The sequence below is a fragment of the Chromatiales bacterium 21-64-14 genome (assembly GCA_002255365.1).
GTDB lineage: Bacteria > Pseudomonadota > Gammaproteobacteria > 21-64-14 > 21-64-14 > 21-64-14.
The window spans coordinates 1-56,738 of sequence record NCBI01000004.1 but is presented as its reverse complement, the minus strand read 5'-3'; the positions used below and the strand labels follow the sequence as shown (position 1 = coordinate 56,738).

The window sequence follows — 56,738 nt, the reverse complement described above, 5'->3', positions numbered from 1 at the left end:
CGACGCGGGGGCGCGGCTGGTGGAGCGCATCAAGCCGTTCGCGGCCCGTACCCACCGGCCCGGGGTGCTGGGCGGACTGGGCGGTTTCGCCGCCCTGTTCGAACTGCCACTGGCACGCTACCGGCAACCGGTGCTGGTATCCGGCACCGACGGCGTGGGAACCAAGCTCAAGCTGGCCATCGAACTCGGCCGCCACGACACGGTGGGCATCGACTTGGTGGCGATGTGCGTCAACGACGTGGTGGTGCAGGGCGCCGAACCCCTGCTGTTCCTGGACTATCTTGCCACCGGCCGGCTGGATGTGGATGTCGCTGCGCAAGTGATCCAGGGCATCGCCGCCGGTTGCGAACAAGCGGGCGCCGCCCTGGTGGGTGGGGAGACCGCCGAAATGCCGGGGATGTACAGCACGGGTGACTACGACCTGGCGGGCTTTTGTGTGGGCATCGTGGAGAAGGAACGCATCATCGACGGCTCCCAGGTACGCCCGGGAGACGTACTGATCGGCCTCGCGTCCTCCGGCCCGCACTCCAATGGGTATTCGCTCATCCGCAAGGTCCTGGAGCACAGCGCAACCGACCTGAATCAGGACTTCCATGGCCGCAGTCTGGGCACAGTGCTGCTGACCCCTACCCGCATCTATGTAAAGCCCCTGCTTGCCCTGATGGAGCGCGTCGAGGTCCATGCCCTGGCCCATATTACCGGGGGCGGGTTACCGGAGAACCTGCCGCGGGTACTGCCGGCAGGGACCCGGGCGCTGCTGGAGGCGCGCGCCTGGCCGCGCCCACCGGTGTTCGACTGGCTTCAGGAACGCGGCCGGATCGTCGATGAGGAACTGTACCGCACCTTCAACTGCGGAATCGGCATGGTGGTATGCGTCGCGCCGCAGGCAGCCGAGCTCGCCCTGGAACTACTGACGGCACAGGGCGAAACTCCCTGGGTCATCGGGCAGGTAGAGGCGTCCGCGGATCCAGAACCGGCAGTGGAGATCCGATGAGCGGTGCCGGTGGAAGTCCCCTTCCCCTGGTGGTCCTGATCTCCGGCCGCGGTAGCAATCTTCAAGCCCTGCTGGACGGCGCGGTGCGCGGCACGTTGCCGGTGGAAATCCGCGCGGTGATTTCCAACCGGCCCCAGGCCCCTGGACTGGAACGGGCACGGCGCGCTGGGATAGCCACCGAAGTGGTGGACCATCGCACCCCGGGTGCTCCAGCGGGAGACTTCGACACGGACTTGCTGAACACCATCGAGCGCTATCAGCCCGGGCTGGTGGTCCTGGCCGGCTTTATGCGCATCTTGAGCCCGGAATTCGTCGCCCACTATCCGGGCCGCATCCTGAACATCCACCCATCGCTGCTGCCGGCGTTTCGCGGGCTGGATACCCACCGCCGCGCATTGGAGGCCGGCGTGCGGGAACACGGCGCCAGCGTACACTTCGTCACCGCGGAGCTGGATAGCGGACCGGTAGTAGTCCAGGCGCGCGTACCGGTGCTTCCCGGCGACGACGCCGAGCGCCTCGCCGCTCGGGTACTGGAACAGGAACACCGCATCTACCCATTGGCGGTGCGCTGGTTCGCCGCCGGCCGCCTGCACTTGAATGAACGCGGCGTGTGGCTGGACGGGCGCCGCCTGGAACAACCGGTTTCACTCACCGCGGATGCCGAGGTGCCGACATGAATCGGCGCGGGATCACGATGGTGCTTGCGCTGCTGGCGACGCTACCGGGGACCGCGCGCGCGGACTGCGATCTCACGCATCTTCCACCTTTTGCGGCACGCTATCAGGTAACCGCACTGGGCGGGCTCGCCACGGTGGGCGAATACCGGATCTCCCTGACCCAGACCGGCGCGGATCGTTTCCGCTATGAGACGGTCAGCCACCCGGTGGGGATCGTCGCCTGGTTCAAGAACGAGCGCCTGTTGGAACGCAGCGACTGGACCCTGGACGGCCAAGCCATCCGCCCCGAGGATACCCTGTACCAGAAACGCGTGGGTGACAAAAACCGCGTCATCCGCACTACCTTCGACTGGCCCGCCCACCACGCGGTGCAAGTCGACGACGGCCGCACCAAGGTACTGGATATCCACGACGGCGTCCTGGACCGGATCCTGTTCCAGGTGGCGTTGATGCGGGACCTGATTCAACAGCGCACGCCGCTGGAATACCGCTTCGTGGACAAGGGCCGGCTCAAGACCTTCCGGTTCAAGGTGATGGGCCGGGAGACAGTAGGAACCCCGATGGGCGACTTCGAGGCGGTGAAACTCAAACGCGTCCCGCTGCCCGGCGAGAAAGCTGACTACGTGTGGGCGGCACCGCGGCTATGTTATCTGCCGGTACGCATCGCCTACTGGAAGTCCGAGGGACCGGCCTTCAACGTGTTACTGCGGTCCCTGGACGGACACCTCAACCCAAACGCCCCGGCGCAGGCGCGGGTCCCGGCCGCATCGGCGGAAGCCACCGTGGGCACGCCTGCGCCGCGATAGCCGTGGATCAGGCCTTCGGCAAGGTTACGCCGCGTTGGGCTTGGTACTTGCCACCGCGGTCCCGGTAGGACACCTCGCAAACCTCGTCCGCCTCCAGGAAGATAACCTGGGCCACCCCCTCGTCGGCGTAGATCTTGGCGGGTAGCGGTGTGGTATTCGAGAATTCCAGGGTCACGTGCCCCTCCCATTCGGGTTCCAGGGGCGTGACGTTCACGATGATGCCACAGCGGGCATAGGTGGACTTGCCCAGGCAGATGGTAAGCACGTTGCGGGGGATCCGGAAGTACTCCACGGTGCGTGCCAGAGCGAAGGAATTCGGCGGGATGATACACACCTTGCCGCGCACGTCGACAAAACTATTGGAATCGAAATTCTTGGGGTCGACCACCGCCGAATTGATGTTAGTGAAGATCTTGAATTCATCGGCACAGCGCATGTCGTAGCCGTAGCTCGACGTGCCGTAGGAGATGAGACGCCCCGCGCCGTTTTCCCGAACCTGGCCCGGCTCGAACGGATCGATCATGCCGTGCTGCTCGGCCATGCGCCGGATCCACTTGTCAGCCTTGATGGACATTGCTCATGAACCGGGACCCGGGCGCGGCCCACCGGCCGTCGCTGCGCGCCCCGGTGCGGGCCGCCTCAGTTGTTCTGAATGACGATGCTGGGAAACCGCGCGCTGAAATCCTTGGCCTGCAGCGACAACTTGGCGGCGGCGCGACGCGCGATGGCGCGGAAGATGCCGGCTATCCGTCCGTCCGGGTCCGCCACCACCGAAGGCTTGCCGTGGTCCGTGTCGTGTTGGATGCTGCCGTCCAGGGGCAACGAGCCGAGCAGTTCCACCCCGTGCTGCTCGGCCAGGCGCTTGCCGCCGCCCTCGCCGAAGATGTGCTCCTCGTGGCCGCACTGGCTGCAGATATGCAGACCCATGTTCTCCACGATGCCGAGTACCGGCACGTCCACCTTCTCGAACATCTTGAGACCCTTGCGCGCGTCGAGGAGCGCAATGTCCTGGGGTGTGGTCACGATCACCGCCCCACTCACCGGAACCCGCTGGGCCAGGGTGAGTTGGGTATCGCCGGTACCCGGCGGCAGATCGATCACCAGGTAATCCAGATCCTTCCAGCGTGTGTCGTTGAGCAGTTGTTCCAGGGCCTGGGTCACCATCGGGCCGCGCCAGATCATCGGCGTCTCCTCATCGACCAGAAACCCGATGGACATCGCCTGCAGGTGATAGCTGTTCAGGGGCTCCAGGGTCTTGCCATCCTTGGAATCCGGCTTGCCCTTGATACCCAGCATGCGCGGCTGGCTGGGTCCGTAGATGTCGGCATCCAGGATTCCCACCGTGGCACCCTCGGCGGACAGCGCCAAAGCCAGGTTCACCGCGACCGTGGATTTCCCGACACCACCCTTGCCCGACGCCACGGCGATGATGTTCTTGATGTTCTGCAGGGGCTTCAGATTCTTCTGCACCGTATGGGCGGTGATCTTGGAGGAGACGTCGATGTCCACCCCGCTCACGCCGGCAATGGCTGCAATTTTAGCCTTCACCGCCTCCTTCAGGGTCTCATAGTGTCCCTTGGCCGGGTAGCCGAGCACGATGCTCACGGACACCTTGCCACCTTCGATCGCGATGTTCTTGACCGACTTGGTGGAGACCAAGTCCTTGCCCAGGTACGGGTCCACGTACTCCTTGATGGCTGTTTCCACCTGGAGTTGGGAGACGTCCGCCATGTTCGAAACCTCCTACGCAATGCGCCGGCCGCGGGGCCGGCGCAGATTCGCTCTGGCTAAGATGTCCATTGTACACCAATCACCCTCCACCTCCCACACCGGGCCCGGGCGGGTCGGTGGCGGGCCCGCCCCGGAATTGGTACTGTAGGCACGCCCCGCAGCCCGCGGCGCAGCGCCGACAAGTCATTGATCGTCCATGAGCCCGACACCGCGCAAGATCCTGGTCACCAGCGCCCTGCCCTACGCCAACGGGCCCATCCACCTGGGCCACCTGGTGGAGTACCTGCAGACCGACATCTGGGTCCGGTTCCAGCGCATGCGCGGCCACGAATGCCACTATGTGTGCGCGGATGACGCCCATGGCACCCCGATCATGCTGCGCGCCTGGCAGGAGGGGGTAGATCCCGAGGCCCTGGTCCAACGCATCGGCCGGGAACATCAAGAGGACTTCGCGGGGTTCCGGATCGCCTTCGACCAGTACCATAGCACCCACTCACCGGAGAACCGGGAACTCGCCAACCTCGTCTACCAGCGCCTGCGGGACGCCGGTCACATCGCCCAACGCACGGTCACCGATCTCTACGACCCGGAGAAAAAGCTGTTCCTGCCGGACCGCTTCATCAAGGGGACCTGCCCGCGCTGCGCGACCCCGGACCAGTACGGCGACAGCTGCGAGGCCTGCGGCGCCACCTACAGCCCGGCCGAGCTGAAGGACCCGGTATCGGTGCTCTCCGGGGCACGCCCCGAGGAACGCGAAAATCTGCACCTGTTCTTCCGGCTGACGGATTTCGAACCGATGCTGAAGGAATGGACCCGCGGTGGCCACGTGCAGGCAGAGGTGGCCAACAAGCTGGAGGAGTGGTTCGCGGCCGGGCTCCGGGAATGGGACATCTCCCGCGACGCCCCGTACTTCGGCTTCGAGATCCCCGACCACCCCGGCAAGTACTTCTACGTGTGGCTCGATGCCCCCATCGGCTACATGGCGAGCTTCCGCAAGCTGTGCCTACGCACCGGCCTGGACTTCGACGCCTGGTGGGGGCCGGACTCCGGCGCCGAGCTGTACCATTTCATCGGCAAGGACATCATCTATTTCCACGCCCTGTTCTGGCCGGCCATGCTCCATGGCAGCGGATTCCGTACCCCCACCGCGATCTGCACGCACGGGTTCCTGACGGTGAACGGACGCAAAATGTCCAAGTCCCGCGGCACCTTCATCCGCGCACGCACTTATCTCGACCATCTGGACCCGGAGTACCTGCGTTACTACTTGGCGGCCAAGCTGAGCAGCGGTGTCGACGACCTGGACCTCAACCTGGAGGACTTCACCCAGCGGGTAAACGCCGATCTGGTGGGCAAGGTGGTCAATATCGCGAGCCGCTGCGCCGGATTCATCCACAAGCTCGCGGGCGGACGGCTCGCGGACACCCTGGCGGATGCGCCGCTCTACCAACGTTACGCCGACGCCGCACCAGTGATCGCCGGCCACTACGAGGCGCGCGACTACGGCCGTGCCATGCGCGAGATCATGCTGCTGGCGGATTTGGCAAACCAATACATCGACGAACACAAGCCCTGGCAAGCGGCCAAGGACCCGGCGCGGAGCGCCGAGGTGCAAGGGGTATGCACGTTAGGATTGAATCTGTTCCGGATGCTCATGATTTATCTCAAGCCGGTACTGCCCGCCATCGCCCTGCGCGCCGAGGCGTTCCTCGCGGTGCCCCCCCTGGCATGGGCGGACGCCGGGCGGGTGTTGCTGAGCCATAGCATCGCCGTGTTCACGCCCCTGTTGCAGCGCATCGAGCCCGCGGCGGTGCTGGCCATGATGGAGAGTTCGGAACGGGAGGCAGCGCAGCGCCGACCGGGCACTGGGGAGCAGGCGGCGCCTGCACCCGAGCTGGAACTGGAATCGGAGCCGGCCACGCCGCCGATCACCTACGATGAATTCGCCAAGGTCGATCTGCGGGTGGCGCGGATCCTGCGCGCCGAGGCGGTGGAGGGCGCCGACAAACTGCTGCGCCTGACCCTGGATCTCGGCGGCACCACCCGCACCGTATTCGCCGGGATAAAATCCGCCTACCGTCCCGATGATCTCGCCGGACGCCTGACGGTGATGGTGGCGAACCTCGCCCCGCGCAAGATGCGCTTCGGAGTATCCGAAGGCATGGTGCTGGCGGCCGGGCCCGGTGGACAAGACCTGTGGCTGCTGGCGCCGGATGCCGGCGCGCGCCCCGGGATGCGGGTGAAATAGACCGCGTACGGCGGACTTGCCGCTCTTCCCGTTACGCCCGCCGACCGGCCCGGCACGGGGACCGGCCATGGTGTATCCATCCAGGCAACAGGCCATGTATCCATGCTGCCCGCCGCCCTCACGCTGATTCTCGGGTGCCTCCTGTTTGGGGGGCTGCGATTGTGCAAGCGCGGGCGCGCCGCGCGCGCGCAAACCACGCTGGTGGAACGCATCGAAGCCGTGCTCCCGCAGACCCAGTGCCAACGCTGCGGCTACCCCGCGTGCCGGCCCTACGCCGAGGCCGTTGCCCGGGGCGAGCGGGATCTGAACCGCTGCGCGCCCGGCGGCGACGCCACCATCCGCGCCCTCGCCCGGTTGCTGGGACGATCACCCAGGCCCCTGGATCCGGAGGTGGGCAACGCGGCGCCTGCGGCGCGCGCGGTGATCGACGAGGGTCCGTGCATCGGCTGCACCCTGTGCATCCAAGCCTGCCCCGTCGATGCCATCGTCGGCGCGCCGGGGCTGATGCACACCGTGCTGGCCCAAATCTGCACCGGCTGTGAACTCTGCGTGGCGCCCTGCCCGGTGGACTGCATCGCCATAGTCCCGGCGACGGAACCGTCCGCTCGGGCAAGGCCCTGGGTCACGGGCCGGCGGCGCGCGCGCCGGGCGGCCCAACAGGCGCGCGCGCGTTATGAACGCCACTGTGCACGCATCGAACGGGAGCAGGCCGAACGCCAGGCACGACGCCAAGCCAAGCCGGGGATCTCACCCTACGCGGCGCACTCCGACGCGGAGCGGCAGACGGTGATTCAGGCCGCCCTGGAACGGGTGCGGGCACGGCGCGCCGCCGCCCGGTCCGGCGCGGGCTAATCCGACCCCGGGCCGGGGGCGGCGAACTTTGTTATACTTCGCTCGCCAGGAGTCTGTCCATGTCATCCATACCACCATGGCGGCCGCGGTAAACCGGCACGACATTGGCCCGACATTGATTGGTCTCTTGGGTACCACCGCACCCGCTATGCCTCGTCAAGCGATCGAGCAGCGCCGCTCGCTCTCCCGTCAGGCCTGCGGCACGCGGATGACCCGGCCCGGCGCCCAGGTCCACGGCCCACACCCATCAGGAGACACGCGATGTCCGGACATTTTCCCTTCGCGGCCAAACGCGGCATCCGCTATGGCCAGGCACCGCGCATGGCCATCGCCGCGTTCTTCGAGCACCACGGCTTTAACACAGATCTCCAGGAGAAGTATTACAAGTGGTGGTATGACTGGGCCCGGAATGCCGTGGCGGGGGATCCAGACCTGAACGCCACCAAGGGGGTGGAATTCACGGGTTACCCCTACGGCCAACACGCCCTCCACAGCTTCCACCTCAACGACAAGATGTGGGCAGCGGCTCTATCCGACCTGGGCGACTTCATCCGCGACCTGATCCTGCCCAAGCTGGACGAGAAGGCGCTGCACGCCCTGGAATCGCAGCACGACGCGATGCTGCATACCCTGGCGCAAGAGGCCACGCAGAAACCGCGGACGCCACCGCCCGAGGTGGGCTACTTCCGGCACGTCTGAGCGGTACCGGCGCGCGGCACGGCGATGAACGCCACCAAACGCCAGGAGATCTTCCGGCGCCTGCAGGAGGCCGACCCCCACCCCACCACGGAACTGCGCTATGCCAGCCCGTTCGAACTGCTGGTGGCAGTGGTCCTCTCCGCCCAGGCCACGGACCGCAGCGTCAACCTCGCTACCGCGAAGCTGTTCCCGGTAGCGGGCACCCCGCAGGCAATCCTCGGACTCGGTGAGTCCGGCCTGTCCCGCTACATCCAGACCATCGGGCTGTACAACAGCAAGGCGCGCAACCTGATCAAGACCTGCCGGATCCTGCTGGAACAGCATGGGGGCGCGGTTCCGCACGACCGGGCGGCCCTCGAGGCACTACCCGGCGTGGGCCGCAAGACCGCCAACGTCATACTGAACACCGCCTTCGGCGAACCCACCATCGCGGTGGATACCCACGTCTTCCGGGTGTCCAACCGCACCGGGATCGCCCCGGGGAAAACCCCCGCTGAAGTGGAGCGCAAGTTGCTCAAATTCGTACCGGCGCCGTTCCAGCGCCACGCCCATCACTGGCTGATCCTGCATGGGCGCTACGTGTGCGTCGCGCGCAAACCCCGCTGCCCGGACTGCGGCATCGCCGCCCTGTGTGAATACCGCCGCAAGACGGCGGGCGCGGCGTCCGGGCACCGCGCCCCGGCGCAGCAGTAACCCGTGGAACCCAACCCCCACCCGGAAATCCCTTAGATTCGGAGCGGCCGCCGGCTCATCGCCGGAAACTTTTTCCGGCCCGCACGGTCCACCGGATAGCCACGGCCGGTGGCGGATCGGCACCCGGCCCGGCCAGGAGCGATCCCATGGACGCCGTGCTCGCCGTCTTCTGCGCCATTACCGGCATTCTGAACCGTCTCGGAACCTTCCTGCCCCAGCTTGGCCTGCGACTGCTGCTGGCCTGGGAGTTCTGGGTCTCCGGCACCGCAAAGCTGCATAGCGCCAACTGGTTCGTGCCCCTGCAATCGCAGTTTCCGCTACCATTCAGTCTGCTGCCCGCGAACGCCACTTGGTTCCTCGTCACCTGGGCCGAGTTGCTCGGTGCTGTCGCCCTGCTGATGGGTTTCGGTACCCGGCTGGCCGCGCTGGCCTTCATGGTGCTGGACGCGGTGGCGTGGCACACCCTCTACGCCGGGAATGGATACAATGTCTGCGACGGCGGCTACAAACTCGCACTGCTGTATCTGGCGATGCTGCTACCGTTGCTCTTCGGCGGACCGGGGACCGCCAGCGTGGACCACTGGATCAGCCGGCGTCTTTGAAGGACCGATCGGGCGCCGGCGTCAGCTATCCAGCCGGCAAGGCGCCCCGACACCAAATCCCTGTGCATAGTCAATCCCTACCCGGCGCACCCGTTCCAATGTGGTCCCGTCCTCCACGAATTCCGCGATGGTCTTCACCCCCATGACATGGCCTATCCGGTTGATCGCGTCCACCATCGCATGGTCGACAGGATCGTTGATCATGTCCTTCACGAATGAACCATCGATCTTGAGATAATCCACCGGCAAGGTCTTCAGGTAGGCGAAGGAACTCAATCCGCTCCCAAAATCATCCAGGGCGAACCGGCAGCCCAGACCGCGCAGTTCGCGGATGAACCCCATGGCACTGGAGAGGTTGGCGATAGCGGCAGTCTCGGAAATCTCAAAACAGAGGCCCTGCGGCGCGACCTGCGCACCGCGCAGGTTCGCCTTCAGACGTTCGATGAACGCGCCGTCGCCCACGGAGTGGCCCGACAGGTTGATATTGCAGGTCTCCAGGTCCTTGAGCATCGGGTGCCCGGCCCGCAGTGCCGCGCATGCGGCGTCCAAAACCCAGCGATCGATCTCCGCCATCAGGTTGTAGCGCTCCGCGGCAGGCAGGAACACGCGCGGCGGAATCAGTCCCCCGTCCTCGCCCACCATGCGCAGCAGCAGTTCCCCATGGTGAATCTGCGATCCGCAGTCCGGCGCCAGGGTGATGATAGGCTGGAAATAAAGCTGGAAACGGTTGTCCTCCAGCGCGTGTTGGATCTGATGCGCCCACTGCATCTCCCGATGCCGCCGGACCAGATCCGCGTCGTCGTCCTGGAGCACATGCAAGCGATTGCGGCCGCGCTCCTTGGCCATATAGCAGGCGGAATCCGCGGCGCTCATGATCTCGGCGAAGTCCCCACTGTGGGCCGACACCGGCACCAGCCCGATACTGGCGCCCACCTCGAAGACCTGCTGCCGCCACGAGAAACGAAAGTCGCGGATGGCGCGCAATAGGGTTTCGGCCAACTCCCGGGCCTTGCCCAACGGGCAGTCCTGAAACAGTACGCCAAACTCATCGCCACCCAGCCGGGCAAGGGTATCCCGGTCCCGAATATCGGCTTTCAGCCGTGCGGCAAGCTGGCGCAGCAGCTCGTCCCCGGCACCGTGCCCGCAGGTATCATTGACCAGCTTGAACTGATCCAGGTCCAAGTAGCACAGGGCATGCTCCCGGCTGGATTCCCGCGCGCTGACCAGCGCCTGGCGCAGCCGCGTCTCGAACTCGCGCCGGTTGATGAGCTGCGTGAGCACGTCATGACTGGCCTGGTAAGACATCTGGCGCGCCAGGGTCCGCAGTTCGGTAACGTCGTGGAACACCAGCACGGCGCCAATGACCTGCCGTTCCCGGGCACGTAGCGGGGCGGCGGTGATCTTGACCGCGAACTCCCGGTCCTCATAGCGGTGCAGCAGCAGGGCCGGCGCGACGAGACACACGTTCTCTGCCTCCCGCAGACAGCGCACCACCGGGTCCTGGACCGGCGTGCGGGTCGCCTCATCCACGAGGTTCAGCACCTCGAGCAGCGGCTTGCCGTGGGCCTCTCCGTTGCGCCAGCCGGTGAGGCGTTCGGCGCTCGGATTCAGGTACTCGATGCGGCCATGGACATCCGTGGTAATCACCCCGTCCCCGATGGACTCCAGCGTCACCTGCACACGTTCCTTCTCCCGGAACAGCGCCTCCTCGGCCTGGCGCTTGCGCTGCGTGATGTCATGGACCACACACAGCAGCGATGCCACATGGCCGCGCGCGTCGCGCAGCGCGGCCGCATGCAGCTCCAACCAGCGGTGCCGGCCAAGCAGACCGGACATTTCCAGTCCCTGCGACTTCCCCGGTTGTCCCCGGAACACCAGGTCTAACAACTCGCGCAGCGCGGGCCGGTAGGTGGGAAGCAGGAAATCGAGAAACCCGCGGCCGATAACCTCCGCGGCGCGGGACGCCTCGAGCATGGCAAGGCCGGCGGGGTTGATGTCCAGCACGGTCCCGTCCCGGGCCAGAAGCACCACACATTCGGGTTCGGAATTGATAATGGTGCGCAGATGGTTCTCGCGCTCCACCAGGCGTTCCCCGGTGCGGCGGCGTTCGTCAATCTCGGCCGCGAGTTCCCGGTTGGCCCCCTCCAACTGGTCCTTGGCGGCCGACAGGTCGTGGACCAAGTCGTAGTTCTCGAAGGCGAGCGTGAGGGAGCGGACCAACTGGCGGTGCAGATGCCAGGCGGTCACCACCAGCAACCCGGCCATGAGGACGGTGGCAGCACCGATCGCCTGGTAGATATGATCCGCCCGCCCCAGAAACCAGACGAGGCTGGGCAACAACGCAGGGATCAGGAACGCGATAAACGACAGCGGCGCCGCGGTCATGGTGCTGAGGGTGCCCCCCAGCACGACGCCCAGGATCAGGACGAGAAACACCTGTTGAGTCAGATCGCCGTAGCTCGCAAGGATCAGACCGCCGCCGCCCCATATCACGCCGTTGAGCAGGCACGACCCGCAGTACCAGCGCCGCCACTGCGCCGGGGACTGCCCTGCAGCGCCCATGCGGTGGTACTGACGAATCAAGAAGAAACGCAGCAGGGCGGTCACGACCAGGCCCGTCACCCAGAGGTGGGCGAGAGGCGCCGGTGCCGCCTCCTGCAACACGAAGGCCACGATGATCCCCACCAGCAGGCTAGCCAGCAACCCGGCGGGGGCGAGCGTGTACAGCAGCCGGACCTGCTCGGTCCGCACCATGTGCTCGCGTGACGGGGTCCCTGTTGGTGCTCGGTGGAGTCCTTGGACCGGTACGGTCCCGGATTGGTCGAAGAGCAGCATCTCGGATGGCGCTTTTTTTGTTGTCCCGAGTTCGCCGGACCAAAGCGTGCCCTCCCGGCACGGCCACGGCGGCCGTGGTGCACTGGAATCCCAGTGCCCACGCAGGGTCGCGCCACAGGGCGCAGGCCCCCACAAAGGAAGGTTTCGGCCGCCGCCGGAAGAACTTTAGGCGGCCCAACCGCGCCGGCGACCCGGCTTCGGATTCCGTGCCTTGGGAAGCGGCCCCGGCGCAGGGTCAGGGGTCGCCGGACGCGGGAGACAAGAAGCGGGGGCTGGCCTTCAGCCGCGGCGCCGGGCGTTGCGGGCGGCGATGCGCATGCGCAGGGCATTGAGGCGGATGAAGCCGGCGGCATCCCGTTGGTCGTAGGCGCCGCCGTCTTCCTCGAAGGTGGCGATAGCGGGATCGAACAGGCTGTCGGATTCCGAGGCGCGGCCCGCCACGGTGATACCGCCCTTGTAGAGCTTGACCCGCACGCGGCCATTCACTGGGGCCTGGGAGGCGTCGATGAGCCCCTGGAGCAGAGTGCGTTCCGGGCTCCACCAGTAACCGTTGTAGATGAGACTGGCGTACCGGGGCATGAGTTCGTCCTTGAGATGCGCCACCTCGCGATCCAGGGTCAGTGATTCCAGCGCGCGATGCGCCTTGAGCAGAATGGTGCCGCCAGGGGTCTCATAACAGCCCCGGGATTTCATCCCCACGTAGCGGTTCTCCACCAGGTCCAGGCGCCCGACCCCGTGGCGGCACCCATGACGGTTCAGGGTCTCCAGTACCTGGGCGGCACCCATGGACTCACCGTTGACGGCCACCACATCGCCAGCGGCGAAGGTCAATTCCAGGTAGGTGGGGGTATCCGGGGCCTGCTCCGGCGCCGTGGTCCAGCGCCACATGGATGCCTCGGGCTCGGTCCACGGATCCTCCAAGGGACCGCCCTCATAGGAGATGTGCAGCAGATTGGCGTCCATGGAATACGGCGATTTGGTTCCACGCTTGGCCTCCACCGGGATGCCGTGGCGCTCCGCGTAGGCCAGCAGCTTCTCCCGGGAGGTGAGATCCCACTCCCGCCACGGCGCGATGATGCGGATGTCCGGGTTCAGGGCATAGGCGCCCAGCTCGAAGCGCACCTGATCGTTGCCCTTGCCGGTGGCCCCGTGGGCGACGGCATCGGCGCCGGTGCGGGCCGCAATCTCCACCAGCCGCTTGGCGATCAGTGGACGGGCAATAGAGGTACCCAGCAGGTACTCGCCTTCGTAGAGCGTATTGGCGCGGAACATGGGAAACACATAGTCGCGCACAAACTCCGCGCGCAGATCCTCGACGTAAATTTCCTGCACACCGAGGGCGCGGGCCTTGGCCCGGGCCGGTTCCACCTCCTCGCCCTGGCCGATATCGGCAGTGAAGGTCACCACCTCGCAACCATAGGTTTCCCGCAACCACTTCAGGATCACCGAGGTGTCGAGACCTCCGGAATACGCCAGAACGACCTTCGTTACGCTGGACATGGGACCTTCCTCAGGCAATGGTGCGCATCCCCCGGGGCACGGAGGCGCGGGACGATTTTAGCGGATTCCGTCGCGCCCTGCGTGCCCGTGACGAGGCGTACGGGAAATCGCGCACCGGTCTTCGGCCCCCCGGCGGACATACCGGAGCCCCATGGGACGACAGAGATCGACCGCCGGGAAGACCTCCCGCGGCCACGCGGCACGGTGACGACCCGGACCGGCGCCTGCCCGAGGAATCTGCGCGGCGTATGGCAAATCGAGGCCTGCTTTTCGATCTCGTAACCAGCGTGGTCGTTACCACCTGGACAGCCGGATCGAAAATAGGGACCGACCTGACACCGCCGCAGTAACGTCAGGATGACTCGAATCAGGCCGTGACCCGGGCGCTGCGGCGCAGGCGCGAGAGCAGGCGCCGCGCGAGATCGCCGAACAGCTCGGTCTGGGTCGGATGGGGATGGATGGACTCCGCCACCTGTTCCAGACGCAAGCCTCCGCTCACCATCATCACCGCCTCGCCGATCAGCGTATCCGCATGGTCCGCGAGCAGGTGCACGCCGATTACCCGGTGGGTCTTGCGATCCGCCACCAGTTTGATGAGGCCCGCCGTCTCGCCGGTGATCATGGCCTTGGCGTCGATGCTGAGCGGTACCTTGACCTCCACCGGGTCCAGACCGCGGGCCTTGGCCTGCTCCACCGACAGCCCCGCGAACGCGGCCTGGGGCCGGGTGAAAATAACCCCGCAGTCGCGGTCCGGATCGTAGCGGCGGTCCTCGCCGGCAATGGCGGCCGCCGCCACCCGGCCCTGCTGAGCGGCGGTGTGGGCCAGCATCAAGCCGCCAATCACGTCCCCCACCCCGTAGATGTGTGCCACGTTGGTCCGGCACCGGACATCGGCCTGGATCACCCCGCGCTCCACGGTGACCCCGGCGTTGTCGAGCCCCAGCCCCGTGAAATCAGGGCGTTTGCCGGTGGCCATCAGCACGTATTCGCAACTCACGGTGTGGCCCTTGCCGGCGCTGTCCTTGTAGGCCACCTTCATGGCCCCTGCTTGCCCGGAGATGCGCTGCACCGCGGCACCCACCTCCACGGTCAGACGCGGGTCTGCCGCCAGGATCTCCGCGAGCTTTTTCGCCAGCTCCGGTTCCACCTCCGCGAGGATCCGGTCCTGGGCCTCGATCAGGGTCACCCGGGTGCCGAAGTCCTGGAACATCTGCGCCATCTCGGCGCCAATGGCGCCGGCGCCGATCACCACCAGGCGCCGCGGCACACCGGCGATGCTCCAGACCGTGTCCGAGGTCAGTACCCCACCGGACTCAAGTCCTTCACGCGCCCCCGGAATCGGCGGCACGTAGGGTGGCGCCCCGGTCGCGATCACCGCGCATCCAAACGTGATGCGCCGCCCCGCGGAACCGTCGCCGGAACGCGCCCGGTGGTGGGGATCGGTGTCGTTGCCGGAGGTATCCACGAACAGGGTATGGGCGTCCTCGAAACGCGCGGCACCCTGGACCAGTTGGATCCGCAGGCCCTTGTCGGTCTTCTCCGCCATGGCGCCGCGCGTCTCCAGGATGCCGCGCCGGGTGGCCTCAAGCTGGTCCCAGGTGAGCCGTGCCCGGGTGGTCCCTTCGACCCCCAGGTGCGCGTCGTGGGCGCGGTCACGAATGCGGTCCGCGGCGGCCCGCCAGGTCTTGGAGGGGATGCAGCCGCGCCACAGGCACTCGCCGCCGGGCAGCGGCGCATCGTTGATCAACGCGGCGTGGACCCCATGTTCCGCCAGCTCGCGCGCGCAGTCCTCACCGCCGGGTCCGCCACCGATCACGACCACCGGGTAGTCCCACTCACCGGCGGGGATGCGCGGACCGGGGGGCTGCATCCACTGTTCCGGGCGCTGCAGCAGCTCGCGCAGGGTATTGAGGAACTGGGCCGCCAATGCGCCGTTCACTACCCGGTGGTCGGCGGTGATAGTGACCGGCATGCCGGACGCGCCGCTGCTGGAGATCGCCAGGATCGCGGCGATCCCCGGCGTCGGGATCGCGTCGAAGTAGCTCACCCCGAACATCCCCAGGTTGGAGATCTGGAAAGTGGGATTGGAATACTCCTCGGGCTTCAGGCGCCGGCGCCGCGCCCGCGCGACGAGCTCTTTCCAGGCATCGTTGAGTTCCGGCAGCCCGCGCGACTCACAACCGCGCAGCACCGGCACTACCAAGCCCCCATCGTCGCTGGCCACCGCCATCCCGATATCGACGCGCGCGCGCTCCACCAGGCGGTCCACCGGCTGGTAGGCCCAGTTGACCTGTGGGTGTTGCTGCAGGGCCAGCGCACAGGCCTTGGCGATCGCCACGGTGACCGAGATCCCCTGGGCCTTGGCGGCGCCCATCAGGGCCTCCGGGCGCACATCGACGGTGACGTGGAACGTGGGCATGGTAAGGGCGGAGGTCATGCTGTGACTCACCGCCTTCTCCATGCTGGTCATCGGGCGCCCATCGCCGGGCACCGGTGGTTCCACCGCCGGCCGGGTCCCGGGCGGGAGCGCGGCACCGGTGGTCGGAGCCTCCCGGAGCACATCCCCGGCCACGATCACCCCTTGGGGCCCGCTGCCCTGGAGGGGATTCAGGTCCACACCCCGCTGGGCCGCGAGGCGCCGGGCGTAGGGTGAAGCCTGCCCCCGGGTGGGCCGGGGCGCTGGGTTCACCCCAGGCGCGGTGGAACCCACGGGCTGCCGCCCCAGCGCTGGGGGCGGGGTTTCTTGGGTGGCAGGAGCGGCGGAGGCAACGGCGGCGGCAGGGGCCGCCCCGCCGTGCACGACCTGCTCCGCTTCCACCACCAGATAGGCCAGCGCCCCGCCCACCGGCACCACGCCATCCACCGGGGCCAGGGGCCCGGACAAATAGCCGTCGCGGAACACCTCGACGTCCATGATGGCCTTGTCGGTCTCCACCTGAGCCACCACGTCGCCGCGGACGATACGATCTCCGGGCTGACGAGCCCAGGTCACCAGGGTGCCCTCCGTCATGGTGTCGGAGAGCTGCGGCATCTTGATCACGTGCGCCGTCCCAGCGGGCTCCGCGGGCACCGGCGCCGATGGGGCAACCGGCGCGGGCGCAGCGGCGGTATCGACCAGCGCTGCTGCCGCGCCGGCGGCGGGCATGCGCTCCCCCTCCGCCACCTGGTCGGCGCTGGACACCAGGTACGCAATGGCATGGCCCACCGGCACCACGCTGTCCACTGGGGCCAGGGGGCCGGACAAGTAGCCGTCGCGGAACACCTCGACGTCCATGATGGCCTTGTCGGTCTCCACTTGGGCCACCACGTCGCCGCGTCGCACCTGATCGCCCGCCTGCTTATCCCAACTTACGAGGGTGCCCTCTGTCATGGTATCGGAGAGCTGCGGCATCTTGATTGCGTAGGGTTCAGCCATGCGTCATTCCTTAAGGGCCGGGCGGGCGCACGGTGGGCGCCGGCCGGCAACGAAATCCTGGTCGCCCGCGGCGCAGGCCGCGCCGCGGATAAGGCCCCCGTTTCAACCCCGGGCGTGGTGGCGACGTACTGCCATGATCATCGGCGGCCGCACACCTGCAACGCCGCCCGCACGATATCGGCGGCCCCCGGGATCGCGGCCTTCTCCAAGGTGCGGGCGTAGGGCACCGGAACGGTCCGGGCACAGACCCGCACCGGCGCGGCATCGAGCTCGAAAAAACAGGTCTCGTTGATAATCGCCATGACCTCGGCGCCTACTCCCACCACGGGCTCCGCTTCCTCCGCGATCACCGCCCGGTGGGTACGCGTGACCGAGCGCGCGATACCGGCGCGGTCCAGGGGACTCAGGGCATACAGATCCACCACCTCCGCCTCGATTCCGTGCTCCCGCGCCAGCACGTCGGCGGCCTGCAGGCACCAGTGCACCGAGATGTTGTAGCCGAACAAGGTGACGTCACGTCCTTCCCGCAACAGTTCGGACCCCTCCAAGGGCTGGAAGTACTCCCCGTCCGGCACCTCGCCCTTGAGGTTGTACATCAGCTCGTGCTCGTTGATGAACACCGGATCGTTGCAGCGCACTGCCGACTTGATCAGACCGTAGGCCTGGAGTGGACTGGAAGGGGTCACCACGCGCAGTCCGGCGATCCCCATGAATACCTTTTCCATGCGTGCCGAATGTTGGGAGCCCAACTGATGGGCACTGCCACCGGGGGAACGTATCACCACCGGTGCGGTGAGCTGGCCGCCGGACATGTAGCGGACCTTGGCTGCGGTGTTGGCGATCTGATCCAACGCCAGCCACGCGAAGTTGACCGACATGAGTTCGATGATGGGCCGCACCCCAAGAAACGAAGCTCCGATACCCACCCCGGTATAGCTGTTCTCGGAGATCGGGGTGTCGATCACCCGCTCTGGGCCATATTTGTCGTAGAGGCCTTGGGTCGCCTTGTAGGTGCCTCCGACGACGCCCACGTCCTCGCCCATCACGATGACCATAGGGTCATTCGCCAGCTCCTCGTCGTGGGCACGACGAATCGCCTCCCAGTACATCATGGCCGCCATTAGTGCGCCCCTCCCGGATTCCAGGAGCCGTCATCCGCCAGCACGTACTTCTCCAATTCCTCCACCGGCGGCGGCGGCGAGGACTCCGCGTAGGCGATGATCACGTTCTCGATCTCCTCCAGCACCTCGGTATCCAGGCCATGGTAGTCGTCCTTGGTCATGGCGCCGGCCCCGATCAGGCGATCGCGCAGCAGGATGATCGGGTCTCGGGTGCTCCACATGCGTTCCTCATCCTTGGCCCGATAGGCATTGGAATCGGACATGGAATGACCGCGATAGCGGTAGGTGAGCAACTCCAGAAAATAGGGGCCGGCGCCGCCGCGCACGTGATCCACCGCCACCTGGGCCGCTGCGTGCACCTGCTCCACGTCCTGCCCGTCGATCTGGGCCGCCGGGATTCCGTAACCGCAGACCCGTTTGTACTGATCCACCACCGCGGTGGACCGATCGATGCGGGTACCAATACCGTAGAGGTTGTTCTCGCAGACGTACAGCACCGGCAGCTTCCACAGGGCGGCCATGTTCAGGGTCTCGTGGAAGGTGCCCTGGTTGTTGGCGGCGTCCCCCAGGAAACAGATGGCGATCTCGTCGCCGCCGCGCATCTTGATGGCCTTCGCCATGCCCGCGGCGAGGGGAAACGGCCCCCCCACCAAAGCGTACCCCCCCATGAACCGGTGTTCGACGTCGAACAGGTGCATGGAGCCGCCGCGTCCCTTGCTGACCCCGGTCTCCTTGCCGAACAGCTCCGCCATCACCGCCTTGGGGTCGGCGCCGCAACTGATGGCGTGGACGTGGTCGCGGTAGCCGGTGATGACGTAGTCGTGACCCGGCCGCGCGGCCTTCATGACCCCGTGCACGCAGGCCTCCTGCCCCGAGTACAGATGCAGAAAGCCCCCGATCCGGCGCTCCACGTAGGCCTCGTAGCAGCGCTCCTCGAAACGGCGGGCGAACAACATATCCCGGAGCAGCCGTTTCCTATCCGCGATGTCCATGCAACTCCCTTGGCATTCAGGATCCGCCGCCGGGTTTTGGGGGCCCAACGGTACCGGAAATCGAACGAGCGCGATATGATCAAATTTTTGGCTCCCTAGGTCAAGGAAAACGACACCGTGCGCGCCCTGCCGGAAGCGGTAAAAATAAAGATAAATCAGCATCTCCTAGACCCTGACACGGCGCGGATCGATGCCCTGGACCAAGTACTGATGCTGCTACCGCCGGAGCTGCTGCGTGGGCGCTTGCCGGCACTTCCGTACCGGGATGTGTTGGAAAAGCGCCTGGGACGCGGCATTGGGAAAGAATGCGGGCGGATCCTGCTGGCCACCGACCTACCCAACCCCCGTGGCACGCGCGTGATCCTCGCCTGCGTCCGGCCAGAGGCCACGGCCTTCGAACGCCTCACCCTGGCCCGCAAGCTCGCCGCTGCCCTGCTGGAGCGCCGCTCCGGGGCCGTGGCGGTATACCCGGTGGCGCTGCCGCGGCTGGTGGCGGAACAGGTAACCGAGGCCCAGGTAGCGGCCCTGCTGGCCGCCCTCACACCGCGGCCGAACCGCAAGAGCCGCCCGGTGGCGGTGCCGCGCGTCGGCACCCTGCACCTCTACGGCCTGGCGCGACGCCTGAACCTGGCGCGCACCCGGGCGGAGGCGGAGGGCAACGGGCTTGCCCGCTGGCTCACCGCCCTGCCGCCCAATGAACTCACTCCGGGACGGTACCGACGCCATCTCCGAACGCTCGCGCGGCACCACCACTGGCGCATGGAGGTGCTGGACCTCAAGGCCTTGGCACGACGCGGCGCCGGGGCCTTCCTGGCGGTGGCTCAGGGCAGTCCAGAGCCGGATGCCGGGATCGTCCGGCTGCGCTACACGCCGCGCCGCCGGCGGCGCCCGGGATTGGCCCTGGTCGGCAAGGGCATCTGCTTCGACACCGGCGGGACCAATCTCAAGTCCGCCCGCCACATGTACGGCATGCACGAGGACATGCAGGGCAGCGCCGTCGCCCTCGGTGTGCTGGTGGCCCTGACCCGCCTACAGGCGGATTTCCCGGTGGACTGCTGGCTCGCGCTGGCCCAGAACCACATCGGCCCCAAGGCCTACAAGCCGAACGACGTGGTGCGCGCGAGCAACGGCGTCACCATCGAGGTGGTGGACACCGACGCTGAGGGCCGCATGGTCCTGGCGGACACCCTGGCGCTGGCGAGCCGCGCGCGGCCGGGTCTGATCCTCGGCTATGCCACCCTCACCGGCGCCTGCGTGCAGGCCCTGGGCACCCGCATGAGCGGCGCATACGCCAACACAGATGCGTTGCGCACCGACGTGCTGGAGGCCGGGCACGATAGCGGCGAGCGGGTCTGGCCGTTCCCCGCCGACCCGGATTATGACGAACCGCTGGAGAGCAATGCCGCGGACGTGAAACAGTGCGCGACGGAAGGGGAAGCAGACCATATCCTGGCGGCGCGCTTCCTGAGCCGCTTCGTGCCTTCCGGAATCCCATGGGTACACATCGATTTGGCCTCCGGCAACCACAAGGGTGGGCTGGCCCATATACCGACCGATGTGACCGGTTTCGGCGTGCGTTTCACCCTGCACCTGCTGCTCGACCACCGCCTGCCCGCCGCCTGAACACCAGGCGGACGCCCGACAGGGCGCGCTGGACGTGGCATAATCCCAACCGGTTCACCACGCCATAGCCCCATGCGACTGACCCTCACCCGGCCCGACGACTGGCACCTGCACCTGCGCGACGGGGCGGCGCTCGCCGCGCTGCTGCCACACACCGCGCAGCGCTTCGCCCGTGCCATCGTGATGCCCAACCTCGCCCCGCCCCTGACCACCGTGGAAGCGGTGCTGGCCTACCGGCAGCGGATCCTGGACGCGCTGCCCAAGGGGTCTACCTTCGAGCCCCTGATGACTTTGTACCTCACCGACCGCACCGCGCCGGAGGAGATCCGCCGGGCGCGGGAAAGCGGCCTGGTGATCGCCGCGAAGCTCTATCCCGCGGGCGCCACCACCCACTCGGACGCGGGGGTCACGGATGTCAATCGCATCCTGCCCACGTTGGAAGCCCTGGAGGAGCAAGGACTGACGCTGCTGGTCCACGGGGAGGTCACCGACCCGGCGGTGGACATATTCGACCGCGAAGCGGTGTTCATCGACCGGGTACTGGATCCCTTGTGTGCGCGCTTCCCGGCGCTGCGGGTGGTCTTCGAACACGTCACCACCCGGGAGGCGGTGGCATTCGTGCGCGGCGCCCGGGCCACCGTCGGCGCCACCATTACCGCCCACCATCTGCTGCTCAACCGCGGCGCCCTGTTCGCCGGTGGGCTGCGGCCCCACTATTACTGTCTGCCGGTACTGAAGCGCGAAACCCATCGGCTGGCGTTGCTGGAGGCCGCCACCGGCGACGATCCGCGCTTCTTTCTGGGCACCGACAGCGCGCCCCACCCGCAGGGCGCCAAGGAGGGATCATGCGGGTGCGCGGGAATCTATACCGCCCATGCCGCGCTGGAACTCTACGCGGAGGCCTTCGAAGACGCCGGGGCACTGGACCGTCTGGAGGCCTTCGCCAGCCTGCGTGGCGCGGACTTCTACGGCCTGCCCCGCAACCGCGGCACCATCACCCTGGTGCGGGAACCGTGGCGCGTGCCGGCGCACTATCCCCTCGGCGCGGAGCAGGTGGTCCCGATGCGCGCGGGGGAGGAATTACGGTGGCGGCTGGACGAGCCCGGCGCCCCGGGCACCAAGCGTTGAACCCAGCCCGCCCGGGTTTAGTTCAACCACGGAACGCACGGAAGCGCAGAGTCGCGCCTTGGTGCGTAGGTTCTGTAACGTTCCGTGGCCATTTTTTACGCTACGGACCGAGAAGCAGGGCCGGCTGGTAGTTGCAGGCCCATCTGCTGAGCGCCGCAGGGATGCGCCGCGTCATTTTCCAAACCCACTCGTGTCCGCGAGCGGGCGCACGCTGCGGACCTGTGTCGCGGCGCCGCCAAGCGGCACCCGCGTTAGGGAGCAACCGCCGGCTTCCAGGCCCTGCAACACGCCGTTCGGTCCTGGGAGATTCAGGGCGGTAATGGCGGCGAACAAAGGACCCTGGTGAAACCGCTTCAGGAGGCGCCGCACCAAACGCCGGTTGTTGTGCTCCAGGATCTCCCGGAACGCCGCCGCGGCCTCCGGATCCTCACGAAAGGTGGGATAATCGGCTTGCAGCCGGTCCAGCGCCGGCAAGTCCCCCGCCAAGTAGGCGCCACGCAGCGTATCCAGGGCACGGAGCCCCGCGCCGTAGTGTTCCACCGTCGCCCGCACCAGGCGCGTCTGCAATGCGCGGGGCAGCCCGGCGAACAGCGCAATCTCTTCCGGGACCTGCTCGAGGGCCACCGTCGGCACCCCTGCTTCCGCCGCCCGCCAGTAGAGCAGCATCTCCTGGAACACGCCGGTGCTGGGGCGGGGCAGGCTCAAGGTGGCCACCACGGCCCACGGTTGCATCCGTGCCAACAGATCCGGCGTCACCCCGTAGCGGGACATGCGGCGTTGCGTCGCGGAGAATAAGCGGGCGCCGAGGATCGAATCGAGAGACCGGCCATCGGTAAAGTAACTCGCCGCCTGGAGCAGGGTGAGGCTAGCCTGATTGGGTACGACCTCCATGGCCAACCGGCCCGAGCGGCGCAGCGCCGGCAATACCGCCGACACCTGCTCCGTCACACGCGGATCCTCCGAGTGCAGGATAGCGAACACGAAACTGGGGCCAGCGGTACACCGACCCACCTCCCAGAGCAGCAGCGGACCGGGTCGCGCGGCGGCCGGCACGGGCACCCACAGGGCAAACACAAGCAGCAGGGCCCCGGGGACCCACGTCCGATAGGGAATCATTGATCCTGTCGCCACGACCGCGTGATGAATATCCCGAGAGGGGCCGGAGCCGCCCCGGCGCCCAGCCGCGCCACGCGACAGGTCTCCCGGGAGATCAAGGGCTTGTTGTCCGCCGCTCGAGCGGGCAGTCCGCGTAAGCAGTCCGCCCGTCGCGCCTGGCTTGCGGGCTTCGGTGGTCCCGCGCCGTCCAGGCTACCTACTGTAGCGTCGCAATCCACCGCGGCTTTAGCTATTCTCTGGCTGGCCATGACCGATGCCAACGCAATCCCCCCCATGGCCCTGCGGTTCCGGGGCTTCCTGCCGGTGGTGGTGGATGTGGAGACCGGGGGCTTCAACGCGGCCACCGATGCCCTGCTGGAAATCGCCGCGGTGACGCTGTACATGGATGCCGATCGGCGTCTGCACCGGCAGGAAACCCATGCCTGCCACGTCGCCCCCTTCCCTGGGGCCAATATGAACCCGGAATCCCTGGCGGTGAACGGGATCGATCCCTACCACCCGTTCCGAGGTGCGGTGCCGGAGCACGAGGCCTTGCAGCGGATCTTCCGTGCCGTCCGCCAAGCGGTGCGCGATGCCGGTTGCAGCCGCGCGATCCTCGTGGGCCACAATGCGTTCTTCGATCTGGGGTTCCTGAATGCGGCAGTGGCACGTTGCGGGATCAAGCGCAACCCGTTCCACCCGTTCAGCTCGTTCGACACGGTCACACTGGCCGGTCTCGCCTACCACCAGACGGTACTGGCACGGGCAGTGGAGGCTGCGGGCCTCGGATGGGACGCGACCGAGGCCCACTCGGCGATCTACGACGCGCAGAAGACCGCGGACCTGTTCTGCTCCGTGGTCAACCGCTGGGAGGATCTTCAGGAATCGCCCGGCGCGCGCATTCCGGTTCCCGTCCCGAACGGTTAAAATCCCGACGGCGCCGCCCCACCCGTCACCGCGGCGGACGACACCGACAAACACAACAACACGGGCCGCGACCATGCTCAAGGTTTCTGATCTGTCGATCATTGTAGTGGACGACATGGAGGTCAGTTGCCGGACGGTCCGCGCCGCGCTCAACCGATCCGGGTACCAGGACATCCGCATCGCCGGCGATGCCCGTCAGGTCCTCGCCATGCTGCAGGACCGCCGCGCGGACGTGGTGCTCGCCGATTGGATCATGCCGACCATGGACGGACTGGAACTCACGGACCACATCCGTCAGTTGGACGAGGAGACGAACCGCTACACCACGGTGATCCTGTTCACGGCGCAGGAGGGCGTGGATCCGCTGGTGCAGGCGTTCCAGCGCGGGGTCGACGACTATCTGACCAAACCCCTCAATGAGCGGGCGCTCGCCGCCCGGGTCCACGCGGCAGGGCGGATCGCCGGCCTGCAGAACGCATTGCTCGAGACCACCGCGGCCCTGACCCAGTTCAATCGGCAACTGGAGGAACTGGCCACCACCGATCCCCTCACCGGGCTCGGCAACCGGCGCTACCTGGAGACCCACCTGGACGCGCTACTCACCGAGACCGAGGCGCGCGGGGGAACCACCTGCTGCGTAATGATCGACCTGGACCATTTCAAGGCGACCAACGACCAATACGGACACGATGTGGGGGACGAGGTGTTGAAATCCTTCGCCACACGCCTGAAACGGACCGTACGCCCCACGGACATCGTCGTGCGCATGGGTGGCGAGGAATTCGCCGTGGTGATGCATTACCAGGATGCCCAATTAAACACCGGAATCTTCCAGCGGATCATCGAGTCCATCCGCCAGCGTCCGGTCACCACCTCCGCTGGCCCGGTACCGGTCACCGCCTCCATGGGGGTGTGCTGCTCGACCCGCGGCGCGCCGCTGGATCGCCGGGAGCTGCTCAAATGCGCCGATGACAAGCTCTATGCCGCCAAAAAAGCCGGGCGGGATCAGGTAGTGCACTGAACCCGCCCCCGGCTTCGAGACCGGGGACGGTGCTACACTGAACCGGGAGGGCGTAGGCACGCCCGGCCCAGGGGAAGCAGCCATGGCACAGTTGCCGGAAAAGACCGAGCAGATCCTGCAGGCCCACGCAGGGCTTATCCACCGCGTGGTGATCGCGGCCCAGAACCGGGACATGGTGCCGGACCTGGAACCGCTCCTCGAGCTCTCGGAACAGAACGGTTGGACGCGGCTGGTGGCAGTGATCCGCCGTATCCTGAAGGGACAGCGCGACACCACCCTGCTGCGGGACCTGGACGGCGAGGACCGCATCATCACCGAGGCAATTCTGCGCGGACTGCAAGACCCCACCACTCTGCCGGATCCCGAGACGGCCCCCGACCCGAGCCTGGCCGCGCCGGGATTCGCGGCCATGATCCATGCGGTGCGCCACGGAAACATGGAGGCCCTGCAGCTGCTCGCCAACATGGCCCAACAGATGCAGAAGATGGGTGGCGACATGGCGCGCCTGGCGGCGGTGCTGAACCCCCTGGCCCGCGGCGAGCAGGACCCGGAACGGCTCACTCAGGGAATGAGCCCAAAAGGGGAACAGCTGGTGCTGGCGATCCTGGAAGAACTCCGCCGGCTGCAGACCACCGCGCACTAACCGGCATGCCCTGTGGCCCGTGGCGCATGCCCCCTGGCCCAAAAACGGAAACGGCAGGGGGTTACGCCTCCTGCCGCCGTAGCTGTCTCGCCCTGGTGTAGCGATCAGGATGCCGCGGTCTTCTTCCCGGCGGCCTGCTGAACCATCGGCTGCAGTTCACCCTTCTGGTGCAGTTCCAACGTGATGTCACACCCGCCTACCAGCTTGCCATCCACATAGAGCTGCGGGAAGGTCGGCCAGTTGGCGAACTTGGGCAGGTTTTCGAAAACCTCCGGGTCTGCCAATACGTTGATGTACGCAAAATCCACGCCACAGGACTTCAGCGCCTGCGCGGTACGGCTGGAGAAGCCGCACTGGGGAAAATCCGGGGTCCCTTTCATGTACAGGATCACCGGGTTGCTCTCTACTTGTTCCTTGATGCGTGCGAGGGGGTCTGCCATTAGGGTCACCTGTATGCTGAGGTCGCGGTCCGGGGCGCGCACCAGACGGCGCACGCGTCATTAACGCTATAGTGTACTGAGTTGTCCCGGAGGAGAAAAGGCAGGGTTCATAGGGGTATGCCGGTCGCCCGGCATGGAGGCGTGGTCCACGTTGCGCTGCAGCCATAGCTCCAACAGCGCCAGGTGCCAGACCTTGCTCCCGAGGATCCGTGTCAGGTAACGCTCCGGCGCCGCCAGCAGCTGCTCCACGTAGGGGCGGCGAAACAATCCACGGCGCCGGCACGCCTGCGAATTCAGGATATCGGTCATAAACTCCAGGAACGGCCCGCGCACGTACTTCAGCGCAGGCACCGGAAAATAACCCTTCGGACGCCCGCGCGCCAACGCCTTCAGCGGATACTTTCCCCCGCCGCGCAACTTCAGTTCCGGTGGCATGCGCGCGGCCAGCTCCACCAGTTCGTGGTCGAGGAACGGAACCCGCGCCTCCAGACCCCAAGCCATGGTCATGTTGTCCACCCGTTTCACCGGGTCGTCCACGATCAGCGTGGTCACGTCCATGCGCAACACCCGGTCGAGAAAGGTATCGGCGCCCGGTGCAGCGAGCAAGGCGGCCACCTGCGCGGAAGTATAGTCCGGCCCGTGGTAGTCGGCGGTGACAGTGGCGCGAAATTCATCGTGATCCCGGTCAAAGTAACAGGCGCGGAACCGTTCGAGGTCGCTGCCGGGACTGGCCTCCATCTGCGGATACCAGAAATAGCCCCCGAACACCTCGTCCGCCCCCTGCCCGCTCTGCACCACCTTCACCTCCCGGGACACCTGCTCAGCAAGCAAGTAGAAGGCCACCGCGTCCTGGGCCACCATGGGTTCGGCCATTTGCTCCACCGCCTCCGGCAGCCGCTCCAGCACCTGGTCGTTGGGGATCCGGAACCGCCGGTGTTGGGTACCGTAACGGGCCGCCACCGCATCGGAGTATTCGAACTCGCTGCCGCGCTCCTCACCCACGTCCTCAAAACCAACGGAAAAGGTGTGCAGACGCCCGGTACCCGCCTCCGCCAGCAACGCCACCAGCAGGCTGGAATCGAGTCCGCCGGACAGCAAAACCCCCACCGGCACGTCCGCCGCCAGCCGGCGGCGCTGCACCGCCCGGCCGAGGGCCTCACCCGCCGCCGCGATCCATTCCTCCTCGGAGAGGGGCGGTGACGGGCGGCGCGCCTCCAGCCGCCAATAGGTTTGGTGCCACCATTGCCCGTCGGCCTCCACCGTAAGGGTAGTGGCCGGGGACAGCTTGCGCACCCCGGCAAGCAAGGTACGCGGCGCCGGCACCACTGCGTGCAGGGTCAGGTGATGATGCAAGGCCACTGCATCCAGCGTGGTGTCCACCCCGCCCGCGGCGAGCAGGGCCTGGGAGGTGGACGCAAAGCGCAGACGCCCGCGGTCCAGGGTGTAATAAAGGGGCTTGATGCCCAAACGGTCGCGGGCCAGGAACAGGCGTCGCGCCCGGGCATCCCACACCGCAAAGGCGAACATCCCGTGGAAGCGCTCCACGCATCGCTCACCCCACTCCCGGTAGGCCTTGAGGATCACCTCGCTGTCGCCGTCAGAGTAAAAACGATGGCCGCGTCCGGCCAGTTCCGCGCGCAGCTCCCGGTAGTTGTAGATGGTGCCGTTGAACACCAATACCAGGCCTAGATCCTGATCCACCAAAGGCTGATTGGAACGCGCCGACAGATCGATGATCGCCAAGCGGCGGTGGCCCAGGGCGAGCGGCCCGTCGAAATAGGCACCCGCGTGATCCGGCCCACGCCGCGCCAGGGCCGCGGTCATGCGCGCCAACGCCTGCGGTTCCGGCAGCGCCGCGTCGAACCGGAATTCACCGCAGATTCCGCACATGGATCCGAACCTGAAATCGGAACACAGAGGGTGGGCGCGACTGTGTCCGGGACTACTGCCCGGGCGCGACGCTCAGCTTGGAAACCACCTGCTTGACGCCCTTGGTGGCCTTGGCGATCGCGATGGCCCGGCCCAGCGCCTGCGTACTCGGCACCGTACCGTGGAGGGTCACGACGCCTTGGTAGGTATCCACGTCGATGTCCCGGCTCTTGATGTCGGGATCACGCAGATAGTGGGAATTGATGCGCGCCGTGATCGCCGTGTCGTCGCTGATCTGCCCGACGCTGCGTTGATCCTTGCCCACGTAGTACCCGCCACCGGCGGCACCCCCCACCACCAGCGCCACGCAACCGGAGGTAGCCACGGCGGCAAGCATCATCAAGCCTGCCATCCTGCCTGCGTTGAATCCGCTCATTAGGCGCTCCTGAGTCCCGGCGCGATGAGGTCCCGCCAGCAACCCGTGTCCGCGCGGCGGTGCGTAACCGCGCAACAGCCTATCACAGGGCGGGGTATGCCGGGCACGGACCCCAGAACGCGTGTCTCCAGCCACCGGATACCTGGCCCATACCGCCAACGGCGCTGCCCCGGCACAGATCAGCCGATCCCGCGCGGTTTGGCTACCAGATCCCGGACCGATGCCACCGACGCCACAGGGAGAATCGAACCGGACTTGGCCGTGGGTGGAGAACGCACCACGCTTGTGACCCCATCCCCATGGCCGCATGCTCCGCGGGCGAACCGGCGCAGGTCCATCGGGTCCGCGCCGACCCGTCGAAGGCATGCGGCGCACGTCCCCAGCGCGGGGTTCGGTGCGCGATTGCATTGGACGGGTCCGTCGCTTATGCTGAATTACCTATTAGAATACTAAAGAATTGCGCCGGTACCTATGCCGGCACCTAAAAAAAATTGCAAAGAACGCATTCCTGATGGAGGGCACCACCGATGAACCCACTGGATTCCATACTCGGTACCATTGTCTCCGGCCTGGTCCTGGCGGTGATATTGGTGTTCGTGATCAAGGCGATCGCCGGCGCCTGAGTGCCGGCTCGGATTCCAATTCATTCAGTTGGGGAGATAAAAACCATGGACTTTCTACCACTCGACCGTTGGCTCCATTTTATGGCCGGGATCACATGGATCGGGCTGCTGTACTATTTCAACTTCGTCCAGACCCCGGCGGTGGCCAAGGCCACCGCCGACAAGGACGGACCAGGACCCGCCGCCATCAGCAAATACATCGCGCCCCTCGCCTTGCTGTGGTTCCGTTGGGCCGCAGTGGTGACGTGGCTCTCGGGCGCCGCCTACCTGTGGAAGAACGGCCAACTGGGCGGCGCGTTCGCGCTCGGCGTCGGCCAGCACAACCTTTACCTGACCACTATCGGCACCGGCGCCTGGCTGGGCAGCATCATGCTGTTCAACGTGTGGGTACTGATCTGGCCCAACCAGAAGAAACTTCTGGGCATGGTCCCCGCCACCGACGCGGAGAAGGCGCGCGGCAAGCGAGTGGCGGCGCTGGCGTCGCGCACCAATACGATGCTCTCCATTCCCCTGTTGCTGTTCATGGGAGCGGCCGCCCACGGCCTGCCATTCTGAGCGGGACCGATTCGCGTCGTCGCTACGAAACCCGGCTCCCACGCCGGGTTTCGTCTTTCCCGGGCCCCGGGGTCCGCTCACAGTTTGCCGACCGGCCGCGTTCCGGCTAAAATCTTCTGTTTTCGCTGCTGCGGCGGGCCGGAGCCCGGTCCGCCGCAGACTTTACTTCCCGCGACCGGGTGCCGCACATGACTGATCCTCTGATGTCCACCTATTCCCGGCTGCCGGTGAGTTTCGAACGCGGCGCCGGCGCGACCCTGTGGGACCGCGACGGCCGGGCGTATCTGGACGCGGTGAGCGGCATCGCGGTGTGCGGTCTCGGCCACGCCCACCCGGCCGTGACCCGGGCCGTCTGTGAGCAGGCCGGCACGCTCGTCCACACCTCCAACCTGTACGGCATTCCCCGGCAGGCGGAATTGGCGACGGAGCTGACGCGCCTGTCCGGAATGGAAACGGCCTTCTTCTGCAACTCCGGCGCCGAGGCCAACGAGGCGGCCATCAAGCTCGCGCGCCTCTACGGGCATCAGCGCAACGTGGCGCAACCGGCAGTGGTGGTAGCGGAAGGCAGCTTCCATGGCCGCACTCTCGCGACCCTTGCCGCCACCGGCAACCGCAAGGTACAGGCTGGCTTCGAACCCCTGGTGCAGGGCTTCCTGCGGGTCCCCTACGACGATCTCGACGGGCTGCGCGCCATCGCCGCCAACAGCCCGAATGCCGTGGCGCTGCTCCTGGAACCGATCCAGGGCGAAGGCGGCGTGCGGGTTCCAAGCGACGACTACCTTCCGCGGGTGCGCGCACTGTGCGATGAATTCGGATGGCTGTTGATGCTGGACGAAGTGCAGACCGGCATCGGACGCACGGGCGCATGGTTCGGCTTCCAACACAGCGGCATCCAACCGGACGTGATCACCCTCGCCAAGGGTCTGGGCAACGGCGTGCCCATCGGCGCGTGTTTGGCGCGCGGGACCGCGGCGCATTTGTTCAGCCCGGGCAGTCACGCATCGACCTTCGGCGGTAACCCCTTGGCGTGCAGCGCGGCATTGGCGGTGCTGCGCACCATCGGCGAACAGGACCTGTTGACGCGGGCCCGAGAACTGGGGGACCGGATCCGCGCCGGCCTGCAACGCGGACTGTCACCCGCCGACGGCGTGCGGGCGATCCGTGGCCGCGGTCTGATGATCGGCATCGAGCTGGACCGTCCCTGCGGTGATCTCGTGCGCCGCGCCCTGGAACGCGGATTGCTCATCAACGTCACCACGGAACGGGTGATCCGCCTGCTGCCACCGCTGGTACTGACCGACGCCGAGGCGGACCGGATCGTGGCCGAGGTCGCGGGTCTGGTTCAAGCCTTCTGCGCCGCCGCCTGAATCGGCCCGGGAGGATCTGCCCATGGGCGTACGCCATTTTCTGACCCTGCTGGACTTCTCCCCGCAGGAACTGCGGGACCTGCTACACCGCGCGGTGCAACTAAAGGTCCAGCACGCCAGCGGCGAACTCTATGAACCCCTGAAGAACCGCGTGCTGGGCATGATCTTCGAGAAGTCATCCACCCGCACCCGGGTATCCTTCGAGGCGGCCATGACCCAGTTCGGCGGGCATGCGATCTTTCTGTCTCCCCGGGACAGCCAGCTCGGGCGCGGTGAACCGGTGGAGGACACCGCGCGGGTCCTCTCGCGCATGGTGGACTGCGTCATGATCCGCACCTACGAGCACGACAAGGTCCAGCGCTTCGCCGAGTATTCCGGCGTGCCGGTGATCAACGCGCTGACCGACCGCTTCCATCCCTGTCAGCTATTGGCCGATATGCAGACCTACCTGGAGCACCGCGGAGAGATCCACGGACGCACCGTGGCATGGATCGGCGACGGCAATAATATGTGCCACAGCTATCTCCACGCGGCGATGCAATTCGACTTCCACCTGCGGGTGGCGTGTCCGGAGGGCTTCGACCCCGACCCGGAGGTGCTCGCAGCGGCCGGCGATCGGGCCGAGCTGGTACGCGACCCACACACGGCGGCAGCGGGCGCGGACCTGGTGGTCACCGATGTCTGGGCCAGTATGGGCCAGGAAGAGGAGCACATGGCACGGGCGCGGGCCTTCGAGCCCTATCAGGTGACCCCCGAGGTGATGGCGCAAGCGCGCCCCGACGCAGTGTTCATGCACTGCCTACCGGCGCACCGCGGCGAAGAGGTGGCAGCAGAGGTGATTGACGGGCCCCAAAGCGTGGTATGGGACGAGGCGGAAAACCGCCTCCATTCCCAGAAGGCTCTGCTCGAAGCCCTGTTATGCGCCCCCTGAACCCCTGGCGGCGCGGGTTCCTGGTGCTGTCGGCCCTCGGCATCACGGCCGCGGTCCAAGCCCAGCCGGTGCAGGTGGCGGTGGCGGCCAACTTCATCGGCACCGCCCATGCGCTGGCGGCAGCCTACCAAGCCGCCGGCGGGGCACCGGTGCGCCTGAGCCTCGGTTCCACCGGCCAGCTCTACGCCCAAATCCGCAACGGTGCGCCCTTCGATGTGTTCCTATCCGCGGATGCACGACGCCCGCGCTTGCTGGAAGCCCAAGGCCTCGCCGTGGCAGGCAGCCGCTACACCTATGCACTGGGCCGGCTGGTACTCTGGAGCGCCGACCCGAAAGAGGTGGACCCCCACGGCCGGGTGTTGGCCCACGGGGCATTCCGGCATCTGGCCATCGCCGACCCTCGCACAGCACCCTATGGTGCCGCCGCCCGGCAGGTGCTGCGGCGCCTCGGCCTCTGGAAACGCCTCCAAGCCCGGCTGGTGCGCGGCGAGAATATCGTGCAGACCTTCCAGTTCGTGGCCAGCGGCGCGGCCTCCTTGGGCTTTGTCGCTGGATCCGAGCTGACACCCGCGCGCACCCGCCCAACGGGATCGAAGTGGGTAGTGCCCGCGGCGCTCTACCCGCCAATCCGCCAGCAAGCGGTCCTGCTGCGCCACGGCGCGCACCGGCGCGCACCGCGAGCGTTTCTCGCCTATCTCCAAAGCGACGCAGGGCGCGCGATTATCCTCCGCCACGGATACGGGTTACCCGACACCGCTGAGCGTCGCAGCACCACGGCGCGACCCGCACACCCGCTCCCCTGACCCGTCGCCGCCCGCCAGAGAAGTGCGAAACACGAGGCGGGAGTCCCCGGAGGGCGTAGGGTGCGGGCATATCGACGTAGTGGCGCAGCCGCGGAGGCGATACGCAAGCGCATCCGAAACGCCGTCGAGCCGTTGCGGGGGGCGTCGCGGAGGGCGTCCCAACGAGGAGGTCCGTGGCGGCGACGGACGCTGGGCGGCCAAGGCCCAAAAGCTGGTCGCATTGGCGAGTCGATTTTGGGAACGGGGAGGTCCCAAAATCTTCCACTACGATGAAGAGACCGAAAAGTTGAACTGATCTCCCGTCACCGCCATGGCGTTACGATAACCCGGACAAACTCCCGAGGAGTTCCCATGGCACTGGCCCTGCCCGATCTCGTCCCGGTATGGATCACCCTGCGCTTGGCGGGACTCGCCACGGTGATTCTGCTCCTGCTGGGCACCCCCCTCGCCTGGTGGTTGGCCCACACCCGCTCGCCGGTAAAGAGCGCCGTGGAGGCGGTAGTCGGCTTGCCCCTGGTGCTGCCCCCGACCGTGCTCGGGTTCTACCTACTCCTGGCCATGGGCCCCCATAGCCCGGTCGGCGCGGCCTGGATCCGCCTCACCGGGTCACCCCTGGTGTTCAGCTTTTCGGGACTGGTGGTGGGCTCCGTGCTCTACTCGCTGCCGTTCGTCGTGCAACCCCTGCAGAACGCCTTCGAAGGGCTCGGGCGGGGACCACTGGAGGCCGCCGCCACCCTGCGGGCGGGCCCCCTGGACCGGTTCGTCACGGTGGCGATGCCCCTCGCCCGGCGCGGCTTTCTCACCGCCGCAGTCCTGGGCTTTGCGCACACCGTGGGCGAATTCGGGGTAGTGCTGATGATCGGCGGCAACATCCCGGGACGCACCCAAGTGGTCTCCATCGCCATCTACGACCATGTGGAAGCCCTGGAGTACGCCCAGGCCCATGTACTGGCGGCCGGCATGGTGGCGTTCTCCTTTATGACCCTGCTCACCGTGTACTGGGCGAACCGGCGCTGGCAGGCACGCGGATGGTGAGCGACACGGAGATACGGATTGCGCTGACCCTGAACCGCGGCGGGTTCCCGCTCGAGGCGCGGTTCCAGTGTCCGGGCCGGGGCGTCACCGCGGTCTACGGACCCTCCGGCGCGGGCAAGAGCACCTTGCTGCGGGCGATCGCGGGGCTCGAGTCCGACGCGACGGGAACGGTGCACGTCAACGGCGCCCGTTGGCTGGAGAGCGACACCGGCCACTGCGTGCCCATCCACCGCCGGGATGTCGGCTTCGTATTCCAGGAGACCGCCCTATTCCCCCACCATACGGTGGCGGGCAATCTGCGCTACGGCTGGCACCGCACGCCCGCCGCCGCGCGTCGCGTCACGCCCTCCCAGGCGGCGGACTGGTTCGGCCTCGGACCCCTGCTCCAGCGCTATCCTCACCAACTCTCGGGCGGCGAACGCCAACGCGCCGCCATCGCCCGGTCCGTGCTCGCAGGCCCCGCGTTGCTGTTGATGGACGAGCCCCTGGCGGCCCTGGACCCGGCCGCCAAGACCCAGATCCTGGACTGCCTGGAACGCCTGCACACCGAACTCACCGTTCCGGTGCTATATGTGAGTCATTCCCTGGAAGAGGTGGCACGGCTCGCCCACCACTTGGTACTGATAGCGGCGGGACGGGTCTACGCGAACGGACCGCTCACCGAGCTGCTGGCGCGTCTGGACCTGCCCACCGCCCACGGGGATCAGGCGGGCGCGGTCCTGGAAGCCTCCGTGGCGGCCCACGACCAGCAGTATCGGTTGACGGAACTGACGTTCGCGGGCGGGCGCCTCACGATCGCCCAACAGGACCGGCCCCTGGGCCACCCGCTGCGGGTACGCATCCTGGCCCGGGACGTGAGCCTCGCACTGGAGGCCCCGCACCACACCAGCGTGCTGAATATCATTTCGTCGCGGGTAATGGAGTTGTCCCCGGAGCCGCCGGCCCAGGTGATGGTGCGGTTGGATGCCGGGGGTGCCGCGCTGCTCGCGCGGATCACCCGCAAGTCCGCCGATGCCCTCGGGCTGCGGCCAGGGCTAGCGGTGTACGCCCAGGTAAAGAGCGTCGCCCTGATGTAGACGCACACGCGCCTACCGCGCGCGCGTCAGGGCTCGTGGTGCTCGCGCGCTTCTTTCTCCATCTGCTCCAGACTGGTGTGGCGCACGTCCTTGCCGCGCACCAAATAGATGACGTACTCGCAGATGTTGCGCGCCCGGTCCCCGATGCGCTCCAGGGCACGCGCCGCCCACATGACATCCAACGCCACCGGGATCGAGCGCGGATCCTCCATCATGAAAGTGATGAGCTGGCGCATGATCGACTCGTACTCCTCGTCGATCCGCTGATCCTCGCGCCAAACATTGACCGCCGCCTCGGGGTCCGTGCGCGCAAACGCATCCAATGCCTCGTGCATCATCTTCTGCACCCGCCCGCCCATGTAACCCACTTGCGTAAAGTGTTTGCGCGCATTGGCGTTGCCGGCCTCCGCCAAGCGCAAGGCCATCCGGCCGATCCGCTCGGCCTCATCGCCAATGCGTTCCAGATCCGTGATAGTCTTGATGACCGCGATCACCAGGCGCAGATCGGTGGCGGTGGGCTGGCGCCGCGCGATGATGTGGGTGCATTCCTCGTCGATCGCCACCTCCATGGCATTGACCTTGTAGTCGCCCCGCAGCACCACCTCCGCGAGCTGGCTGTCGACATTCACCAGGGCGCGGAGCGCGTCGTCGATCTGCTGCTCGACCAGCCCGCCCATCGCCAATACCCGCTGACGGATGTCCTCGAGTTCCGCGTTGAACTGCTGGGAAATGTGATGACCGATCTCAAGCTTGTCCATGACTGCCATCCATTATCAAACGACACGGGCAAGGTGACGGGCGGGTGCGCGGCGGATCAACCGTAGCGCCCCGTGATGTAGTCTTCCGTCTCTTTCCGGACCGGGTTGGTGAAGATCATATCGGTCTGGCCAAACTCCACCAGACGACCCAAGTACATGAACGCGGTATAGTCGGACACCCGCGCCGCCTGCTGCATGTTGTGCGTAACGATTACAATCGTGTAATCGCTCTTCAACTCGTCGATCAGCTCCTCGATGTGCGCGGTGGAGATCGGGTCCAGGGCCGACGCGGGCTCATCGAGGAGCAGGACCTCAGGCCTGACCGCGATAGCCCGCGCGATGCACAAACGCTGCTGCTGACCGCCGGAGAGCTGTGTCCCGGTCTGCTTGAGTTTGTCCTTCACTTCGTTCCACAACGCCGCCTTGCGCAGCGCCCATTCCACCCGTTCACCCATCTCGGTGCGCGACAGGCGTTCGTACAACCGCACGCCGAACGCGATATTGTCATAGATCGACATGGGGAACGGGGTGGGCTTCTGGAACACCATCCCGACCTTGGCCCGCAACAGATTCAAATCCTGCCGCGGATCGAGCACATTATTGCCGTCCAGCAGGATCTCTCCGCTGGCACGCTGATCCGGATACAACTCGTAGATGCGGTTGAAGGCCCGCAGCAAGGTGGACTTGCCACAGCCCGAGGGGCCGATGAAGGCCGTAACCCGCTTCTCGGCGACCTGCAGATGTATCGACTCCAGCGCTTGGAACTTTCCGTAGTGAAAGTTCAGGTCCTGGACGCGGATCTTGATGTGCGCATCTGCCAACCCTTCCGGCGCCGGCTCCGGAATGGTCCGGCGCTCCTTCTCCACGCGCACATCACGCCGGGGTGGCGTCACGCCCGCGACGGGCGTCCCAGCGGGGTCCCCGACCGCGCGTTCATCCATTGGCAGGCTGCTGTCGGAGTTCATGGGTTCACTGTCCCGCCTTGCGTCCATGGAGCACCGCACGGGCGATGATATTCAGAACCAGGATCGTGAACGTGATCAGCAGTGCCCCGGCCCAAGCCAAATGCTGCCAGTCTTCATAGGGACTCATCGCGAACTGGAAGATCACCACCGGCAAATTCGCCATCGGTTGGTTCATGTTGGTGGTCCAGAACTGGTTGTTCAGCGCCGTGAACAGCAGCGGCGCGGTCTCGCCACTGATGCGCGCAACCGCCAGCAGGATGCCAGTCAGTATACCAGCGATGGAGGCCCGGTAGACGATCACCACCACCACCCGCCAGCGGGGCGCGCCGAGGGCGGCGGCGGCCTCCCGCAGGGTGTCGGGGACCAGACGCAGCATGTCCTCCGTGGTCCGCACTACCACCGGTACCACGATCAGGGCCAACGCCAGTGCTCCGGCCCAGCCCGAGAAGTGCCCCATGGTCACCACCGCCACCTCGTAGATAAAGACCCCGATGATGATGGACGGCGCGCTCAACAGGATATCATTGACGAAGCGGATCACCGGCACCATCCGCGACCGGCGCCCGAATTCCGACAGATAGGTCCCCGCCAGCACCCCAACCGGCGCGCCCACGGCCACGCCGGCACCGGTCAGCATCACGCTGCCGATGATGGCGTTCGCCAAACCGCCGGCGCTGCCGGGGGGCGGGGTGCTCTCGGTGAACAGGCTAGGGTGGATCCACTGCAACCCGTGGCTCACCAGGGTCCACAGCAGCCACGTCAGCCAAAACAGGCCGAACGCGGTGGTGAGCACTGAGGCCCCCAGGTTGAACACGTTTACCAGCCGTCTGCGGGTATAGATGTTCATCGCATCCCCATCAGGCGCGCCGGCCTTCACGGGCCGTGAGCCGGAACAGCAGGAGCTTGGCCAGGGCCAGTACCACGAAGGTGATCACGAACAGGATCAGGCCCACCGCCACCAGCGAGGACGAATACATCTTCCCATCGGCCTCGGTAAATTCGTTGGCAAGTATGGACGAGATCGTCGAACCGGGCATGAACAGGGACGGGCTGATCCGGTGGGCGTTGCCGATCACGAAAGTGACCGCCATGGTCTCGCCCAGGGCACGGCCCAGACCGAGCATGATGCCGCCGATGACGCCGACCTTGGTGTAAGGCAACACCACGTGGCGCACCACCTCCCAGGTGGTGGCGCCGACCCCGTAGGCGGACTCCTTGAGCATCGGGGGCACCACTTCAAAGACGTCACGCATTACCGAGGCGATGAACGGGATCACCATGATTCCGAGGATCAACCCGGCGGTGAACATCCCGATCCCCATGGGCGGGCCCTGGAACAACACGCCCACCAGCGGCCAGTCGCCGATATGGTCGGTGACCCACGGCTGGACGTGGTCGGCAAACAGAGGTGCGAACACGAACAGGCCCCACATTCCATAGATAATGCTCGGTATCGCCGCCAGCAGTTCGATGGCCGTACCCACCGGGCGCTTGAGCCAGGACGGGGCGAGCTCAGTGATGAACAACGCGATGCCGAAGCTCACCGGGATCGCCACCAGCATGGCGAGAAACGACGTCACCAGGGTGCCGAAGATCGGCACCAGCGCGCCGAAGCGCTCGGTGACCGGGTTCCACTGCGTGCTCACCAGAAAGCCGAACCCGAATTTGCGCAGCGCGGGCCCAGCGCCGATCAGGAGCGAGACCAGGATCGCGAACACCGACAGCATCACCAGAATGGCAAAGACGCGGGTGGTGCCGGCAAACACCCGATCGGCGAGCCGCCCGCGGCGTGGCGCGACGTTCAGTGCAGTATCGGTGCTTTGCCGATCCACGTCGGCCCCTTTGGGAAGTCTAACTGGACAGCGAAAAAATGACGGAGGAGCCATGGTACATGGCCCCTCCGTCCTGCGGCAACGCAATCCTGCTCCGGCACACAGGGCCAGAGCGGGGCCCGGTCAGTTCGCCCCGGCGCCGGTCCAGACCGGGTGGCCCTGCTCGCTCTTGATTTCCTTGGACCAGGTCTGCTCCACCATGCGCACCACGCTCGCAGGCATCGGCACATAGTCCAGGGACTCCGCCATCCGGGTGCCGTGATGGTAGGCCCAGTCGTAGAACTTCAGCACCTCGCGGGCCATTTCCGGCTTCGCCTGGGTCTTATAGACCAGGATGAAGCTCGCGCCGGTTATCGGCCAGCTGTCGGCGCCCGGCTGATCCGTCAGGATCAGATAGTAACCCGGGGCGTCCTTCCAATCCGCATTCGCGGCCGCCGACTGAAAAGTCTTGCTGCTCGGACTAACGTAATGACCTGCCTTGTTGCGCAACCGCACGTAGGCCATCTTGTTCTGCAGCGCATAAGCGTACTCCACGTAGCCGACGCCGCCTCTGATACGCCGCACGTAGGAGGCAACCCCTTCGTTGCCCTTGGCCCCTACGCCGGCGGGCCAGGACACCGCCTTGCCGAATCCAACCTTGGCCTTCCACGCCGCGCTGACCTTGGACAAATAGTTGGTGAAGATGAAGGTGGTGCCGGAACCGTCCGCCCGGTGCACCACGGTGATCGCCATGTCAGGTAATTTGACGCCCGCGTTGGCAGCCTGGATAGCCGGATCGTTCCAGCGTTTGATTTTACCGATGAAGATATCGGCGAGCACTTCGTTCGGGAGTTTGACCTCGCCCGGCCGCAAGCCTGGCAGGTTCACCACCGGCACCACGCCGCCCATGATCTGCGGCCACTGGAGCAGACCGTACTTCTCGAGTTCCTCCGGCTTCATGGGGGCATCGGACGCGCCGAAATCAACGGTGCGCGCCTTGATCTGCTTGATCCCGCCTCCCGAACCGATGGACTGGTAGTTCATGCGGATTCCGGTCTTGGCGCGGTATGCCTCCGCCCACTTGGAATACACCGGATACGGGAAGGTGGCCCCCGCGCCGGAGATCTCTGTGACCGTGCCGGCCGCGGCCGCCCCTGCGAACAAAAGTGCGCACAGCGCAACCACATGGACCAATCTCGGGTATAGGCGTCTCGACATGTCAGACTCCTTGGACAAACCGGCGTAAAACGGAATGCGGCAACCATGGGCCGCTGCAGGAATCCCGGACTTGCGGGATCATCAGAAGCAGCAGTCTACCCGCCCAATGTGACAGTGTTGTGACAGTGTAGGGCAGGACGTGAGGCGCACCGTCTTTGAGGAACTTTTGAGGAATGATCCACAACCAATTCAATTCACTTTGGAAGCGACGCTATTAACGTCACAGGGAAATCACATATGAAGGTAGCTCCGACACCGATCTCGCTCTCGACCCGAAGTACGGCACGGTGCCGGCTCAGGGCATGCTTGGCGATGGCGAGCCCCAGACCGGTACCGCCGGTGGCCCGGGAGCGCGCCTGATCCACGCGATAGAAGCGCTCGGTCAGCCGCGGAATATGCTGCGCCGGCACCCCGATCCCGTTGTCCTCCACCGCGAGGTGGGCACCATCGGCATCCGCGTACCAACGGATCTGGATGCGGCCGCGCTCCGGCGTGTACTGCACGGCGTTGAAGATGATATTGGCGAAAGCGCTGCGCAGGGCCTGTTCCTCGCCCCGCAACACCAGCTCCGGATCCGCCTCCAGCTCGATGGTGTGGCCACGTCCGCCGGAGAGTGCCCGCGCCTCGTCCCGGAGTTGGGCCAGCATGGCAGGAACCTGCACGACGCGAGCGTCCGCTCCGGGGGGCTCGGCCTCGAGCCGCGCCAACAGCAGCAGATCCTCCACGATGCGCTGCATGCGCGTCACCTGCTGATCCATGATGGTCACCGGTTCGCCCCAATCCGCCGGGATCTCGTCCCCGGCACCGCGCATGGTCTCCAGGTATCCCCGCACCACCGTCAGCGGCGTGCGCAATTCATGGGACACATTGGCCACGAAGTCGCGGCGCACTTGCTCCAGTTGGTGGATCCGCGTCATGTCCCGCGCGACCAGCAGCGACTGGTCAGCACCATAGGGAATGATCCGCAGCGCCAACCGCACCACGCCATCGGCCGGAGATGGGATCTCTACCGGCTCCGCGTACGCACCGCGCGCCAGATAGTCGATGAACACGGGATTGCGCACGAGATTCTGGATCCGCCGGTTGGCGTCCTGCGGCCATCGCAGGTTCAGTAAACGGTGCGCCGCGTCGTTGGCCCACTGGATGGTCTCATCCGCACCCAGCACTACGGTCGCATCCGGCAGCGTGCCCAGCACCTGCTCGAAACGTTCCAGGAACTGGGCCAATCGTCGCTTGCGCTTGCGGTTGCGCTGCTGCAGGCGGTAGAGGCCATGAAATACGTCGCCCCACACGCCGCTGGCATCCGGCGGGTGATAACGCCGGCCAACCCGCAGCCAACGCTCGAGACGGGATAGGTTGAACAGATGGGTCCCCAGGTATACCAGCGTTCCCAACCACAGAAACAACAGGATGTGGTGCGCCATCGCGCCCAGGATCAGCGCCGCGATGCCGATACCGGCGAGTTTCCAGATCTCACGCGTCCAGACGGCGATCAACTCTCTTCACCGCGCACGGAGAACCGGTACCCCGCGCCGCGCACGGTCTGGATGAACCGGTCGTAACCATGCTGCGACAGTGCCTTGCGCAGGCGCAGCACATGCACGTCCACCGTGCGCTCCTCCACCACCACGTGGGGACCCCACACCCGGTCCAACAACTGCCCACGGCTATGCACCCGCTCCGGATGAGTGATGAGAAACTGCAGCAGCCGAAACTCGGTACGTCCGAGCTTGACCTCCTCGCCCCGCAGGCTCACGCGGTGGGCCGCAGGGTCCAGCTCCAAACCCTGCACCTCCACCACCTCCTCGCCGCGGTGGGGCATCGCACGACGCAGCACCGCGCGGATGCGCGCCACCAGTTCCCGGGGTGAAAACGGCTTGACGATGTAATCGTCGGACCCGGTCTCCAGACCCCGCACCCGATCCTCCTCCTCGCCCTTGGCGGTCAGCATGATGACCGGGATATGCTGGGTGAGCATATCTTTCTTCAGCCGGCGTGCGAAATCGATTCCGCTCACCCCGGGCAGCATCCAGTCCAGCAGCACCAGGTCCGGAAGCCGCTCCACGATCCGGTCCTGCGCCCGCTCCGCATCGCAGGCCTCGTCCACCTCGTAGGCCGCGCGTACCAAGGCGAAGCGAACCATCTCGCGGATCGCGGGTTCGTCCTCAACGATGAGTATCCTGGCCGTCACCGGCACAGCCCCCCATTTTTTCGGGCCCTCTGGTGTCTCAAGGGCGCTCGCGGCTATGGTAATACAGCCGGCCCCTAAACCCCACACCGGAAGCACATCGCGCGCCAACGCTCGTTCGCATACATCCCGGGTAACAAAACCGAAACAATTCGTTCATGGAACCGTCACATTCCCATCACCGATCCGTAACACAGGATGCCCATCCTACGATCCAGCCGTCCGCCGGCCACTGCGGCCCTACCGGATCGACGAGGTCGACGATCCACTGGCCGTGTTCTTGCCACCGGGCGCAAATACCCAGACGACCGCTGACCAACGGACACGTGGAACGGGCCCAGACCCGCCGCGTATGACATTTGGGTCCCGAGGTGACGTCGACGACATCCAATCAGTTCTTCCGAAAGGAGCTTCTCGTATGCGTAGGCAGATCCTGACGGCGGCCACGCGGGCCGCGCTCGGCACCCCAAAAGTACAACGGCGTATTTGGATGGGAATCGCCACCCTACCGCTGGCACTGGCGCTGGGCACACCGGCGGCCTACGCGGACCCGACGACCGTGGAACTGGAACAGCAGAACGCCGCGATGCAGAACCAGCTTCAGCAGCTACAGCAGCAGATCCAGGACAACCGCAAGGCGATTGAAAAGGCCGGCTCGGGCACCAGCGCCACTAACAGCTATGTCAGCGATTTCGGGACGACCACGATCAGCGGGAAAATGTACGGCGATCTGACCTACAAGAACCTGACGGGCAACGGCAGCGAGATCCCGGACAGCGGGTTTGGCACAGACGTCAAACGCTTCTACTTCGGTGTCGGGCACCAGTTCAATGATATCTGGTCCGTGAATCTGACGACCGATTTCAACTACAGCAGCTCCGACAAGAACACCCAGGTCTTCATCAAGAAGGCCTATATACAGGCGAAGTTCTCGCCGCTCGCCACCGTGCGTTTGGGCTCCGCCGACATGCCCTGGATCCCCTACGACGAGGGCCTCTACGGCTTCCGCTACGTGGAGAACACCCTGATCGACCGTCTGGGCTTCGGCAATTCCGCGGACTGGGGCGCGCATTTGCTCGGCAAGGAAGGCATGTTCAACTACGCGTTCTCCGGCGTGAACGGTGGTGGCTACCACAACCCCCCGCGCAGCAAGAACGTTGACTTCGCAGGGCGGGTCGGCGTCAACCCGTTACCGGGGATGTCCCTCGCCGTAGGTGGTTACGTCGGCAAGCTTGCGCAAAACACAGCCGGGGCGACAACCTTTCACACCGCCAAGCGCCTCGACCTGATCGCCGCCTACGTCCAACCCACCTACCGGCTCGGCGTCGAATACTTCAAGGCGTATGACTGGAACACGGTGGCCAACCCCATGAGCGACCGCGCCTATGGGCTTTCGGCGTGGGGCTCGGTATCGCCGATGCGCCACATCACGCTGTTCGCGCGCTTCGACTACGCCAAGCCGAGCCAGGACCTGCAGCCGGGGCTGAAGGACTACTACTTCAACGTTGGCGTACAGGACGAGGTCTATAAGAACGTACTGCTCGCGCTGGCATTCAAGCACGAGAAACAGGACAACGGTTCCTGGAAGACCAGCAATACATCGTTCAACGCGGGTCAGTACAACCGCGTCAACTACAACGAAGTGGGACTCTGGACCCAGGTGAAATTCTGACCGGAACCCATCCGCGGCGCTAGCGCGGCTCCGACCGCGCGCCGCCGCGGCATTTTCCACTACCTCCTCGACTGACCCGCCATGACGGCGGGTCTTTTTTTGCCCCACCGCCCGCATTCTGGCACGCGCCGTCTCAATCACGTATCATCTGCCTTGCCGTCGGCGGCCCGACACTGCCGACGGACATCGGCCCCCGCCGTATCGGAAATTCAGCACGCACAGGCACGGGTAGCATGAGAAAAGCGTTTTTCCTGACGACACTGCTCCTTTTTTCCTCGGCGGTCCTCGCGGCCCAGACCGTCCAATACATCAGCGACCACCTGGAGTTGCCGATGCGCTCCGGGCAGAGTACCCAGAACCGTATCCTCCGGATGGTGCCGAGCGGCACCCCGGTGGACGTATTGCAAACCTCCACCAGCACGGGTTACAGCCAGATTCGCACCCGCGACGGCACCCAGGGGTGGGTATTGACCCGGTTTCTGATGCAGACCCCCAGCGCCCGGGACCAACTGACGGCGGCGGAACAGAAGCTGGCCAAACTCGAGATCGAGAACGCGCAGATCAAGAAACAGGCCGCGGATCTGGGTGGCAAGGCGGGTACCCAGGGGCGCAAGCTCGCGCAGCTTGAGCAGGACAAGCAAGACTTAGCCGCAGAGCTCAACCACATCAAGCAGACGGCGGCCAACGCCCTGGCCATCGACAGCGAGAACCGCGACCTCAAGGCCCGCAGCCTCACCCAAGCGCGGGAATTGCAGGCCCTGCGGCAGGAAGCCGACCTCCTGAAGGACCGTAGCCAACGGGACTGGTTCCTGGCCGGTGCAGGCGTGCTCGGGGGCGGGATCCTGCTCGGGCTGATCCTGCCCCGGGTCCGATTGCGGCGCAAGGGCGGCTGGAACGCGTTCTAGCGACCCTGCGAACACCCAGCCGTCCCAAACCCGCCCGGTGCGGCCCGCGGCCCGCACCGACGTGCCGGCACCCGTCCCGATACGGCTTGCGCCTGCGCTCCCAGCGGCCGCAGAATCTTTCCATGACCACCCGCCTGCCCCCCGTACTGGACTTGCTCCGGACCTTGATCGGGACGCCGTCCGTCAGCAGCGTGAGCCCGGCCTTCGACCAGGGCAACCGCACGGTCATCGATCATCTCGCCGGCTGGTTGGCGGACCTGGGGTTCCAAGTGGAGATCCTGCCCCTGGATCAGCACCCGGGGAAGGCCGACCTGATCGCCACTCTGGGCAGCGGCCCCGGCGGCCTGGTGCTGGCGGGCCATACGGATACGGTGCCGTGCGACCCGGATCGCTGGCGGACCGACCCGTTCCAACTCCACGCGGCGGACGGGCGGCTCTACGGCCTGGGCATCGCCGACATGAAGGGGTTCTTCGCCCTGGCTCTGGACGCCGCCAGCCGATTCCGGGCATCGGACCTCCGGGAACCCCTGATCCTGGTCGCCACCGCCGACGAGGAGAGTTCCATGGCCGGCGCTCAGGCCCTGGTGGATGCCGGGCGTCCACGTGCCCGCTACGCGGTGGTGGGAGAACCCACGGGGTTGCGCCCGGTCCACCTCCACAAGGGCATCCTCATGGAAGGCATCCGGCTCGTGGGTCACTCCGGACACTCCAGCGATCCGTCCCTGGGGGCCAGCGCCCTGGAGGCCATGCACCAAGTGCTGGGAGAACTGTTGACGTGGCGGGCGGAGCTGCAGCGCGCGCACCGCAACCCCCGTTTCCAGATTCCGGTCCCCACCCTCAACCTGGGCTACATCCGCGGCGGGGACAACCCGAATCGCATCTGCGGCGAATGCGAACTGCATATCGACCTGCGCACGCTGCCGGGCATGGACCTGGATGGACTACGCGCGGAACTGCACGACCGCCTGGAGCGGTTGCTGCGCGGCAGCGGCGTGCGGCTGGAACTGCGGCCCCTGTTTCCCGGCACCCCGGCAATGGAGACCCCCGTTGACAGCCCGATCGTCGTCGCCGCCGAGCAGCTCACCGGATATCCGGCGGAAGCGGTGGCCTTCGGCACCGAAGGCCCCTATTTCCAGGAACTGGGCATGCAGCCGGTAATCCTCGGCCCGGGCGATATCCACCAGGCCCACCAGCCGGATGAGTCCCTGGAACTGGCACGACTCCAACCTACCGTGGAACTGTTGGAACGGCTGGTGCGGCGCTTCTGCGTAGGGCCAGTCGGCGCGGCGCGATCACTTGCTGATGGTGGGTAGTGGGATCCACGTCTACCGACGCCGCGGGCGTTGCTGGTAGAATCGTCGCTTGGAAACAGGAGGTCCGGATCCCATCATGATGCACACATCGATTCCGCGCGCACCGTCCCACCTGCGCAGAGGCCCGTTCCAGTCCGGTTTCACCCTCATCGAAATCATGGTGGTGGTGGTCATCCTCGGTATCCTGGCGGCCTTGATCGTGCCGCGCATCATGGACAAGCCCGAGGAGGCGCGGGTCGTCAAGGCCAAGCAGGATATCCGGGCCTTGGAGGGCGCTCTGAATCTCTACAAGCTCGACAACTACGTCTACCCGACCACGGACCAGGGCCTACAGGCGCTGGTCACCAAGCCGACCCAACCCCCGGAACCGCCGCACTGGAAGCAGGGCGGATACATCGAGCGCCTTCCGAAGGACCCCTGGGGGCATCCATATCAGTACCTCAATCCGGGGCAACACGGTGCCATCGATATTTATTCCCTCGGGCCCGACGGCCAGGTCAGCAACGACGATATCGGGAACTGGAACCTGCAATAGCCTGCCTGCGGAACCCACCGCGCCGCACAGCGGCGCAAGGCACCCTGCTCCCATGGCTCGCTGCGCTGCACGCAATCGGGTCACCGGCGCCCGGGGATTCACCCTCCTCGAGTTGCTGGTGGTGCTCGTCATCATCGGCGTCGTGCTGAGCATGGTGACCCTGAGCACCGGCACGCGCAATCGCGACACCGAACTCTCGGAGGATGCGAGCCGATTGGCGGCACTCATGGGGATGGCGAGCGACCAAGCCGTGTTGTCATTCGCCGACTACGGAATCCGATTCTCCCCCCACGGTTACCGGTTCATGATCCTCGACGGGCAGAAGTGGCGACCGGTGACGAACGATGAGCTGCTGCGCCCGCGGCGCCTGGAACCGGACGTGAATCTGCGCCTCGTCACCGAGGGCCAGCCGGTTCCCCTGACGGACCCCGGCGCGGCGGACGAGAAGCCAAACGTTTTTCTGTACTCCAGCGGTGAACGCACGCCGTTCACCCTAACATTCACAGCAACCGGCAGCCCCGACGGCGTCCAGGTGGTGGGCAAATTCAGCGGCAAGGTCAAGGTCATGCAGCCGAAGGCAGGGACCGATTCGTGATCCGCCGGCCCGCGCTGCGGCGCGTCCCGGATCCCGCCCGAGGTTTCACACTGCTGGAGGTGCTTATCGCCCTGGCAATACTGGCGATTGCGTTGGCGGCCGCCATACAGTCGGCGGGAAGTGTCGCGGGCAACGCCGCCTACCTGCGCGACCGCACCCTGGCGGATTGGGTCGCCCGCAACCAGTTCATCGAACAGCGGATCACACGCGCCTGGCCTTCCGTGGGGGATAGCGACGGCACCGTTACGATGGCCGGACGGGAGTGGAAATGGACCATGAAGGTCTCCGGCACGCCGGACCCGGACATGCGGCAGGTGGACCTGAAGGTGAGCGTCAAGGACGACCCCAAGGCCGGGTCGCTCGCCACGCTGGTGGGCTACCTCGGTAAGCCGCAGGTCACTCCCGGGGCCCCGGCACCATGAGCCGCTGGTCCACCATCCGAGACCCGGCAGGCACGGGCTTCACGCTGCTGGAAATGCTCGTGGCCATCGCCGTATTCGCGGTCGTCGCGGCGCTGGCCTACGGCGGACTGCTCTCGGTACTGCATACCCGCCAGGAGACGGACCTGCGGATGCAGCAACTCACCGAGTTGCAGATGGCTTATCTGCAACTGGAGCGGGACCTGCAGCAGGCAGTCCCGCGCACCATTCGCGACGAGTTGGGCAGCACCGTCGCCGCCTTTCTCGGGGGCGCGGGGACCGCGACCCTGTTCGAGGAGACCCGCGGGGGGCGCAGCAACCCCGCGGGACTGCCGCGCAGCAGCCTGGAGCGGGTCGCCTACCGGTTGAAGGGCGATACCCTCATCCGCAGTACCTGGGCGGAACTGGACCGCGCCCCGGGCGCCACGCCCCAGGACGCGGACGTGCTGCACGGAGTCCACACCGCCGAGATCCGGTTCCTCGATGCGCAGCAGGTGTGGCAACCCTCCTGGCCGCCCGCGGGCCTCCTGGCAGCGCCCGGCGCCGCGCCGTTGCCGCGCGCCGTGGAGGTGGTGCTGGATCTCAAACAATGGGGACGGATCCGCTGGCTATTCCTGCTGCCCAACTGAGGGCGTGCGCGATGGAGACTCACCCTTGCGCCATGCACACGGCCCACGTAAGGTGGGGTGCGCGGGCTCGGGCCCGCGGCTCCCGATCCTATCCCCTTGGTACGGCCATGGTCCGACTGCGCGCCCCACACCCCCCGCACCGCAACCGCGGCGTGGCGGTGATCGTCGCCATGCTGGTGGTCGCCCTCGCGACCGCCGCGGTTACCGCCATGGTCTCCCGCCAGCAGATCGAGATCCGCCGCACAGCAAACCTCCTGGAGCAGGACCAAGCTTATCTTTACGGACTGGCTGTAGAAACCTGGGGCGAGGAGATCCTGCGCAAGGATCACGCCAAAAGCGCGGTGGACGATCTGACAGAGAATTGGGCGCAACTGCCACCGCCGATCCCAGTCGAGGGCGGCAGCTTGGCGGGGCGGATCATTGACCTTCAGGGCCGCTTCAATCTCAACAATTTGGTAGTCAACGGTTTGGAGAGCCAACCGGACGCCGCACGTTTCCGCCGCCTGCTGGAACTGCTCGGCCTCGATCCGGACCTGGTCCAGTCAGTGTTGGACTGGATCGACCCGGATATGCAAGCGCGTTTCCCCGGCGGGGCCGAGGATGATTACTACCTCCGGCTCTCGCCCCCGTACCGGGCGGCGAACCAAGCAATGACGAGTCCCACGGAACTGATACTGGTGGCCGGCTACACGCCGAAGATCTATCAAGCCCTGGCCCCTTTTATCACCGCGTTGCCGGGGCATACCCCCATCAACGTCAATACCGCCCCAGCGCTGGTGTTGGCGATGCTGGTACCGGGTCTCAGCGCGGACGACGCCAAGGCCCTGGTCCAGGCCCGCGCGCAGCAGCCCTACAAGACCGTGCAGGATTTCCTGAATCAACCGGCGATACAGGCCCGGCTCCGGCAAAATCCCCAGCTGCAGGCGACCCTCACCCAGGGGATCAGTGTCTCCAGCAATTATTTCCTCATCCACAGCGAAACCCAGGTGGGGCGCGCGCGCGTGTTTCTAAACAGCGTGATCCTGCGCGGCAACCAGGGCAATGAAGAGGTTATAATGCGCACCCGGGGAACCGTGTAGATGCGCGAAACCATATACATCCGTCTGGGCGAGGCCGGCGCACCCGCGGCGTGGCTGCTGTGGGATACTACGGGCCATGTCCGTACTCCGGTGCGGAACGGGACGCTGGAGGAGGCGGCGGGCGACGCGGCGGGCCGGTTCGTCGTGGTACTGGTCCCCGGCGATCAGGTGACCCTGGCCCACGCGAAGGTGCCGACGTCCCAGCGCCAACGCATGATCCGCGCTATCCCCTACGCCCTGGAGGAGCACCTGGCCGAAGACGTGGACCGCCTGCACTTCGCCCTGGGTGGACAGGATCCGGAGCGCGGTGTGGCGGTGGCGGCAGTCTCCCGGGCGGCCATGGACGGATGGCTGGAACAACTCACGGCAGCCGGACTGCACGCCGATGCCCTGATCCCGGATACCCTCTCCCTGCCCCTGAAGCCCGATCGCTGGACTGCGTTCCTGGAGCCGCACCGCTGCGTACTGCGCACCGGGGAACACGCAGGGATGGTCATCGACCCGGACAACCTTGCCCAATTCCTGCAGATCGCGTCCCAGGAGGGCGACCCGCCCCACGGGGTTCATCTATACCACGACCCCGCGACCCCCGTGCCCGCCGGTCTGGACGAGGCGCCGCTGGAGCGGTCCACGGAAGAACACGCGGGGAGCTTGATGGACCTGCTGGCTACCCTAGGACCGATCCCGGAGCCGGCGCGACGCGGCATCAACCTGCTGCAGGGCGCCTACAGCCGGCGCGAACAACTGGGCCGCATCCTGCGCCCGTGGCGCGCCACTGCCGCCCTGCTGGGGGTCTGGTTGCTACTGGGCATGGGACTACAGATCTACGAGTACGCCCACCTGCGCGCACAGTCCCAGACCCTGTCGAAGCAGATCGTGCAGTTCTACCGCCAGACCTTCCCCACCGAACGCCGCGTCGTCAACGCCCGGGTGCAGATGGAGCGCCACCTGCAGGCATTGCAGAAACGGCGCGGCGACGCGGCGGACGGCTTCCTCGCGCTGCTGGGGCAGACCGGAACCGCCCTGCGGGGGACCGCTGGGATCCGGCTCGAGGCGCTGAACTACCAGGGCGGCGGCCTGGATCTGCGCCTGAGCGCCAACGACGTCCAGGGGCTGGATCAACTCAAGCAGCAACTCATGAAGGAAGGCCGGCTCAGCGTGGAGATCCAATCCGCCAGCACCCACGACAATCGGGTGGAGAGTCGGGTCCAGATCCGGAGCAAGGGCAAGGGCTCATGAAGGAGTGGCTCGCAGCACGCACCCCACGCGAGCGCCAGATCCTCATCATCGGCGCCGCGCTCCTCGCCGTATTGCTGTTGTACGGCGTGGTCCTGCGCCCGTTCCACAACCGCCTCGCGACGCTGCGCCACAACGTGGACGAACAGCGCGCGCTGCTGCACTGGATGCACGGGGCCGCCGGGCAGATCCAGGCCCTGCGGGGGAGCGCGGGGAACCGGGTCTCCGGCCAGCCGATCCTGTCCCTGGTAGACCAGACGGCCCGCCAGGAACAACTGGGCAACGCGGTGAAACGCCTGGAACCGGACAGCTCCGGGGGAGTCCGGGTGTGGCTCGAGCAGGCGCCCTTCGATCAGGTGGTGCAGTGGCTGGGCAAACTGGAACGGGACCACGGTCTGCAACTTGAATCCATCACTGTCGAGAGCACCGGGGTTCCGGGCCAAGTGAGTGGGCGGGCGGTCCTGCAGGGGGGCGGATGATCAAACCGAGCCACCTCCTGCTGGGCCTCCTGACCTACCTGGCGATGCTGGTACTGACGATACCGGCGCAACAGGCCTACCGGTGGTTACCCCACGCCGGCGCGGGTCCCGCCCTGTACGGACTGGAGGGCACCGTCTGGAACGGGCGGGCAAACACCGCCATGGTAGGCCTCAGGGACCTGGGCAGCCTGCAATGGCGGGTGAATCCCCTCTGGCTCCCCCTGGGACGGCTGCGGGTGGCGTGGACCCTGGCGGGCGGCGACACCACCGGTCAAGGCGTGCTGCAAGCCGGGTTCGGAGGCCGACTCCAACTGCCGGCCCTGGAACTGAACCTGCCGATGGGCACGCTGCAGGGATGGGTCCCCACCCTCCCAGTGGCGCTCGGGGGAACACTCCAGGCCCGGCTGCACGACGTGGCGCTGCACGATGGCCACCTGCAACAGGTACGCGGCACCCTGGTGTGGGAACAGGCCGCCGTAGAATGGACCCAGCCAGTGGCGCTCGGCGCGCTGGCACTGGAACTCGCACCCGGACCCGGGGACAGCATCCAGGGGACCCTCAAGGACCGGGGTGGCCCGCTGCAGGTACAGGGCACGGTGTCGTTGCTGAACAGCGGGGTGCTGCAATTCGTTGCTACAGTAATGCCTAGAACCAACGCATCCCCCGACCTGGTACGTGCATTGCACATGCTGGGCGCGCCGGATGCAGCCGGGCAATATCACCTCCAGTGGAACGGGCGTGTGCCCATGGCCGGCCGCGGAATCAGCGCGCGCCTCTGAACCCGCAAGCGCCTGCAGGCCTGGAAACTGTTTGTTATAATGCGCCTTCCTTCGCGAGCCATACGGGATACACCATGACCGCACTCACCCGGTGGGCACCGCTGCCGGTGATCACGCCCGAGACCAAATGCGGCCTTTGTACCAGTGCCAAGTGCTGCACCTACATCACCCAGATCATCGAGACTCCGCGCTCCAAATACGATTTCGAGCACCTGCTGTGGCAGATCTCCCACGAGAACGTTCAGGTCTATAAGGACGAGGACGGCTGGACACTGCTGGTCAACAACCGCTGCACGCATCTGCTCCCCGACGGGCGCTGTGGCATCTACGACGAACGCCCGGAGATCTGCCGGGAACACTCCAACGATTATTGCGAGTTCGATGCACCCTCGGAAGACAGTTTCGAGCTGTACTTCGACGGCTACCCCGCCCTGCTCGCCTATTGCAAGAAGCGCTTCAAACGTTGGGGTAAGCGTTAGTTCGAGTGGCGCTTACTTAAACCCCGGCCGTTGAAGCCGGGCCCGACCGTTGAGTTGAATCACGGAACGCACGAAACAGTCGCGCCTTTTTCCGAGGGTTCCGTGACCATTATCCTGCGATACGGTCACATTAAGGTAAGTGCCATTCGGGCTAGCCCGTGTTGGACTCCGACAACAGATCCGCAAACGAATCCACCGCCGGGAACTCGTCGATCTCCCGGGCCGGCTGGCGGCTGTCGGGGCGGCGCACCGCTACCAAGTGGGCCAAACCGCTGCGGCGCGCGGTGCGCAATACCGGCAGGCTGTCGTCCACCAGCAGGGTCCGGCCTGGATCATAGGGCTCGTGGTCCTGGAGACATTGCCAGAACACCGGGTCCTCCTTGGGGCGGCCCAGATCATGCGCGCAGACCATTGCATCGAGATAGTCCTGAAGCCCAGTGCGGCGCAGCTTGAGCGCGAGGCTCTTGCCATGCGCATTGGTCACCAGCACCAGCCGCTTTCCCCGGGCCCGCAGCGCCTCCAGCACCGCAGCGACGCCGGGCTGCATCGCGATGAGATGCTGGACCTCCGCCTTCAACGCGGCGATGTCGAGGCCGAGCTCTCCGCTCCAGTAATCGATGCAATACCAAGCCATGGTTCCCTCCACGCTCCGGAAGCGCGCGAACAAGGCCTCTTTGGCTTGCTCCACGGATAGGCCGTGGCGCTGCGCGTAGCGCAGGGGCACGTGCTCGCGCCAGAAGTGGTTGTCGAAATGCAGATCCAGCAGTGTCCCATCCATATCGAGGAACACGCTGTGGATCGCGCGCCAGTCCACCATCATCATCCCGCCGTCCGATTGATGCCCCATTATCCCGCCCGGTGACGAGACCCGCCAGTGGCGGACGCGGCACGCGGGCAGCGCGAATGGCGCGGCCTTACACTCCAGCCGTTCAAGCCCACTCAAACCGTGCCGTGTTCAACCACCGAAGCACGGCAACCCATCCCATTACGGAACCGTCGCGGCGTTGTCCGTGGGCGCGCTGGGTTCCGTGGCGATTTTTTACGCTACGGGCCTATGTATGTAAGGGTCAATCGGGTTAACGCACGACCCACTCATGCCGGGCCGCCGCTCAGCCCTGGATCTCGCCGGACTCACCCGTTACACTGCCCGCCTGCGGGGTGGTCCGTGGATCCGCCCGGCCCGCGCCTGCGGTCCGTTCGCGGCCCGCCCCAGGGCGCGCCCACCTGGGGAACCCGACACCCATGACCGATCCTGACGACTGCCCCATCGCCGACCCCTGCGCGCTCCTGGAGCCGGTGTGCGCCCTCGCCCGCGCGGCCGGAACCCGGATCCTGGAGGTCTACGCTACCGATTTCGGCGTGGACCACAAGGATGACCGCTCGCCCCTGACCGCGGCGGACCTGGCATCCCATCACACCATCATCGACGGACTGCGGCGCCTGACCCCGGACGTCCCCGCCTTGTCGGAGGAATCCGCGCGCATCCCCTACGCCGAGCGCGCTTCGTGGCGGTGCTACTGGCTCATCGACCCCTTGGATGGGACCCGCGAATTCGTAAAACGCAACGGTGAATTCACCGTCAACATCGCGCTGATACGGGATCACACCCCGGTGCTGGGCGTCGTGCATGTCCCGGTGAGCGGCACGAGCTACTACGCGTGCGCGGGCCGCGGGGCCTTCAAGGAAGACCTCATCGACGGGACCCGGCAGTTGCGGGCACGCAGCGTGCCCACGGACCGGATCACCGTGGCGGGCAGCCGTTCACACCGGGGGGCATCACTGGATGCGCTGCTGGCACGGCTCGGCGAGCACGAACTGATCGGGATGGGCAGCTCCCTCAGGTCACCGACACCGCGCTGCAGCCGCTACGCTACAACACCAAGGAGTCCCTGTTGAACCCCCATTTTCTGGTATTCGGGGACCCGAATCATCCGTGGCACCAATACCTGGTGTAGTGTCGTCGCACGTCTGGACGCCCATTCAGCGCGCCACGGCCTAGCCTGATGCACGGCGCGCCCCCGCACCGGGACAGGAAGGGGGCGCCCCCTTTCAAGCGGGCGCAGCGCCGCCGAACGCAGGGCCGTGACCCGCACGTAGCGGGTTCTCCCCAAGCGTCCGTGCGGTGCTGCGGCGCGTGTGCAGGGCGTCGCTGGCCCCGTACAGGACCAGGACCACCAGGACCCGCGGCCACGACAACCGAGCGCGGCCGTGGGCAACCATACACCCGTCCTGGACACCGCACAGGTCAGCGGTGGCGCTGCCCCGCGCCCACGGACAGCGGGGTAAGCTTGAGTGCGATCTTCCTGCCCAGGTCGGCACCCGCATCCGCTGCCAGGGAACCGCTGCTGTCATTGAACAGCACCGGGACACCGGACGCCTCCACCAGATCGATCAGCGCCGCCATCTTCTCGCCGGACGCCTCATCCAGATCGAACAACACGAAGTCCGCCCGATTCAGGCCGGCACCGCGGATCGCTTCCGCGTTCAAGGCGACCGCACCGAGGACCCCCATACCGCACTGTTCCAACAATGCGGTGAAATGGCCGCACCGTGCCGGGGAGTCCGACGCGATTACTACGAGTAATTTTTTTTTTCATGAATTCCCGGACCGGCGGCGTCCACGGGGGCGTCCGGATGCCCAACCCCCGCATCCGCGCCAGCGGTCTCGTGCGCCGCGTCCGCCGCCGGCACTTGCCGGCCGGTGGGCGCGGCGCCACCGCCCGCTCCACTCGGGAACAGGCCGCCCTTACGCTTGTCCCGGGCCACGTCGCGCACCAGTGCCGCGTTGATCCGGGGCGCCTGTTCCGCATAACCATAAACCATAGCGGTGTCGCAGAGCAGATTGACGAGCCGTGGCACACCGCGGCTGGCCTCGTGAACCACTGCGCACGCTTCGTCCTCGAACAGGTCCGGGTCACCCCCCGCGGTTGCCAAACGATGCCGGATGTACTCCCGGGTTTCGTGGGCTTCCAAGGGTTCCAGATCGTAGTCCACCGCGATGCGTTGGGCGAATTGTTCCAGATCGGCCCGGCGCAGGGTATCCCGCAGGCCGGGCTGGCCCACCAGGATCACTTGCAGGACCTGATCCTTATCGGCGTTGACGTTGGAAAGCATGCGCAGCTCTTCCAAGGTCTCCGGCGCCATGTTCTGCGCCTCGTCGACGATCAGCACCGTGCGCCGGCTCTTGGCGTATTCCCGGATCATGAAATCCACAAATGCCCGGTAACGACCAACCTTGTCCAGGCCCTGGTCTTCGATGTTGAACGCCAGCATGATCCACTGCAGGAGGTCCCCGAAGGAACGATGGGTATTGGAGATCAGCCCGACGGTCGTATCGCGGCCGATATTGTTCAAAAGATGCCGGATCAGGGTGGTCTTGCCGGTACCGATCCCGCCGCTGATCACGGTGAAGCCGGCCTGGTTCATCAGGCCATATTCCAGCAGCACCAGGGCCATGCGATGCTTGGGGCTGAGAAACAAAAACCCCGGGTCGGGCAGGAGGGAAAAGGGCTTCTCCCGCAGACCGTAGAAGGATTCGTACATGATCAGGTGCTGCCGGCGAACAGGCGGCGCAACCAACTCTTGTGGGGGGCGTCTTCCTCGTCCATGGCACGCTGCGCCTTGTTCAGGACGGTACCGATCAACTGGGTATCCTTGAGCAGGGCGGCGGCGCGGTCCAGTTCCTCGTCCTGCGTAGCGCCCTCCTCCACCACCAAGAGCGCCGCATCCACGTAGGGCGCGAAGGCCAGGGCATCGGCGGCGCTCAGCAGGGGCGCCAGATCGAAGATCACGATCCGGCTGGGGTAACGGGTCTTGAACTCCTCAACCAGCTGGGTCATTTTCGGGGAATTCAGCATTTCCGCCGAATTGATCAGCGGTTTACCTCCCGGCAGGATCACGAACCGTCCGATGTCCGCGGGATGCAGCAGGATCTGCTCGATCGGTACCGCACCGGTGAGATAGTCGCTCAACCCATATTCCGGCTCCAGCCCGAACAGCTTGTGCACGCTCGGATGACGCAGATTTGCGTCTACCAGCAGCACGGTGTAATTGACCTCCATCGCCAGGCTGATGGCCAAGTTGACCGCCGTGAGCGTCTTGCCCTCCTGGGCCCCGGGACTGGTCACTGCCAGGGAATTCCAGCCATTCTGACCCAACCGCTGCAGCACCTGGGTGCGCAGGATCTTATAGGCATCGATATAGCCGTCCGCCAAGCCGCCCGGCTCCAGCCCGGCAACCACGCGGTTCTCCCGCAGCAGTGCCCGCGCAATCTCCACGGTACGGGTCTGACTGTAGACGATCTGACCGGGAGGCGTGGCCGTGGGGCGGCCCGCCACGAGGCCACCGCCCGCCAAACGCTCCTGGCGTGCCTTCTCGAGGGCTTCCTTTATCCGTTCCATAGTCCGTTTCCAAGGCTCATGGTAGTGGGCATTCCGACTCCCTGCGGAGCCGATTCTCGCACGGTTAGCGCGCACCGCCCGGCATGGCTTGACTGGTTCCCGCGCCGGGCTGACGCAGCGGGCAGCCGCCGGTCAGTTGCTGAGATAGTTGTTCAACTTATCCATAATTTTGAACCAAAGCACATCCAGGGGCATCCAGAAGAACTGTATCAGGAGCAGCGCCGCGACCACGGCGCATACACCCAGCACGATCGTCGTCATCCGGAACCGGCGCCGCCGTGTATGATCCACCGCGTTCTCAAAATACGGGATCGCCGCCAGTGGCGGCATCTCGAGGACCGCCGCAATGCCCTTGATCCCCCGCACGGAATGATCCATGGATTCCGCCGCGGCCGCCAAGCCGAATCCCCCACCGAGGGAGAGAATGAAACCAAGGATGAGGATCGCCAGCCGGTTGGGCTTGATCGGCTTCTGTGGATACTCCGGAGGATCGATCAATACGAAACGCTCCCCCTTCTGATCCTTTTCGAGCTGCTGGGCA

The 56,738-nt window shown here is 66.1% G+C and carries 54 protein-coding genes and 1 pseudogene (1 of these 55 running past the window's edge); 32 read left to right on the top strand and 23 right to left on the bottom strand.

The window, feature by feature from the left end; translation table 11 throughout:
• The 3 genes in view from B7Z66_03760 to B7Z66_03750 are tightly spaced (each overlapping or abutting the next) and all read left to right on the top strand, a layout consistent with a single transcriptional unit that may run on beyond the window.
• Positions 1-994 carry the 3' portion of a phosphoribosylformylglycinamidine cyclo-ligase gene (locus B7Z66_03760; GenBank protein ID OYV77521.1) on the top strand. 89 nt of this gene lie to the left of the window's left edge, so 994 of the gene's 1,083 nt are visible here — the last part of the coding sequence; the start codon falls outside the window, past its left edge; it ends in the stop codon at positions 992-994.
• The gene (locus tag B7Z66_03755) at positions 991-1,671 is read left to right on the top strand and encodes a phosphoribosylglycinamide formyltransferase (protein OYV77520.1); all 681 of its coding nucleotides are present in this window, start codon (positions 991-993) and stop codon (positions 1,669-1,671) included. Before B7Z66_03760 ends, B7Z66_03755 begins: the two co-directional genes overlap by 4 nt.
• Complete coding sequence (locus tag B7Z66_03750) at positions 1,668-2,477, top strand: hypothetical protein (GenBank protein ID OYV77519.1); 810 nt, start codon at positions 1,668-1,670, stop codon at positions 2,475-2,477. The genes B7Z66_03755 and B7Z66_03750 overlap by 4 nt, the downstream gene beginning before the upstream one ends.
• 7 nt (positions 2,478-2,484) lie before the next feature.
• Here the strand turns inward: B7Z66_03750 and B7Z66_03745 are convergent, their stop codons facing one another.
• Both B7Z66_03745 and B7Z66_03740 read right to left on the bottom strand, forming a co-directional pair.
• Positions 2,485-3,051, bottom strand: coding sequence for a dCTP deaminase (locus tag B7Z66_03745; protein OYV77518.1), 567 nt, complete (start codon positions 3,049-3,051; stop codon positions 2,485-2,487).
• A gap of 65 nt (positions 3,052-3,116) precedes the next feature.
• Positions 3,117-4,208, bottom strand: a complete 1,092-nt coding sequence (locus B7Z66_03740; GenBank protein ID OYV77517.1) for a Fe-S-binding ATPase — start codon at positions 4,206-4,208, stop codon at positions 3,117-3,119.
• Between the two features lie 196 nt (positions 4,209-4,404).
• Here B7Z66_03740 and metG point away from each other — a divergent pair, with 196 nt between their 5' ends.
• From metG to B7Z66_03715, 5 genes are all read left to right on the top strand, one after another.
• Positions 4,405-6,456: a methionine--tRNA ligase gene (metG, locus tag B7Z66_03735; GenBank protein ID OYV77516.1), complete on the top strand. Its 2,052-nt coding sequence runs from the start codon at positions 4,405-4,407 to the stop codon at positions 6,454-6,456.
• Positions 6,457-6,558: 102 nt separating this feature from the next.
• The gene (locus tag B7Z66_03730; GenBank protein OYV77515.1) at positions 6,559-7,308 is read left to right on the top strand and encodes a hypothetical protein; all 750 of its coding nucleotides are present in this window, start codon (positions 6,559-6,561) and stop codon (positions 7,306-7,308) included.
• 261 nt (positions 7,309-7,569) lie between these two features.
• Entirely contained in the window at positions 7,570-8,007 is a 438-nt protein-coding gene (locus tag B7Z66_03725; protein OYV77514.1) for a hypothetical protein, read from the top strand.
• Between the two features lie 24 nt (positions 8,008-8,031).
• Positions 8,032-8,700 carry an endonuclease III gene (locus B7Z66_03720; GenBank protein OYV77513.1) on the top strand — a complete coding sequence of 223 codons (669 nt, stop codon included), beginning with the start codon at positions 8,032-8,034 and terminating at the stop codon, positions 8,698-8,700.
• Between the two features lie 146 nt (positions 8,701-8,846).
• Entirely contained in the window at positions 8,847-9,302 is a 456-nt protein-coding gene (locus tag B7Z66_03715; protein ID OYV77512.1) for a hypothetical protein, read from the top strand.
• A 21-nt stretch (positions 9,303-9,323) separates the two neighbouring features.
• On the opposite strand, the gene B7Z66_03710 is transcribed toward B7Z66_03715, so the two are convergent.
• From B7Z66_03710 to B7Z66_03690, 5 genes are all read right to left on the bottom strand, one after another.
• Positions 9,324-12,137 carry a hypothetical protein gene (locus B7Z66_03710; GenBank protein OYV77511.1) on the bottom strand — a complete coding sequence of 938 codons (2,814 nt, stop codon included), beginning with the start codon at positions 12,135-12,137 and terminating at the stop codon, positions 9,324-9,326.
• A 279-nt stretch (positions 12,138-12,416) separates the two neighbouring features.
• Positions 12,417-13,637, bottom strand: a complete 1,221-nt coding sequence (locus B7Z66_03705; GenBank protein ID OYV77510.1) for an argininosuccinate synthase — start codon at positions 13,635-13,637, stop codon at positions 12,417-12,419.
• A gap of 367 nt (positions 13,638-14,004) precedes the next feature.
• Positions 14,005-17,052: a pyruvate dehydrogenase gene (locus tag B7Z66_03700; protein ID OYV77509.1), complete on the bottom strand. Its 3,048-nt coding sequence runs from the start codon at positions 17,050-17,052 to the stop codon at positions 14,005-14,007.
• A 137-nt stretch (positions 17,053-17,189) separates the two neighbouring features.
• Entirely contained in the window at positions 17,190-18,173 is a 984-nt protein-coding gene (locus B7Z66_03695; protein OYV77508.1) for an alpha-ketoacid dehydrogenase subunit beta, read from the bottom strand.
• Positions 18,173-19,165, bottom strand: a complete 993-nt coding sequence (locus B7Z66_03690; GenBank protein OYV77507.1) for a pyruvate dehydrogenase (acetyl-transferring) E1 component subunit alpha — start codon at positions 19,163-19,165, stop codon at positions 18,173-18,175. The genes B7Z66_03695 and B7Z66_03690 overlap by 1 nt, the downstream gene beginning before the upstream one ends.
• Positions 19,166-19,375: 210 nt before the next feature.
• Here B7Z66_03690 and B7Z66_03685 point away from each other — a divergent pair, with 210 nt between their 5' ends.
• Together B7Z66_03685 and B7Z66_03680 are read left to right on the top strand one after the other, a co-directional pair.
• Entirely contained in the window at positions 19,376-20,788 is a 1,413-nt protein-coding gene (locus B7Z66_03685; GenBank protein OYV77639.1) for a hypothetical protein, read from the top strand.
• Between the two features lie 72 nt (positions 20,789-20,860).
• Complete coding sequence (locus B7Z66_03680) at positions 20,861-21,916, top strand: dihydroorotase (GenBank protein ID OYV77506.1); 1,056 nt, start codon at positions 20,861-20,863, stop codon at positions 21,914-21,916.
• 171 nt (positions 21,917-22,087) lie between these two features.
• Here the strand turns inward: B7Z66_03680 and B7Z66_03675 are convergent, their stop codons facing one another.
• A complete protein-coding gene (locus B7Z66_03675; GenBank protein OYV77505.1) occupies positions 22,088-23,032 on the bottom strand; it encodes a hypothetical protein in 945 nt (314 codons plus the stop codon).
• Positions 23,033-23,278: 246 nt separating this feature from the next.
• On the opposite strand from B7Z66_03675, the gene B7Z66_03670 reads away from it, so the two are divergent.
• The 3 genes from B7Z66_03670 (at position 23,279) to B7Z66_03660 (ending at position 25,602) form a co-directional block, all read left to right on the top strand.
• The gene (locus tag B7Z66_03670; protein OYV77504.1) at positions 23,279-23,938 is read left to right on the top strand and encodes a ribonuclease T; all 660 of its coding nucleotides are present in this window, start codon (positions 23,279-23,281) and stop codon (positions 23,936-23,938) included.
• A gap of 73 nt (positions 23,939-24,011) precedes the next feature.
• Positions 24,012-24,959, top strand: a complete 948-nt coding sequence (locus B7Z66_03665; protein OYV77503.1) for a diguanylate cyclase response regulator — start codon at positions 24,012-24,014, stop codon at positions 24,957-24,959.
• Positions 24,960-25,041: 82 nt separating this feature from the next.
• Complete coding sequence (locus B7Z66_03660; protein ID OYV77502.1) at positions 25,042-25,602, top strand: hypothetical protein; 561 nt, start codon at positions 25,042-25,044, stop codon at positions 25,600-25,602.
• A 104-nt stretch (positions 25,603-25,706) separates the two neighbouring features.
• Here the strand turns inward: B7Z66_03660 and B7Z66_03655 are convergent, their stop codons facing one another.
• The 3 genes from B7Z66_03655 to B7Z66_03645 all read right to left on the bottom strand — a co-directional run bounded on the left by B7Z66_03655 (position 25,707) and on the right by B7Z66_03645 (position 28,272).
• On the bottom strand, positions 25,707-26,042 hold the full coding sequence (locus B7Z66_03655) for a monothiol glutaredoxin, Grx4 family (GenBank protein OYV77638.1): 336 nt from the start codon (positions 26,040-26,042) through the stop codon (positions 25,707-25,709).
• Between the two features lie 66 nt (positions 26,043-26,108).
• On the bottom strand, positions 26,109-27,932 hold the full coding sequence (locus B7Z66_03650) for an asparagine synthase (glutamine-hydrolyzing) (GenBank protein ID OYV77501.1): 1,824 nt from the start codon (positions 27,930-27,932) through the stop codon (positions 26,109-26,111).
• A gap of 52 nt (positions 27,933-27,984) precedes the next feature.
• The gene (locus B7Z66_03645; protein ID OYV77637.1) at positions 27,985-28,272 is read right to left on the bottom strand and encodes a hypothetical protein; all 288 of its coding nucleotides are present in this window, start codon (positions 28,270-28,272) and stop codon (positions 27,985-27,987) included.
• A gap of 734 nt (positions 28,273-29,006) precedes the next feature.
• On the opposite strand from B7Z66_03645, the gene B7Z66_03640 reads away from it, so the two are divergent.
• The 6 genes from B7Z66_03640 (at position 29,007) to B7Z66_03615 (ending at position 34,737) form a co-directional block, all read left to right on the top strand.
• Entirely contained in the window at positions 29,007-29,525 is a 519-nt protein-coding gene (locus B7Z66_03640) for a hypothetical protein (GenBank protein OYV77636.1), read from the top strand.
• 188 nt (positions 29,526-29,713) lie between these two features.
• Entirely contained in the window at positions 29,714-30,892 is a 1,179-nt protein-coding gene (locus B7Z66_03635; protein ID OYV77500.1) for an aspartate aminotransferase family protein, read from the top strand.
• 22 nt (positions 30,893-30,914) lie between these two features.
• On the top strand, positions 30,915-31,823 hold the full coding sequence (locus tag B7Z66_03630) for an ornithine carbamoyltransferase (GenBank protein OYV77499.1): 909 nt from the start codon (positions 30,915-30,917) through the stop codon (positions 31,821-31,823).
• Entirely contained in the window at positions 31,811-32,626 is an 816-nt protein-coding gene (locus B7Z66_03625; protein ID OYV77498.1) for a molybdate ABC transporter substrate-binding protein, read from the top strand. Before B7Z66_03630 ends, B7Z66_03625 begins: the two co-directional genes overlap by 13 nt.
• Positions 32,627-32,977: 351 nt before the next feature.
• Entirely contained in the window at positions 32,978-33,661 is a 684-nt protein-coding gene (locus B7Z66_03620; GenBank protein ID OYV77497.1) for a molybdenum ABC transporter permease subunit, read from the top strand.
• The gene (locus B7Z66_03615) at positions 33,655-34,737 is read left to right on the top strand and encodes a molybdenum ABC transporter ATP-binding protein (protein ID OYV77496.1); all 1,083 of its coding nucleotides are present in this window, start codon (positions 33,655-33,657) and stop codon (positions 34,735-34,737) included. Before B7Z66_03620 ends, B7Z66_03615 begins: the two co-directional genes overlap by 7 nt.
• A gap of 26 nt (positions 34,738-34,763) precedes the next feature.
• Here the strand turns inward: B7Z66_03615 and B7Z66_03610 are convergent, their stop codons facing one another.
• From B7Z66_03610 to B7Z66_03580, 7 genes are all read right to left on the bottom strand, one after another.
• Positions 34,764-35,495: a phosphate transport system regulatory protein PhoU gene (locus B7Z66_03610; GenBank protein ID OYV77495.1), complete on the bottom strand. Its 732-nt coding sequence runs from the start codon at positions 35,493-35,495 to the stop codon at positions 34,764-34,766.
• Between the two features lie 56 nt (positions 35,496-35,551).
• Positions 35,552-36,436 (bottom strand): phosphate ABC transporter ATP-binding protein, encoded by an 885-nt coding sequence (locus B7Z66_03605; GenBank protein OYV77635.1) that lies wholly within the window; start codon positions 36,434-36,436, stop codon positions 35,552-35,554.
• Positions 36,437-36,464: 28 nt separating this feature from the next.
• Positions 36,465-37,307, bottom strand: coding sequence for a phosphate ABC transporter, permease protein PstA (locus B7Z66_03600; protein OYV77634.1), 843 nt, complete (start codon positions 37,305-37,307; stop codon positions 36,465-36,467).
• 10 nt (positions 37,308-37,317) lie between these two features.
• On the bottom strand, positions 37,318-38,292 hold the full coding sequence (locus B7Z66_03595) for a phosphate ABC transporter permease subunit PstC (GenBank protein ID OYV77494.1): 975 nt from the start codon (positions 38,290-38,292) through the stop codon (positions 37,318-37,320).
• Positions 38,293-38,415: 123 nt separating this feature from the next.
• Positions 38,416-39,489: a phosphate ABC transporter substrate-binding protein PstS gene (locus B7Z66_03590; protein OYV77493.1), complete on the bottom strand. Its 1,074-nt coding sequence runs from the start codon at positions 39,487-39,489 to the stop codon at positions 38,416-38,418.
• A 194-nt stretch (positions 39,490-39,683) separates the two neighbouring features.
• Complete coding sequence (locus B7Z66_03585) at positions 39,684-40,985, bottom strand: PAS domain-containing sensor histidine kinase (protein OYV77492.1); 1,302 nt, start codon at positions 40,983-40,985, stop codon at positions 39,684-39,686.
• Positions 40,982-41,680 (bottom strand): phosphate regulon transcriptional regulatory protein PhoB, encoded by a 699-nt coding sequence (locus B7Z66_03580; protein OYV77633.1) that lies wholly within the window; start codon positions 41,678-41,680, stop codon positions 40,982-40,984. The genes B7Z66_03585 and B7Z66_03580 overlap by 4 nt, the downstream gene beginning before the upstream one ends.
• Before the next feature lie 415 nt (positions 41,681-42,095).
• On the opposite strand from B7Z66_03580, the gene B7Z66_03575 reads away from it, so the two are divergent.
• The 12 genes from B7Z66_03575 (at position 42,096) to B7Z66_03520 (ending at position 51,797) form a co-directional block, all read left to right on the top strand.
• A complete protein-coding gene (locus B7Z66_03575; GenBank protein ID OYV77491.1) occupies positions 42,096-43,349 on the top strand; it encodes a hypothetical protein in 1,254 nt (417 codons plus the stop codon).
• A gap of 233 nt (positions 43,350-43,582) precedes the next feature.
• The gene (locus B7Z66_03570; protein ID OYV77490.1) at positions 43,583-44,254 is read left to right on the top strand and encodes a hypothetical protein; all 672 of its coding nucleotides are present in this window, start codon (positions 43,583-43,585) and stop codon (positions 44,252-44,254) included.
• 122 nt (positions 44,255-44,376) lie between these two features.
• Positions 44,377-45,567, top strand: coding sequence for an acetylornithine deacetylase (locus tag B7Z66_03565; GenBank protein ID OYV77632.1), 1,191 nt, complete (start codon positions 44,377-44,379; stop codon positions 45,565-45,567).
• Between the two features lie 79 nt (positions 45,568-45,646).
• Positions 45,647-46,102: a type II secretion system protein GspG gene (locus B7Z66_03560; GenBank protein OYV77631.1), complete on the top strand. Its 456-nt coding sequence runs from the start codon at positions 45,647-45,649 to the stop codon at positions 46,100-46,102.
• Positions 46,103-46,154: 52 nt separating this feature from the next.
• Positions 46,155-46,697 (top strand): type II secretion system protein GspH, encoded by a 543-nt coding sequence (locus tag B7Z66_03555; protein OYV77489.1) that lies wholly within the window; start codon positions 46,155-46,157, stop codon positions 46,695-46,697.
• Positions 46,601-47,119, top strand: coding sequence for a type II secretion system protein GspI (locus B7Z66_03550; protein OYV77488.1), 519 nt, complete (start codon positions 46,601-46,603; stop codon positions 47,117-47,119). Before B7Z66_03555 ends, B7Z66_03550 begins: the two co-directional genes overlap by 97 nt.
• The gene (locus B7Z66_03545; GenBank protein OYV77487.1) at positions 47,116-47,745 is read left to right on the top strand and encodes a type II secretion system protein GspJ; all 630 of its coding nucleotides are present in this window, start codon (positions 47,116-47,118) and stop codon (positions 47,743-47,745) included. The genes B7Z66_03550 and B7Z66_03545 overlap by 4 nt, the downstream gene beginning before the upstream one ends.
• 107 nt (positions 47,746-47,852) lie before the next feature.
• Positions 47,853-48,824 carry a hypothetical protein gene (locus B7Z66_03540; protein OYV77486.1) on the top strand — a complete coding sequence of 324 codons (972 nt, stop codon included), beginning with the start codon at positions 47,853-47,855 and terminating at the stop codon, positions 48,822-48,824.
• Positions 48,825-50,063, top strand: coding sequence for a type II secretion system protein GspL (locus B7Z66_03535; GenBank protein ID OYV77485.1), 1,239 nt, complete (start codon positions 48,825-48,827; stop codon positions 50,061-50,063).
• On the top strand, positions 50,060-50,539 hold the full coding sequence (locus B7Z66_03530; protein ID OYV77484.1) for a hypothetical protein: 480 nt from the start codon (positions 50,060-50,062) through the stop codon (positions 50,537-50,539). Before B7Z66_03535 ends, B7Z66_03530 begins: the two co-directional genes overlap by 4 nt.
• Positions 50,536-51,318: a hypothetical protein gene (locus B7Z66_03525; GenBank protein OYV77483.1), complete on the top strand. Its 783-nt coding sequence runs from the start codon at positions 50,536-50,538 to the stop codon at positions 51,316-51,318. Before B7Z66_03530 ends, B7Z66_03525 begins: the two co-directional genes overlap by 4 nt.
• A gap of 74 nt (positions 51,319-51,392) precedes the next feature.
• A complete protein-coding gene (locus tag B7Z66_03520) occupies positions 51,393-51,797 on the top strand; it encodes a zinc/iron-chelating domain-containing protein (GenBank protein OYV77482.1) in 405 nt (134 codons plus the stop codon).
• Between the two features lie 151 nt (positions 51,798-51,948).
• On the opposite strand, the gene B7Z66_03515 is transcribed toward B7Z66_03520, so the two are convergent.
• Positions 51,949-52,614, bottom strand: a complete 666-nt coding sequence (locus B7Z66_03515; protein OYV77630.1) for a haloacid dehalogenase — start codon at positions 52,612-52,614, stop codon at positions 51,949-51,951.
• A gap of 425 nt (positions 52,615-53,039) precedes the next feature.
• On the opposite strand from B7Z66_03515, the pseudogene B7Z66_03510 reads away from it, so the two are divergent.
• A pseudogene (locus B7Z66_03510) lies at positions 53,040-53,752 on the top strand (hypothetical protein).
• A 290-nt stretch (positions 53,753-54,042) separates the two neighbouring features.
• Here B7Z66_03510 and B7Z66_03505 read toward each other — a convergent pair.
• From B7Z66_03505 to B7Z66_03490, 4 genes are all read right to left on the bottom strand, one after another.
• A complete protein-coding gene (locus B7Z66_03505; GenBank protein ID OYV77481.1) occupies positions 54,043-54,309 on the bottom strand; it encodes a hypothetical protein in 267 nt (88 codons plus the stop codon).
• Positions 54,310-54,371: 62 nt separating this feature from the next.
• Positions 54,372-55,340: a general secretion pathway protein gene (locus B7Z66_03500; GenBank protein OYV77480.1), complete on the bottom strand. Its 969-nt coding sequence runs from the start codon at positions 55,338-55,340 to the stop codon at positions 54,372-54,374.
• 2 nt (positions 55,341-55,342) lie between these two features.
• Positions 55,343-56,197, bottom strand: coding sequence for an exopolysaccharide biosynthesis protein (locus B7Z66_03495; protein ID OYV77479.1), 855 nt, complete (start codon positions 56,195-56,197; stop codon positions 55,343-55,345).
• Between the two features lie 132 nt (positions 56,198-56,329).
• On the bottom strand, positions 56,330-56,738 hold a 409-nt coding region (locus B7Z66_03490), incomplete at its 5' end, for a hypothetical protein (GenBank protein ID OYV77478.1).

Excerpts from the sequence above, each read along its gene's own strand:
- B7Z66_03495 (OYV77479.1), bottom strand. The coding sequence starts at position 56,197 with ATGGAACGGATAAAGGAAGCCCTCGAGAAGGCACGCCAGGAGCGTTTG.
- B7Z66_03565 (OYV77632.1), top strand. The coding sequence starts at position 44,377 with ATGACCACCCGCCTGCCCCCCGTACTGGACTTGCTCCGGACCTTGATC.
- B7Z66_03615 (OYV77496.1), top strand. The coding sequence starts at position 33,655 with ATGGTGAGCGACACGGAGATACGGATTGCGCTGACCCTGAACCGCGGC.
- B7Z66_03515 (OYV77630.1), bottom strand. The coding sequence starts at position 52,614 with ATGGTGGACTGGCGCGCGATCCACAGCGTGTTCCTCGATATGGATGGG.
- B7Z66_03620 (OYV77497.1), top strand. The coding sequence starts at position 32,978 with ATGGCACTGGCCCTGCCCGATCTCGTCCCGGTATGGATCACCCTGCGC.
- B7Z66_03740 (OYV77517.1), bottom strand. The coding sequence starts at position 4,208 with ATGGCGGACGTCTCCCAACTCCAGGTGGAAACAGCCATCAAGGAGTAC.
- B7Z66_03610 (OYV77495.1), bottom strand. The coding sequence starts at position 35,495 with ATGGACAAGCTTGAGATCGGTCATCACATTTCCCAGCAGTTCAACGCG.
- B7Z66_03680 (OYV77506.1), top strand. The coding sequence starts at position 20,861 with ATGCGACTGACCCTCACCCGGCCCGACGACTGGCACCTGCACCTGCGC.
- B7Z66_03690 (OYV77507.1), bottom strand. The coding sequence starts at position 19,165 with ATGGACATCGCGGATAGGAAACGGCTGCTCCGGGATATGTTGTTCGCC.
- B7Z66_03605 (OYV77635.1), bottom strand. The coding sequence starts at position 36,436 with ATGGATGAACGCGCGGTCGGGGACCCCGCTGGGACGCCCGTCGCGGGC.
- B7Z66_03520 (OYV77482.1), top strand. The coding sequence starts at position 51,393 with ATGACCGCACTCACCCGGTGGGCACCGCTGCCGGTGATCACGCCCGAG.
- metG (OYV77516.1), top strand. The coding sequence starts at position 4,405 with ATGAGCCCGACACCGCGCAAGATCCTGGTCACCAGCGCCCTGCCCTAC.
- B7Z66_03655 (OYV77638.1), bottom strand. The coding sequence starts at position 26,042 with ATGGCAGACCCCCTCGCACGCATCAAGGAACAAGTAGAGAGCAACCCG.
- B7Z66_03545 (OYV77487.1), top strand. The coding sequence starts at position 47,116 with ATGAGCCGCTGGTCCACCATCCGAGACCCGGCAGGCACGGGCTTCACG.
- B7Z66_03725 (OYV77514.1), top strand. The coding sequence starts at position 7,570 with ATGTCCGGACATTTTCCCTTCGCGGCCAAACGCGGCATCCGCTATGGC.
- B7Z66_03715 (OYV77512.1), top strand. The coding sequence starts at position 8,847 with ATGGACGCCGTGCTCGCCGTCTTCTGCGCCATTACCGGCATTCTGAAC.
- B7Z66_03625 (OYV77498.1), top strand. The coding sequence starts at position 31,811 with ATGCGCCCCCTGAACCCCTGGCGGCGCGGGTTCCTGGTGCTGTCGGCC.
- B7Z66_03685 (OYV77639.1), top strand. The coding sequence starts at position 19,376 with ATGCTGCTACCGCCGGAGCTGCTGCGTGGGCGCTTGCCGGCACTTCCG.
- B7Z66_03535 (OYV77485.1), top strand. The coding sequence starts at position 48,825 with ATGCGCGAAACCATATACATCCGTCTGGGCGAGGCCGGCGCACCCGCG.
- B7Z66_03635 (OYV77500.1), top strand. The coding sequence starts at position 29,714 with ATGACTGATCCTCTGATGTCCACCTATTCCCGGCTGCCGGTGAGTTTC.
- B7Z66_03720 (OYV77513.1), top strand. The coding sequence starts at position 8,032 with ATGAACGCCACCAAACGCCAGGAGATCTTCCGGCGCCTGCAGGAGGCC.
- B7Z66_03530 (OYV77484.1), top strand. The coding sequence starts at position 50,060 with ATGAAGGAGTGGCTCGCAGCACGCACCCCACGCGAGCGCCAGATCCTC.
- B7Z66_03660 (OYV77502.1), top strand. The coding sequence starts at position 25,042 with ATGGCACAGTTGCCGGAAAAGACCGAGCAGATCCTGCAGGCCCACGCA.
- B7Z66_03750 (OYV77519.1), top strand. The coding sequence starts at position 1,668 with ATGAATCGGCGCGGGATCACGATGGTGCTTGCGCTGCTGGCGACGCTA.
- B7Z66_03525 (OYV77483.1), top strand. The coding sequence starts at position 50,536 with ATGATCAAACCGAGCCACCTCCTGCTGGGCCTCCTGACCTACCTGGCG.
- B7Z66_03700 (OYV77509.1), bottom strand. The coding sequence starts at position 17,052 with ATGGCTGAACCCTACGCAATCAAGATGCCGCAGCTCTCCGATACCATG.
- B7Z66_03730 (OYV77515.1), top strand. The coding sequence starts at position 6,559 with ATGCTGCCCGCCGCCCTCACGCTGATTCTCGGGTGCCTCCTGTTTGGG.
- B7Z66_03665 (OYV77503.1), top strand. The coding sequence starts at position 24,012 with ATGCTCAAGGTTTCTGATCTGTCGATCATTGTAGTGGACGACATGGAG.
- B7Z66_03540 (OYV77486.1), top strand. The coding sequence starts at position 47,853 with ATGGTCCGACTGCGCGCCCCACACCCCCCGCACCGCAACCGCGGCGTG.
- B7Z66_03555 (OYV77489.1), top strand. The coding sequence starts at position 46,155 with ATGGCTCGCTGCGCTGCACGCAATCGGGTCACCGGCGCCCGGGGATTC.
- B7Z66_03575 (OYV77491.1), top strand. The coding sequence starts at position 42,096 with ATGCGTAGGCAGATCCTGACGGCGGCCACGCGGGCCGCGCTCGGCACC.
- B7Z66_03670 (OYV77504.1), top strand. The coding sequence starts at position 23,279 with ATGACCGATGCCAACGCAATCCCCCCCATGGCCCTGCGGTTCCGGGGC.
- B7Z66_03590 (OYV77493.1), bottom strand. The coding sequence starts at position 39,489 with ATGTCGAGACGCCTATACCCGAGATTGGTCCATGTGGTTGCGCTGTGC.
- B7Z66_03695 (OYV77508.1), bottom strand. The coding sequence starts at position 18,173 with ATGGCGGCCATGATGTACTGGGAGGCGATTCGTCGTGCCCACGACGAG.
- B7Z66_03570 (OYV77490.1), top strand. The coding sequence starts at position 43,583 with ATGAGAAAAGCGTTTTTCCTGACGACACTGCTCCTTTTTTCCTCGGCG.
- B7Z66_03755 (OYV77520.1), top strand. The coding sequence starts at position 991 with ATGAGCGGTGCCGGTGGAAGTCCCCTTCCCCTGGTGGTCCTGATCTCC.
- B7Z66_03710 (OYV77511.1), bottom strand. The coding sequence starts at position 12,137 with ATGCTGCTCTTCGACCAATCCGGGACCGTACCGGTCCAAGGACTCCAC.
- B7Z66_03500 (OYV77480.1), bottom strand. The coding sequence starts at position 55,340 with ATGTACGAATCCTTCTACGGTCTGCGGGAGAAGCCCTTTTCCCTCCTG.
- B7Z66_03630 (OYV77499.1), top strand. The coding sequence starts at position 30,915 with ATGGGCGTACGCCATTTTCTGACCCTGCTGGACTTCTCCCCGCAGGAA.
- B7Z66_03745 (OYV77518.1), bottom strand. The coding sequence starts at position 3,051 with ATGTCCATCAAGGCTGACAAGTGGATCCGGCGCATGGCCGAGCAGCAC.
- B7Z66_03675 (OYV77505.1), bottom strand. The coding sequence starts at position 23,032 with ATGATTCCCTATCGGACGTGGGTCCCCGGGGCCCTGCTGCTTGTGTTT.
- B7Z66_03650 (OYV77501.1), bottom strand. The coding sequence starts at position 27,932 with ATGTGCGGAATCTGCGGTGAATTCCGGTTCGACGCGGCGCTGCCGGAA.
- B7Z66_03560 (OYV77631.1), top strand. The coding sequence starts at position 45,647 with ATGCACACATCGATTCCGCGCGCACCGTCCCACCTGCGCAGAGGCCCG.
- B7Z66_03705 (OYV77510.1), bottom strand. The coding sequence starts at position 13,637 with ATGTCCAGCGTAACGAAGGTCGTTCTGGCGTATTCCGGAGGTCTCGAC.
- B7Z66_03505 (OYV77481.1), bottom strand. The coding sequence starts at position 54,309 with ATGGGGGTCCTCGGTGCGGTCGCCTTGAACGCGGAAGCGATCCGCGGT.
- B7Z66_03600 (OYV77634.1), bottom strand. The coding sequence starts at position 37,307 with ATGAACATCTATACCCGCAGACGGCTGGTAAACGTGTTCAACCTGGGG.